This is a genomic window from Bacillota bacterium (assembly GCA_023511455.1).
Taxonomy (GTDB): Bacteria; Armatimonadota; HRBIN16; order HRBIN16; family HRBIN16; genus HRBIN16.
Window position 1 is genome coordinate 1 of record JAIMBJ010000024.1, and the last position, 54,498, is coordinate 54,498.

Annotated in this window: 60 protein-coding genes and 2 pseudogenes; 41 read left to right on the plus strand and 21 right to left on the minus strand. The window is 59.6% G+C overall.

The window, feature by feature from the left end:
- Nucleotides 1–933 (plus strand): HEAT repeat domain-containing protein (locus tag K6U75_12145; protein MCL6475790.1); only part of this gene is annotated, 933 nt, incomplete at its 5' end.
- Nucleotides 934–1,115: 182 nt separating this feature from the next.
- Here the strand turns inward: K6U75_12145 and K6U75_12150 are convergent.
- Nucleotides 1,116–1,895 carry a methyltransferase domain-containing protein gene (locus K6U75_12150; protein ID MCL6475791.1) on the minus strand — a complete coding sequence of 260 codons (780 nt, stop codon included), beginning with the start codon at nt 1,893–1,895 and terminating at the stop codon, nt 1,116–1,118.
- A gap of 278 nt (nt 1,896–2,173) precedes the next feature.
- On the opposite strand from K6U75_12150, the gene K6U75_12155 reads away from it, so the two are divergent.
- Nucleotides 2,174–3,187 carry a cellulase family glycosylhydrolase gene (locus K6U75_12155; GenBank protein MCL6475792.1) on the plus strand — a complete coding sequence of 338 codons (1,014 nt, stop codon included), beginning with the start codon at nt 2,174–2,176 and terminating at the stop codon, nt 3,185–3,187.
- Between the two features lie 104 nt (nt 3,188–3,291).
- Here K6U75_12155 and K6U75_12160 read toward each other — a convergent pair whose 3' ends face one another.
- Nucleotides 3,292–4,473: a hypothetical protein gene (locus K6U75_12160; GenBank protein ID MCL6475793.1), complete on the minus strand. Its 1,182-nt coding sequence runs from the start codon at nt 4,471–4,473 to the stop codon at nt 3,292–3,294.
- Nucleotides 4,474–4,779: 306 nt separating this feature from the next.
- A complete protein-coding gene (locus K6U75_12165; protein ID MCL6475794.1) occupies nt 4,780–5,052 on the minus strand; it encodes a hypothetical protein in 273 nt (90 codons plus the stop codon).
- A 120-nt stretch (nt 5,053–5,172) separates the two neighbouring features.
- Between K6U75_12165 and K6U75_12170 the strand changes: the two genes are divergently transcribed.
- A complete protein-coding gene (locus tag K6U75_12170) occupies nt 5,173–5,955 on the plus strand; it encodes a M55 family metallopeptidase (GenBank protein MCL6475795.1) in 783 nt (260 codons plus the stop codon).
- A gap of 11 nt (nt 5,956–5,966) precedes the next feature.
- Nucleotides 5,967–6,515: a macro domain-containing protein gene (locus K6U75_12175; GenBank protein ID MCL6475796.1), complete on the plus strand. Its 549-nt coding sequence runs from the start codon at nt 5,967–5,969 to the stop codon at nt 6,513–6,515.
- A 20-nt stretch (nt 6,516–6,535) separates the two neighbouring features.
- Here the strand turns inward: K6U75_12175 and folP are convergent, their stop codons facing one another.
- Nucleotides 6,536–7,393 carry a dihydropteroate synthase gene (folP, locus tag K6U75_12180; protein ID MCL6475797.1) on the minus strand — a complete coding sequence of 286 codons (858 nt, stop codon included), beginning with the start codon at nt 7,391–7,393 and terminating at the stop codon, nt 6,536–6,538.
- Nucleotides 7,369–8,154 carry a tetratricopeptide repeat protein gene (locus tag K6U75_12185; protein ID MCL6475798.1) on the minus strand — a complete coding sequence of 262 codons (786 nt, stop codon included), beginning with the start codon at nt 8,152–8,154 and terminating at the stop codon, nt 7,369–7,371. The genes folP and K6U75_12185 overlap by 25 nt, the downstream gene beginning before the upstream one ends.
- Nucleotides 8,155–8,449: 295 nt before the next feature.
- On the opposite strand from K6U75_12185, the gene K6U75_12190 reads away from it, so the two are divergent.
- The 10 genes from K6U75_12190 (at nt 8,450) to K6U75_12235 (ending at nt 14,773) form a co-directional block, all read left to right on the plus strand.
- Nucleotides 8,450–9,226: an SIMPL domain-containing protein gene (locus K6U75_12190; protein MCL6475799.1), complete on the plus strand. Its 777-nt coding sequence runs from the start codon at nt 8,450–8,452 to the stop codon at nt 9,224–9,226.
- A 5-nt stretch (nt 9,227–9,231) separates the two neighbouring features.
- A complete protein-coding gene (locus K6U75_12195; GenBank protein MCL6475800.1) occupies nt 9,232–9,951 on the plus strand; it encodes a TlyA family RNA methyltransferase in 720 nt (239 codons plus the stop codon).
- Nucleotides 9,952–9,985: 34 nt separating this feature from the next.
- Nucleotides 9,986–10,156 (plus strand): 50S ribosomal protein L34, encoded by a 171-nt coding sequence (gene rpmH, locus K6U75_12200; protein MCL6475801.1) that lies wholly within the window; start codon nt 9,986–9,988, stop codon nt 10,154–10,156.
- A gap of 13 nt (nt 10,157–10,169) precedes the next feature.
- Complete coding sequence (gene rnpA, locus K6U75_12205; protein ID MCL6475802.1) at nt 10,170–10,520, plus strand: ribonuclease P protein component; 351 nt, start codon at nt 10,170–10,172, stop codon at nt 10,518–10,520.
- A complete protein-coding gene (gene yidD, locus K6U75_12210) occupies nt 10,517–10,771 on the plus strand; it encodes a membrane protein insertion efficiency factor YidD (GenBank protein ID MCL6475803.1) in 255 nt (84 codons plus the stop codon). The genes rnpA and yidD overlap by 4 nt, the downstream gene beginning before the upstream one ends.
- A 106-nt stretch (nt 10,772–10,877) precedes the next feature.
- Nucleotides 10,878–12,155 carry a membrane protein insertase YidC gene (yidC, locus tag K6U75_12215; protein MCL6475804.1) on the plus strand — a complete coding sequence of 426 codons (1,278 nt, stop codon included), beginning with the start codon at nt 10,878–10,880 and terminating at the stop codon, nt 12,153–12,155.
- Between the two features lie 18 nt (nt 12,156–12,173).
- Nucleotides 12,174–12,845, plus strand: a complete 672-nt coding sequence (locus K6U75_12220) for a protein jag (GenBank protein ID MCL6475805.1) — start codon at nt 12,174–12,176, stop codon at nt 12,843–12,845.
- A 3-nt stretch (nt 12,846–12,848) separates the two neighbouring features.
- Complete coding sequence (gene acpS, locus K6U75_12225; protein ID MCL6475806.1) at nt 12,849–13,226, plus strand: holo-ACP synthase; 378 nt, start codon at nt 12,849–12,851, stop codon at nt 13,224–13,226.
- A complete protein-coding gene (purN, locus tag K6U75_12230; GenBank protein ID MCL6475807.1) occupies nt 13,223–13,861 on the plus strand; it encodes a phosphoribosylglycinamide formyltransferase in 639 nt (212 codons plus the stop codon). Before acpS ends, purN begins: the two co-directional genes overlap by 4 nt.
- A 15-nt stretch (nt 13,862–13,876) precedes the next feature.
- Complete coding sequence (locus tag K6U75_12235; protein ID MCL6475808.1) at nt 13,877–14,773, plus strand: aldo/keto reductase; 897 nt, start codon at nt 13,877–13,879, stop codon at nt 14,771–14,773.
- 3 nt (nt 14,774–14,776) lie between these two features.
- Here K6U75_12235 and K6U75_12240 read toward each other — a convergent pair whose 3' ends face one another.
- Nucleotides 14,777–15,178 (minus strand): metalloregulator ArsR/SmtB family transcription factor, encoded by a 402-nt coding sequence (locus K6U75_12240; GenBank protein ID MCL6475809.1) that lies wholly within the window; start codon nt 15,176–15,178, stop codon nt 14,777–14,779.
- A gap of 114 nt (nt 15,179–15,292) precedes the next feature.
- Between K6U75_12240 and K6U75_12245 the strand changes: the two genes are divergently transcribed.
- From K6U75_12245 to K6U75_12295, 11 genes and pseudogenes are all read left to right on the plus strand, one after another.
- On the plus strand, nt 15,293–15,799 hold the full coding sequence (locus K6U75_12245) for a nitrophenyl compound nitroreductase subunit ArsF family protein (protein MCL6475810.1): 507 nt from the start codon (nt 15,293–15,295) through the stop codon (nt 15,797–15,799).
- Nucleotides 15,771–16,484, plus strand: coding sequence for an aromatic aminobenezylarsenical efflux permease ArsG family transporter (locus K6U75_12250; GenBank protein MCL6475811.1), 714 nt, complete (start codon nt 15,771–15,773; stop codon nt 16,482–16,484). Before K6U75_12245 ends, K6U75_12250 begins: the two co-directional genes overlap by 29 nt.
- A 24-nt stretch (nt 16,485–16,508) precedes the next feature.
- Nucleotides 16,509–17,249: a sulfite exporter TauE/SafE family protein gene (locus tag K6U75_12255; protein MCL6475812.1), complete on the plus strand. Its 741-nt coding sequence runs from the start codon at nt 16,509–16,511 to the stop codon at nt 17,247–17,249.
- Between the two features lie 13 nt (nt 17,250–17,262).
- A complete protein-coding gene (locus K6U75_12260) occupies nt 17,263–17,631 on the plus strand; it encodes a heterodisulfide reductase subunit A-like protein (GenBank protein ID MCL6475813.1) in 369 nt (122 codons plus the stop codon).
- Nucleotides 17,632–17,671: 40 nt separating this feature from the next.
- Entirely contained in the window at nt 17,672–18,739 is a 1,068-nt protein-coding gene (locus K6U75_12265) for a permease (protein MCL6475814.1), read from the plus strand.
- Nucleotides 18,740–18,766: 27 nt separating this feature from the next.
- Complete coding sequence (locus K6U75_12270) at nt 18,767–19,030, plus strand: thioredoxin family protein (GenBank protein ID MCL6475815.1); 264 nt, start codon at nt 18,767–18,769, stop codon at nt 19,028–19,030.
- A 55-nt stretch (nt 19,031–19,085) separates the two neighbouring features.
- A complete protein-coding gene (gene purS / locus K6U75_12275; GenBank protein MCL6475816.1) occupies nt 19,086–19,328 on the plus strand; it encodes a phosphoribosylformylglycinamidine synthase subunit PurS in 243 nt (80 codons plus the stop codon).
- Complete coding sequence (gene purQ / locus K6U75_12280) at nt 19,325–20,026, plus strand: phosphoribosylformylglycinamidine synthase subunit PurQ (protein MCL6475817.1); 702 nt, start codon at nt 19,325–19,327, stop codon at nt 20,024–20,026. Before purS ends, purQ begins: the two co-directional genes overlap by 4 nt.
- Before the next feature lie 15 nt (nt 20,027–20,041).
- On the plus strand, nt 20,042–20,641 hold the full coding sequence (locus tag K6U75_12285) for a hypothetical protein (GenBank protein ID MCL6475818.1): 600 nt from the start codon (nt 20,042–20,044) through the stop codon (nt 20,639–20,641).
- Nucleotides 20,642–20,756: 115 nt separating this feature from the next.
- A pseudogene (locus tag K6U75_12290) lies at nt 20,757–21,404 on the plus strand (peroxiredoxin).
- 3 nt (nt 21,405–21,407) lie between these two features.
- Complete coding sequence (locus K6U75_12295; GenBank protein ID MCL6475819.1) at nt 21,408–21,623, plus strand: hypothetical protein; 216 nt, start codon at nt 21,408–21,410, stop codon at nt 21,621–21,623.
- Between the two features lie 50 nt (nt 21,624–21,673).
- On the opposite strand, the gene K6U75_12300 is transcribed toward K6U75_12295, so the two are convergent.
- Nucleotides 21,674–22,375, minus strand: a complete 702-nt coding sequence (locus K6U75_12300; protein ID MCL6475820.1) for a hypothetical protein — start codon at nt 22,373–22,375, stop codon at nt 21,674–21,676.
- Nucleotides 22,376–22,596: 221 nt separating this feature from the next.
- Between K6U75_12300 and K6U75_12305 the strand changes: the two are divergent.
- Nucleotides 22,597–22,764: pseudogene (locus tag K6U75_12305) on the plus strand (DUF1559 domain-containing protein).
- Between the two features lie 686 nt (nt 22,765–23,450).
- Here K6U75_12305 and K6U75_12310 read toward each other — a convergent pair.
- A complete protein-coding gene (locus tag K6U75_12310; protein ID MCL6475821.1) occupies nt 23,451–24,296 on the minus strand; it encodes a YihY/virulence factor BrkB family protein in 846 nt (281 codons plus the stop codon).
- Nucleotides 24,297–24,626: 330 nt separating this feature from the next.
- Between K6U75_12310 and greA the strand changes: the two genes are divergently transcribed.
- The 5 genes from greA to K6U75_12335 all read left to right on the plus strand — a co-directional run bounded on the left by greA (nt 24,627) and on the right by K6U75_12335 (nt 30,181).
- Nucleotides 24,627–25,103 carry a transcription elongation factor GreA gene (gene greA, locus K6U75_12315; protein MCL6475822.1) on the plus strand — a complete coding sequence of 159 codons (477 nt, stop codon included), beginning with the start codon at nt 24,627–24,629 and terminating at the stop codon, nt 25,101–25,103.
- A gap of 9 nt (nt 25,104–25,112) precedes the next feature.
- Entirely contained in the window at nt 25,113–26,606 is a 1,494-nt protein-coding gene (gene lysS, locus K6U75_12320; protein ID MCL6475823.1) for a lysine--tRNA ligase, read from the plus strand.
- A 4-nt stretch (nt 26,607–26,610) separates the two neighbouring features.
- On the plus strand, nt 26,611–27,510 hold the full coding sequence (locus K6U75_12325; GenBank protein ID MCL6475824.1) for a cobalamin-binding protein: 900 nt from the start codon (nt 26,611–26,613) through the stop codon (nt 27,508–27,510).
- Between the two features lie 101 nt (nt 27,511–27,611).
- Nucleotides 27,612–28,868, plus strand: coding sequence for a serpin family protein (locus K6U75_12330; GenBank protein MCL6475825.1), 1,257 nt, complete (start codon nt 27,612–27,614; stop codon nt 28,866–28,868).
- A gap of 155 nt (nt 28,869–29,023) precedes the next feature.
- Nucleotides 29,024–30,181, plus strand: coding sequence for an SLBB domain-containing protein (locus tag K6U75_12335; protein ID MCL6475826.1), 1,158 nt, complete (start codon nt 29,024–29,026; stop codon nt 30,179–30,181).
- A gap of 172 nt (nt 30,182–30,353) precedes the next feature.
- On the opposite strand, the gene K6U75_12340 is transcribed toward K6U75_12335, so the two are convergent.
- The 3 genes from K6U75_12340 to K6U75_12350 are packed head-to-tail and all read right to left on the minus strand — an operon-like array spanning nt 30,354 to nt 32,402.
- The gene (locus K6U75_12340; GenBank protein MCL6475827.1) at nt 30,354–30,557 is read right to left on the minus strand and encodes a hypothetical protein; all 204 of its coding nucleotides are present in this window, start codon (nt 30,555–30,557) and stop codon (nt 30,354–30,356) included.
- Nucleotides 30,558–30,572: 15 nt separating this feature from the next.
- Nucleotides 30,573–31,325, minus strand: coding sequence for a DUF1559 domain-containing protein (locus K6U75_12345; GenBank protein ID MCL6475828.1), 753 nt, complete (start codon nt 31,323–31,325; stop codon nt 30,573–30,575).
- 30 nt (nt 31,326–31,355) lie between these two features.
- Nucleotides 31,356–32,402: a LacI family transcriptional regulator gene (locus tag K6U75_12350; GenBank protein MCL6475829.1), complete on the minus strand. Its 1,047-nt coding sequence runs from the start codon at nt 32,400–32,402 to the stop codon at nt 31,356–31,358.
- 119 nt (nt 32,403–32,521) lie between these two features.
- On the opposite strand from K6U75_12350, the gene K6U75_12355 reads away from it, so the two are divergent.
- The 4 genes from K6U75_12355 to K6U75_12370 all read left to right on the plus strand — a co-directional run bounded on the left by K6U75_12355 (nt 32,522) and on the right by K6U75_12370 (nt 37,309).
- Entirely contained in the window at nt 32,522–33,982 is a 1,461-nt protein-coding gene (locus K6U75_12355) for a hypothetical protein (GenBank protein MCL6475830.1), read from the plus strand.
- Between the two features lie 68 nt (nt 33,983–34,050).
- Nucleotides 34,051–35,286 carry a hypothetical protein gene (locus K6U75_12360; GenBank protein ID MCL6475831.1) on the plus strand — a complete coding sequence of 412 codons (1,236 nt, stop codon included), beginning with the start codon at nt 34,051–34,053 and terminating at the stop codon, nt 35,284–35,286.
- The gene (locus K6U75_12365) at nt 35,264–36,244 is read left to right on the plus strand and encodes an acetylxylan esterase (protein MCL6475832.1); all 981 of its coding nucleotides are present in this window, start codon (nt 35,264–35,266) and stop codon (nt 36,242–36,244) included. The genes K6U75_12360 and K6U75_12365 overlap by 23 nt, the downstream gene beginning before the upstream one ends.
- 45 nt (nt 36,245–36,289) lie before the next feature.
- Entirely contained in the window at nt 36,290–37,309 is a 1,020-nt protein-coding gene (locus K6U75_12370; GenBank protein MCL6475833.1) for a D-2-hydroxyacid dehydrogenase, read from the plus strand.
- An 11-nt stretch (nt 37,310–37,320) separates the two neighbouring features.
- Here K6U75_12370 and K6U75_12375 read toward each other — a convergent pair whose 3' ends face one another.
- The 5 genes from K6U75_12375 to K6U75_12395 form a co-directional block, all read right to left on the minus strand.
- Complete coding sequence (locus K6U75_12375) at nt 37,321–38,343, minus strand: hypothetical protein (GenBank protein ID MCL6475834.1); 1,023 nt, start codon at nt 38,341–38,343, stop codon at nt 37,321–37,323.
- A 10-nt stretch (nt 38,344–38,353) separates the two neighbouring features.
- A complete protein-coding gene (locus K6U75_12380) occupies nt 38,354–38,815 on the minus strand; it encodes a YbhB/YbcL family Raf kinase inhibitor-like protein (protein ID MCL6475835.1) in 462 nt (153 codons plus the stop codon).
- A gap of 239 nt (nt 38,816–39,054) precedes the next feature.
- Complete coding sequence (locus K6U75_12385) at nt 39,055–39,948, minus strand: glycosyltransferase (GenBank protein MCL6475836.1); 894 nt, start codon at nt 39,946–39,948, stop codon at nt 39,055–39,057.
- A gap of 2 nt (nt 39,949–39,950) precedes the next feature.
- Nucleotides 39,951–41,375 (minus strand): ornithine carbamoyltransferase, encoded by a 1,425-nt coding sequence (gene argF, locus K6U75_12390; GenBank protein MCL6475837.1) that lies wholly within the window; start codon nt 41,373–41,375, stop codon nt 39,951–39,953.
- A 121-nt stretch (nt 41,376–41,496) separates the two neighbouring features.
- Nucleotides 41,497–43,953 (minus strand): extracellular solute-binding protein, encoded by a 2,457-nt coding sequence (locus tag K6U75_12395; GenBank protein MCL6475838.1) that lies wholly within the window; start codon nt 43,951–43,953, stop codon nt 41,497–41,499.
- A gap of 230 nt (nt 43,954–44,183) precedes the next feature.
- Here K6U75_12395 and K6U75_12400 point away from each other — a divergent pair, with 230 nt between their 5' ends.
- On the plus strand, nt 44,184–44,774 hold the full coding sequence (locus K6U75_12400) for a hypothetical protein (protein MCL6475839.1): 591 nt from the start codon (nt 44,184–44,186) through the stop codon (nt 44,772–44,774).
- A gap of 121 nt (nt 44,775–44,895) precedes the next feature.
- On the opposite strand, the gene tyrS is transcribed toward K6U75_12400, so the two are convergent.
- Together tyrS and K6U75_12410 are read right to left on the minus strand one after the other, a co-directional pair.
- Nucleotides 44,896–46,122 (minus strand): tyrosine--tRNA ligase, encoded by a 1,227-nt coding sequence (tyrS, locus tag K6U75_12405; GenBank protein MCL6475840.1) that lies wholly within the window; start codon nt 46,120–46,122, stop codon nt 44,896–44,898.
- A 160-nt stretch (nt 46,123–46,282) separates the two neighbouring features.
- A complete protein-coding gene (locus K6U75_12410; protein ID MCL6475841.1) occupies nt 46,283–47,749 on the minus strand; it encodes an NADP-dependent isocitrate dehydrogenase in 1,467 nt (488 codons plus the stop codon).
- 114 nt (nt 47,750–47,863) lie between these two features.
- Between K6U75_12410 and aroC the strand changes: the two genes are divergently transcribed.
- Together aroC and K6U75_12420 are read left to right on the plus strand one after the other, a co-directional pair.
- Entirely contained in the window at nt 47,864–48,952 is a 1,089-nt protein-coding gene (gene aroC / locus K6U75_12415) for a chorismate synthase (GenBank protein ID MCL6475842.1), read from the plus strand.
- Entirely contained in the window at nt 48,949–49,353 is a 405-nt protein-coding gene (locus tag K6U75_12420) for a nuclear transport factor 2 family protein (GenBank protein MCL6475843.1), read from the plus strand. The genes aroC and K6U75_12420 overlap by 4 nt, the downstream gene beginning before the upstream one ends.
- Here the strand turns inward: K6U75_12420 and flhB are convergent.
- Nucleotides 49,345–50,406, minus strand: a complete 1,062-nt coding sequence (gene flhB, locus K6U75_12425) for a flagellar biosynthesis protein FlhB (protein MCL6475844.1) — start codon at nt 50,404–50,406, stop codon at nt 49,345–49,347. The two genes, K6U75_12420 and flhB, sit on opposite strands and share 9 nt — an antisense overlap.
- A gap of 334 nt (nt 50,407–50,740) precedes the next feature.
- Between flhB and K6U75_12430 the strand changes: the two genes are divergently transcribed.
- The 3 genes from K6U75_12430 to K6U75_12440 are packed head-to-tail and all read left to right on the plus strand — an operon-like array spanning nt 50,741 to nt 53,893.
- Nucleotides 50,741–51,859 carry a hypothetical protein gene (locus K6U75_12430; GenBank protein MCL6475845.1) on the plus strand — a complete coding sequence of 373 codons (1,119 nt, stop codon included), beginning with the start codon at nt 50,741–50,743 and terminating at the stop codon, nt 51,857–51,859.
- A gap of 24 nt (nt 51,860–51,883) precedes the next feature.
- A complete protein-coding gene (locus tag K6U75_12435; GenBank protein ID MCL6475846.1) occupies nt 51,884–52,858 on the plus strand; it encodes a hypothetical protein in 975 nt (324 codons plus the stop codon).
- 18 nt (nt 52,859–52,876) lie between these two features.
- Nucleotides 52,877–53,893, plus strand: coding sequence for a DUF4185 domain-containing protein (locus K6U75_12440; protein ID MCL6475847.1), 1,017 nt, complete (start codon nt 52,877–52,879; stop codon nt 53,891–53,893).
- 5 nt (nt 53,894–53,898) lie between these two features.
- Here the strand turns inward: K6U75_12440 and K6U75_12445 are convergent, their stop codons facing one another.
- Nucleotides 53,899–54,039, minus strand: a complete 141-nt coding sequence (locus K6U75_12445) for a hypothetical protein (protein MCL6475848.1) — start codon at nt 54,037–54,039, stop codon at nt 53,899–53,901.
- 156 nt (nt 54,040–54,195) lie between these two features.
- On the minus strand, nt 54,196–54,498 hold a 303-nt coding region (locus tag K6U75_12450; protein MCL6475849.1), incomplete at its 5' end, for an IS701 family transposase.

Below are 54,498 nucleotides of genomic sequence, written 5' to 3' on the forward strand. Positions count from 1 at the left end.
CCCGACGCGCTCTCGCCCGATGGGCGCTGGAGAGCAATGGCGATAAGGCGGCTGGGCTATGGCATTCGTGCCCTTGCGAGGATGGGCGCAACCGATACGGTGCCAGCCGTTCTGGAAGCGGTGCGAAAGGCGAGGCAGGAGATGTCGAAGGCGCAGTGGCTGTTCAACCAGTTTTCCATCCTGCACTTTCTGGCGCAATTCGAGGACGAAAGGGTGCTGCCGGAACTGGAGGGCGTGCTGTTTCTGTATGGCCCCACTCTCATGCCGTGGGCAGAGTACCACCTTGAGCCGGGCGAGAAGGACCCCGAGTGGCTATACTGGCATGTGCGCACGAAGGGCATGGACACGACCGAGACCGTCAAAGCCATCCTGCGGTCCATTGGCAACGGTGGCCCCGGCAGGTTTACCTACAAAATATTGCCGCTTTTTGGCGAGCAGGCGGTTCCTTTGTTGCTGAGGGCTATCGCAGAGCCTCCGCCATGCGAGGCACCGGAGAACGTGCAGGGAGTGGCTATTCGCGTGCTGGGGGAGATGCGTTCTCAGCAGGCGGTGGAGTTGTTACGTTCCGTGGTGCAGACGGGCACCCGCAGACTGCGCAAGAATGCTGCCACCGCGCTGGGCAAAATCGGCGACCCATCCGCCTTGCCCGACCTGCTGGAAGTGGCGCAGAACGATGCGGATGTCACTCTGCGGGTGGACGCCGTTGACGCGCTGGGCGAGCTGGGCGACTCTCGCGCCGAACTGGTGCTGCTGAAGCTGTTGGTCGAGCATTCCGACCCCCGTATCCGTAACTCTGCCGCCAGGGCGCTAGCAAGAGCGGGCACCCGAGCAGCGATACCGGTGCTGAAATCCCAGATGGACAAGGAGAACTTCGATTACGTCAGGTCACAAATCGGCCGGGCAATTCGCGAGTTGCGCCGCAAGGCGCGGTGATGCGCCAACGAATCGTCAGGGCGACGTCTGGGGGACATCGCTGGCGAAGAGGTCATTCCTGCCTTGCAGAAGTTTATCGCCCAACGACTGGAAGACGGTGGCGTACTGTCCTGGATAGACGTGATTATGGCTCAGCTAACCATCGAGCGTATCCGGGTGCGTGAGGTTTTTCTCCCCCCAGATTACCACTTCGTCGCTACGAAGAAGGCGCGGTCGGTGGTGGCGTGTGGCGGGCGCAGGGTGTAGGCATGGAACGCGCGGGCGTAGTCGAAACCAGCGTTCCGTAACATGGTGTGCAGCTCATCCAGCCCGTACGCCCGCTGGCGATGCACCTCCATAAAGTGCTGGACGACCTCTCCCGCTTCGTTGCGCAGCCAGAATTCCATTTCCACCGTGCAGATTCTGGTCTCCTCGTCATAGCGGCTCTTCCATCGGTACAGCAGGCGGCGGCGCGAACCGAGGTTGTCCTGATCAAAAAGCCCTTCGCGCAGGGCGTACTCGGTGTTGACATCGAAGATGAACGCTCCACCAGACCGCAAATGCGCGTAGACCCTTCGGAACGCCTCCTGCAGCTTTTCGGGGGAGAGGATATAGTTCAGGCTGTCGAACAGGCTCAGCACGAGGTCAAACTGTGTGGGCAGTTGCAGTTGCGCCGCGTCCTGCACCTCGTAGTGGACGTCCAGCCCTGCCTGCTGCGCCTTGCGCTTCGCCTCGGCAATCATGGGTGCGGAGATGTCCACCCCCCACACTTCGTAGCCCATCTTCGCCAGCCGCATCGCCACATTGCCCGTGCCACAGGCGAGATCCAGAATGCTCTCCACCCGCAGGCGGTAGCGTTCGATGAGCTCCTGCACATACCGCACCCAGAAGTCGTAGGGCACATTGTGCATCAGCTCATCGTAGTATGGGGCAATGAGCGTGAAAGCAGCGTCGGACATCTCCTTGTTTTGTCTGGTTGGCATCCCTTCTACCGTTCACGCACGATTAGTGTACCATATCCTTCCACCTGCGCACTGTTCGTGCTTGCGCCAGCTGGAGCGTTAATGCCTCAATATCTCCACTAGGGGATCCTCGATTCACCACAGAGGGCATCGAGAAGGGAGCCCCTCTGTGAAATCCGTCTCCTCTGTGGTGAAGTCCTTGAAATTCCGCACTTTCGGCAAGGCTAACACACAGGATTCCCCCTGCGCACAGGGAAAACAGAAGCCAATACGGCTGCAAGAAGAGAGGAGGTATGGAAATGGCACAGACTGCACCACGCCGGCTTCCAGCCGCCAGCCCACAAAAACTGCCTCGCTGGCGCGGGTTTAACCTGCTCAACAAGTTCCATCTTGACTGGAACAACCGCCCGTTTGAGGAGAAAGATTTTGCGTGGATTGCCGAACTGGGTTTTAACTTCGTGCGCCTGCCAATGGACTACCGCTGCTGGACGGAGCCTTCGGACTGGACGAAGCTGCGCGAAGAGGTGCTGAAGGACATCGACGCGGCAGTGCGTTACGGACAGAAGCACGGGATACACGTGTGTATCAACTTCCATCGTGCGCCGGGCTACACCGTTGCCTCACCGCCGGAGCCGAAACCACTGTGGACCGACGCCGAGGCGCTGAAGGTGTGCTGCCTGCACTGGGCGCATTTCGCCAGGCGGTATAAGGGTATCCCCAACAGTCAGGTCAGCTTCAACCTGTTCAACGAGCCTGCGAACATCACTCCTGAAGTTCACCGCAAGGTGGTTGAGCGCGTGGTGGAAGCCATCCGCGAGCAGGACCCGAACCGCCTCATCATCTGCGACGGTCTGAACTGGGCGAGAACACCTATCGAGGAGCTGGTCGGGCTGAAGGTGGCAGGCGCAACGCGGGGATACGACCCATTCGTCATCTCGCACTACAGAGCGAGCTGGGTACAGGGCTCCGACAAATGGCCCGAACCCACTCACCCCTGGCGCGAGGGCAACACCGTTTGGGACAAGCAGACCATCTGGGAGCGCATCTACAAGCCGTGGAAAGAGCTGGAAAAGAAAGGCGTGGGCGTGATGGTGGGCGAGTTCGGCGCGCATAACCAGACGCCGCACAAGGTGGTGATTGCCTGGATGCGCGACCTGCTCAGCCTCTGGAAGGAGGCGGGCTGGGGCTGGGCACTGTGGAACTTTTACGGCTCCTTCGGTCCTGTGGACAGCGGACGTGCCGATGTGCGCTACGAAGACTGGCGCGGGCACAAGCTGGACCGTGAGATGCTGGAACTGCTGCAGTCCATGTAAGGGTGTATCCAAGCGCACCCGGGTAACGGGCTCGGGTTGGGAACGCAAGCCCCTGCCCGAAGGCAGGGGCTTTGCTGCCTCGCGGCTCGCAACCCCTGTTGCGGTCACGCCAGCACGAACAGTCTTCCCTCCCCGGGCAGCAAAGATATCTGCAGGCATCGTCTGGAGGCATCGTAAGGAACAGGCTGTATCAGCCCGTCACTCTGATTCACCTCCGCTGGCTCGCGTACGGAAGCACGCAGGCGTAAAGTCGTGCGACGACCCTGCCGGAGCGAGCGGTTCACCACCCACAGGTAGTCCCTGCGCCGTCCATCGCGCAGCCAGCCAAGCAATATGTCCTCCGTGTCGCATTCTGTGACTGGCGCGTCGCCGTCCAGAGGCACTGTGCCCTTTGGCAGAGGTGGCGTGTGGTAAACCCCCATGCTTCGCAAGCGCATCTGCGTGCGGGCGAGACTACGAATGCGCGCGTGCAGGTCTTTCAGGATGGTGTACTTGGTGGAAGGTGTGCCCTTCTCGTTGATAATTGCATTGCGGAAACGCCATTGCGGGTCGTGGGGCGTCCAGTAGGTGAACCAGAGGATACCCCTTGCGCCATATGCCAGAGTGGTGTACGCCTGCCAGCGCAGGTCGGCTTCGTCGGGGTCGCGATACGGACCGTGTGGCACCGTCAGAACGATTTGCACAAAGGGCACCTTCGCCTGCAGGCAATGCCTGCGCACAATCTCCAGGTTTTCGAAGTAGATGTCGCGCTCACCACTTTCGAAAAGCGCATAGTGGTCCCAGCTCACCAGCGCGGGCTGAACCTCCTTGATGTATCGGGAAACGTGTTCGTCGTAGGTCTTTGTGCCCAGCTGCTGCTCGTTCGCATAGTTCGGGAAGAGATTGACGTAAGGCAGGCGCTTCGGGTCCTTCTGCAACAGGTACCGGTTGACCGCACCCAGCAAAGGAAAGGCAGAGGCGCTGGGTTCATCGACGAGGAAATAGCCGCCGAGCGCGGGGTGGTGGGCATAGTCGGCAATGACGGCATCGAGGTTGCGGGCAAAGTCGGGGTCATCAGGCTGCTTTGCGAGTATCCTGCCGTCGCCCACAATCGCTTTCAGACCGGTTTTCTGGCACAGGTCCAATATCTGGCGATTCAGTTCCACACTCCACGCGCCGCACGGTGGGAGCACCACGTTGAAGCCACACTCTGCGATTTCACGATAGCGCTGCAGGTTCGTTTCCTCGGCGGGCGGCGCGCACCAGAACGAAATCATGAACTCCTTACAGATATCTGGTTGGGGCATGGTTGTTCTCCTGTTGGTGGTGTTACGTCCACTGATATACTCGGTACAGGTGACGAGTCCTGCATGAAACAAAAGCAATCCCACCGCAGGGGCGTTCGATAAATCCTTTCATGGCAGCAGCGGGCTTCAGCCCGCGGCTCTCGACAACGAAAAGGCAATCTGCAGGCATCGAATGTGCTATCTGGAGGGCGAACCTTTCGGTAAGCCGAACCCTTTCGCAACGGCTCGGCAGGAGCCTCGCCCTTCGGGTAATGTATGGTCTGGAAGACGCCTCCCGTCTTTATGCTGGGTGACTCCTTGCAGGGATCAAGGACCTGTTTGTTCCACCTCCAGACGAATGCCGCCAATGCGCGGCGCCAGCAGGTTGTACAAAGCAGCAAGGATTGCGCCGCCGATAAAACCAAGCGCCCCGTAAAAAATGGGCGAGATAAGCAAAAACAGCACTCCATACGCTAGCCTCTCGCCTTGAGCCACGCTGACCAACAGGAAAATGGCTCCGACCACAATCCCAACCACGACGTACATTGCGCCCAGCATCAGCGCCAGGGGATACCACGGGATTTTCTTGATAACAAGCATCGTTGGTTCCTCCGTTCTGGTTGAACTCTGCCTTTGCAGGCAGCACTTCAGGCAGGGTTCTTCTTCGCCCTGTGCCGAATAGACTCGAGCAGTTCAGTCACTATCCTGCAGGAGGGGTGGATGCGCTTCTTTGTATCGGTAGACTGTGAGGGATTAGCCTGTGTGGTAGGTGCACCCGGGGGCACGCTGACCGATTCGCGCAACTATGCCTTTGCCTGCCAGCAAGCCGTGCGCGAGGCGAACGCGGCAGCACGTGCTCTCTTCGATGCGGGTGCAGAGCGGGTCATCGTCTCCGACAGCCATGGCGGCGGTGTCAACCTCGATTACGACCAGCTGGACGAGCGCGTGGAGATTGCGCTGGGCGTGGGGTTTGGACGCCGTTACCCGGGTGTGGACGAGAGTTTCGACGGTGTGCTGTTTATCGGCTACCACGCGATGGACAACACGCCAAACGCAGTGCTGGCGCATTCCTACAGCTCCAAAACCTACCAGTGGATAGAAGTCAACGGAGTGCAGATGGGCGAAGTAGAGATCGATGCGGCAGTCGCAGGCGAGACGGGTGTGCCGGTCATCTTCGTCAGCAGCGACGACAAATGCGTTGCCGAGGCGAAGCGGTTTTTGCCCTGGGTAGAGACTGTGGTGACCAAACAGAGCTTTGGCTGGAACGCTGCGCTGAGCAAGCACCCCAAACAAGTAGAGAAGGAAATATATGAAGGGGTGACGCGGGCGGTAGCACGATTATCCGAGATGCAACCTTTCCGGGTGCAAAGCCCCGTTACCGTACGCCTTCACTACAAGCGGCTGGAAGACGCAGAGCGTCAGTCTCTGGCGGACACACGCTGGCGGCGCATCGACGCCTACACCACCGAGGCGGTCTTTGAACGCCTTTCTGACTGGCTATAAGGAGGTGGCAGATGCTGTTCGGTTTCTCGCCAAAGCCTGTCTTGCGCGAGCGTGTGGGACAATGCACTGTGGAGCTGTACCACGTTCTCTACCTGCGCAGCCTGAGAGCGGATGCGTTGATACTGCTCTCCAATCGGCTGTTGTGGATGGGAGCGCGGGTGAGCAAGCGCGTGCGCGACGAGGCGGGTGACATGGTGGAAGATGAGGCCCGTCGTTACGCTCCCCTGCCGCCGGGAGAGGCAATACACACCGGCGGAGGGATGCTGCGTGTACGTTACATCGTGCACGCCAACCCGCTGGACGAACAGCTGATTGCCACGCCGGAACTGCTGGCAGCCGCGCTGGACAGCGCAATCAAAAGGTGCGAAGAGCTTGGGGCGCGCCGCGTGATTTTCCCGGACTTCACCGACCAGCTGGTCGGATGGAACCCCGAGGAATGCGCCCACGCCATCCTGGAGGCGATTCAGCGCAACGAGGGAAGGCTGCAAAGCGCGCTCATCGCCTGCTGGGATAAGGCGCATCTGGAGGGGTACCAACACGTGCTGGCACGACGTCGGTAGAGACAACGCACACGTCGTCTCTACATACGCCGGCACACCGCGTCGGTCATTCGCGCCACGCGCACCATCTCTCGCACATCGTGCACGCGCACAGCGTTCGCGCCGTTCATAATGGCGATAGCCACCGTTGCCGCCGTGCCCTCCAGTCGCTCTTCGGGGGGCAGGTCACCCAGAATCTTGCCGATGAACGACTTGCGCGAGGTGCCGATGAGGATGGGCAAGCCCAAAGCAGTGAACTCGCGCAGGCGGCGCAGGATTTCGAGGTTGTGTTCCACCGTTTTGCCAAAGCCGATGCCCGGGTCCAGCCAGATGTTCTCGCGCGGGATGCCTGCCTGTTCCGCCAGAGCGAGACGCTCTTCGAAATAGCGGCTGATGTCGCGCACCACATCTTCATATTGCGGGTTCTGTTGCATGGTTTGCGGCGTGCCCTGAATGTGCATGATGCAGCACAGCGCGCCGTGCCTCGCGACTACCTCCGCCATGCGTGGGTCAAAACCGAGACCGGAGATGTCGTTCACCATGCACGCCCCTGCCTGCAACGCCCGCTCGGCAACGCGCGACTTAGTGGTATCTATCGAGATGGGTACGTCCGTTCGCTCGTGCACCGCTTGGATCACCGGCAGCACCCGCCGCAGCTCTTCCTCTTCGGGAACCGGCAGGCTACCCGGACGGGTGCTCTCGCCGCCGATATCCAGCACATCGGCTCCCTCTTCCACCATTTGCAGAGCGCGCTGTACCGCCGCTTCCACCTGCGCATACCGTCCGCCGTCGTAGAACGAGTCGGGAGTTACATTGAGTATCCCCATGACGACAGTGCGCTGACGAACGATTTGCCGGAGTCGGTGAACGTGGTTCAGTGGTACAGCACCGGTTTCCATGGAAGATTGTTATCCTGCATCTGGCTCAGAATGATGCGCAGCGCGGTCATGCCCGTCCGGCTCAGTGCGAACTGGCGGTCTATCAGCGCGCCTTCAAGGTCTTCCTGAATCTGTCGCCGGAACTGCGGGTCTTCCAGCACGAGGGTCAGGATATGGTCAATCTGGATGCGGTCGAGCATGGCTATCGCTTCCGCAGCGCGCTCAGCCAGCTCGCGGTCGGTGCCGATTTCCACCACGCGGTCATAGGCGATAAGCGCAAGCCCCCATTGCCCCAGCTCCTGAAACACCTGTGCCTGATGGAAATGATAGATGGGCTCGTTAGGAGCGCGCGCAATCAGGTCGTCCAGCACGCGCAGGGCGGACTCCCAGTCACCCTTTTCCAGATGCGCCGCGACCAGCAGTGGGCGCACGGTGACGTTATCCGGGTCGCGGCGGAGAACCTGTGAGGCTTGTTCAATAGCAGCGTCCACCTCACCCGCCTCCAGGTACAGTTCCGCCATCTTCTCGCGGGCGTCGGTGCGGTGCGGTTGCAGTTCGATGGCGTGTTGCAGTGCCAGCATCGCCGCATCCGTTCGCTGGCGTTGCCACTCCAGCGCGGCGATATGCATATAGCAGGTATATTCATCCGCCCCGCTCTGCATCGCGCGTTGAATCATCGCGAGGGCAGCCGTATAGTCACCCTGTTGCGCCAGTTCCTGAGCCTGCCGCAGCAGCCCCCTGGCTTCGTTGGTTTGTCCGGCGGAGCGCTCCGTCGGTCTCATCCGTCTCCTCCTTGCTCACACCTGAATGGAGCAGATACCTTTTCGACGTCGAAGCTGGTTTTCCTGTTCCTTCTGGCATATCAACCCGTTACTATTGTACCCCGATCGCCATCAAATGCTGATGTCGGGGCAACTGGCGAACGCGCCCAGGCCGTTTTTCCGTCTCACCTGAAGGACATGACTTACCGTGCGGTTATCTTGAAGTACCTGCCGGATTTGTGCTATAGTGGTGCGGCGAGGAATGTGTGTCTTCAAGCAAAGCATTACTCGTAGACAAGGAGGAAGGAGCCAAACGATGAGAACCCCTATCATCTACACGTTGCTTATCGCCCTCCTGATTGGCATCGCTCAGAAGCCATCGCTATCGCAGCCAGGTACGCCCATCTCGGTGTCGGCTGTGGGAGAGGCGCAGGTACTGCCCGACCGTGTGGTCGTGTATTTCACACTGAGGGGGCAGGGAGAGACCTCCGTGGAGGCGCGTCAGGCGGTGCGCCGTCTCTTTCAGCAGGTTGCGGCAAGGCTGGCTCCGCTGGGCATCGGCAGGGACATGCTGAAAGAGGAGGTGTCGGAAGTTGTGCCCTCGATGCCGGGCATCACATCCAGCCCGGGTGAAGACACAGGCGCGCACCAGCAAAGGCGCTTCGAGGCGTCTTTCAGTTACAGCTTGCGGATGCCCATCAGTGAAGACAGGCTGGACACGCTGTTTCGGATACTGGATGCGCTGAGCGAATATACTTCCCGACAGGGCATCACCAGCCAGGGAGGCTACCGCGGTGGCTTCGGCGGCATCGGTAGTGCGCCGGTCTATCAGGAAGTGCTGGTGGAGTTCCGCGTGCAGGATATGGAGCGTCTGAAGCGGCAGGCGGTGCAGGATGGCGTGGCGAAGGCGCGTAAGATGGCGGAAGCCGCCGCGAGGCAGATGGGTAAGAGCCGGGTAAAAATGGCGCGGCTGGACGTGAAAGAGCCGGGCAGTCCCGAGCTGCATATTAGCCCCTCCTTCACGCCGGGCGGCATCAAGTGGCAGTCACTTCGCGCATACGTACAGGTGAACGCCACCTTCCACGCCGAGTAGCACCCATGCGGCTGGACAGGCTGCTGGTGGAACAGGGACTGGTAGAAAGCCGTGAAAAGGCGCAGGAGCTGATTCGTGCGGGTGAGGTGCTGGTAGACGGCAAAGCGGTCACGAGGCCCGCCGCCCCGGTGCATTCCGGGAGTACAGTTACGCTGCTTCGTCAGCCGAGGTATGTGGGGCGCGGTGGCGAAAAACTGGAAGCTGCGCTTCGGCGGTGGAGTGTGTCGCTGCAGGGGATGGTCTGTGCGGATGTCGGTGCGTGTACCGGAGGTTTCACCGATTGCCTGCTACAACATGGCGCGGCGAAGGTTTACGCCATCGAAGCGGGTCACGGACAGCTGCACCCTCGCCTTCGGGAAGACCCTCGTGTGGTGTCGCTCGAAGACACGGATGCCCGCATTCTCCGCGCACTGCCGGAGCGGGTGAATCTGGTTGTCGTGGATGTTTCCTTCGTTTCCCTGAAAGAGGTAATGCCCGGATTGTTTCGCTGGCTGCATGAGGGCGGCGAGGTATGGGCGCTGCTGAAACCGCAGTTTGAAGCGCCACATCTCACGAAGAAGGGGGTGATGCGCTCGGCGCAGGCACGGGAGCGAATCCTGCAGGATTTTGTCGTCTGGTGTCGGGGGCAGGGCTGGCTAGTGCTTGATGCCTTCGAATGCCCGGTGGCAGGAGAGGAGGGCAACCGCGAGTACTGGCTGCGCTTGCGCGAGGGAAGCCGTTTGTGATATAATTCCCTGTTGACGGAGGAACGCAATAGGCATGAAACGTACCTATCAACCGAATAATCGTCATCGGCGCAAGGTGCACGGTTTTCGTGCCCGGATGCGCACGAAAGACGGGCGCAACGTGCTGAAGCGGCGCCGTTTGAAAGGTCGTCATCGGCTGACGGTATCGGATACCTGCCGCCATTTCGGTCCGGAACACTCTTAACTGAGGAAAGCCTGTGCTTCCCCGCCGTGAGCGTCTTCGCCGACGCAAGGATTTTCTTGCGTGCTATAATGAGGGCAAGGCGTACGCTCAGGCGCATTTAGTGCTGTACGTGCGCCCGCAGCCAGGCGGGCGCAGATTCGGCTTTGTGGTGGGCAAGAAGGTCGGGAAAGCGGTGGTGCGCAACCGGGTTAAAAGGCGTCTGCGTGCAGCGTGTCGGGAGTGCCTGCCCGGTCTGATAGATGGTTTCGACGCGGTGTTCGTTGCCCGCAAAAACGCCGGTGAAGCAGACTATCGTCAGCTGCTGCGGGAGATGCAGAACCTGTTTCGCAGCGCGAAGGTCTGGAAAGAGAGCGCGGAGCCATGACTGCGCCACGCCCTACATGGTGGCAAAGGGCTTTAGTCGGCGTCATTCGACTGTATCAACGTGTGTCGCGCTTCACTCCGCCTGTGTGCCGCTTCACCCCGACCTGTTCGGAATATACCGCACAGGCGATACTCGAACACGGTGTGATACGCGGGTTGTGGCTGGGGGTACGGCGTATCCTGCGTTGTCATCCTTTCTCGCCCGGCGGATACGACCCAGTGCCTCCACGCCAGCACGGAACGCGCAGGTAACGGGGGCAGGCTGAAACAGGCAATCGAACTTTCGTCATACCGGAGGTGTCTTTCACCACGGAGGGCTTCCGGTAAAAAATAGCTCTTACAGGAGAGGTCAGTTCCGTTGAGAACGTTATCGCTCGCACTATTACTTCTGCTGTCGTGGCTCGCGGTGCCGGTTCTGGCACAAACCTCGCAACCATCACCCGACGCCGTACTTCTAAAGGCACAACAGGAAGAGGTGCAAGGGAAGTTTCCCGAAGCGGAAAAGCTTTACCAGCAAGCAATCCAACTAGCTGGCTCGAGCCCTCTGGCAGCGGAAGCGCAACTGCGCCTGGCTGCCATGTACATGCGCAAGATGGACCGCTTCGATGATGCCCTCAAAATCTATGAGGAGCTGATCAAGCAGTACCGCACCGGCGAAATCGCCGCCGAAGCCACCCTGCGCATCGGCGAACTGTACGAACTGCGGATGCAGAAAACCACCGACGAGAAAGAACGCAACAATCTGGAACAAAAAGCCCTTGAGGCGTATCGTCGGGTGGAGAACGAGTTCCGCGGCTCGGCGGTCGCCAAAGGGGAAGGCAAACAGCGGCTGGACGCCATCCTGCGCCGCATCGACGAGCGCAACCGCAACCACCCCGCCTATCGCTTCTGGGATATTCTGGTCGCGCTGACCGGCAGGCAGCCGTGGTTGAGCTACTGGGTGGCGATTGTGCTGTTCACGCTGATTGTGATGGCGCTGCTGACCCCGTTGCGGCTGGCGTGGTTCCGATCGTTCCGCGAGATGAAGAAACTGGAGCCAGAGGTCAGGCGGCTGCGCGAACGCTACAAGGGGCAAGAGCTCAACGAAAAAATCATGGAGCTGTACAAGCAGCACAAGGTAAATCCTGCTGCTGGCTGTTTGCCCATGCTGATACAGATGCCCATCCTGATTTACCTGTACTACACCATCCGCATGTACGAGTATCAGTTCAGCAAGGGGTTCTTCCTGTGGATTAACCCATCGTTGGCGGAGAGGTTTCCGGGCATCGTGGGCGCGAACCTGGGACAGCACGACCTGCCGCTGCTGCTACTTTATGCCATCAGCCTGTACATCACCCAGCGGCTGACCCCGGTGAGCGACCCGGCGCAGGCGGAACAGATGAAGATGATGTCCCTGTTCATGACTGTGTTCATGTTGTACATGATGTACACGTGGCACTTTCCGTCGGCTTTTGTCCTTTACTGGCTTTTATCCAATATCTTGATGACGGCTCAGCAGCTGCATTACATGAAGCCCGAACCGGAGGCCGCCGCGCCTGCCGAAGCGGTTGCGACTCCCCCTGAACCGGCGCCCGCCGCCGCCAGCAGCAATCCCGGCAAAAATCATCACACGCGCAAGCCGCGCCGCAGAAAGTAAACAAGGAGGGAAAGGAGGATGGTGCAGTCAATGACCGAAAACGCACCCGTGCAGAGCGTGGAAGCGACGGGACGCACCGTCGAAGAGGCGAAGGAAAAAGCCTTACAGATGCTTCAGGCGACCGATGAGCAGGTCGAGTGGGAAATCCTGGATGAAGGCTCCCGCGGGATTTTCGGGGTGCTGGGCTTTACACCGGCGCGCGTTCGGGCGACGCTGAAAACCGCACTCAAACAGGCTCCGTCCGAAGAGTCCGAACGAAAAGTGATGGCAGTGGTCAACGCCGCGTTGCGAGCCAGCGGACTGGCGGTGAAAGCCATCAAGCGGGATAGCTACGACTCGTATGTGGAGCTGGAGCTGGTCGGACGGGATGCCCAGCGGTTCGCCGGACCCCAATTGGACGCCCTGCAATACATTCTGAACATCATCATCAACAAGCGCTATGATAAGACCACCCGCGTGCTGCTGGACGTGGGCGACTATCGCAAACAGCGGGCGGAGAAATTGAGGCGGATGGCTCTGGAGGTGGCGAAGCAGGTGAAGGAGCGTGGCGAAGAGGCGGTGCTGGACCCGCTCAACGCGATCGAGCGCCGCGTCATCCATCAGACGCTGATGAACGACCCCGACGTGTATACCTACAGCGAGGGTGAGGAGCCGGAGCGGCGCGTGGTTATCTCTCCGCGTAAACCGTGAGCAATGTTGCACATCAGCGGACGGGTAAAGGGCGTGGGTACCGACATCGTGGCACTTCAGCGCATCGCGGAAGTGTGCGAGCGACACCCACGCTTTGCACATCGTATCCTCACCGATGCCGAATACGCCTACTGCCAGCAGGGCAAAAAAAGCTTCCTTCTGCATCTTGCCGGTCGCTTCGCCGCGAAAGAAGCCATCATCAAGGCACTGGGGCACAAAGTGCCCTGGCGCGATATGGAGATACTGAACCATCCCTCGGGACAGCCTTACGTGAACCTGTACGGCGAGGCGGCGGAGCGCGCCGGTGGTGGACGGATGCACGTCAGCATCGCGCACGAGCCGACCTTTGCCATCGCGATTGCCATCTGGGAGGGTGACTGATGTCCATCCGCATTGCCATCCTCGTTTCGGGGCATGGGCGCGGCTCCAACATGGCGGCGATTATCGATGCCTGCCAGCGCGGTGAGGTCGATGGGCAGGTGGTGCTGGTCATCGGCACGCGCCGCCAAGCCCCCGCCCTGCAACGCGCTACCGGGAAGGGTGTCCCCACGCGCGTCATCTCTCCCCGCAACCTCACCGAAGAGGAGTACGCGCACCGATTGCTGCACGCTCTGGACGAGGCAAAGGTAGACCTGGTGTGCCTCGCGGGCTATATGCGACTGCTGCCCACACCGGTGGTGCAGGCATACGCGGGCAGGGTGATGAACATCCATCCCGCGCTGTTGCCCCTCTTCGGCGGCAAGGGTATGTATGGCGAGCATGTGCACCGGGCGGTGCTGGAGTCGGGCATGAAGGTTTCGGGATGTACGGTGCATTTTGTGGACGAGCATTATGATACCGGACCGATTATCGTGCAGCGGTGCGTGCCGGTAGAGGAAGAGGACACGTGGGAGACGCTTGCCGCGCGCGTGCTGGCGCAGGAACATCAGGCATACGTGCAGGCGGTGAAGCTGTTCGCGCAGGGACGGTTGCGCATCGAGGGCAGGCGGGTGCGCATCCTGCCGCCCGCATCATAGAGGAGGACAAACGACATGCTGGAGAAACGCGCTCTGGGAAACACAGGTTTACAGGTGACGTTCATCGGCTTCGGCGCGCTGGAGATAGGGCGCGATTGGGGTCTGGGCGACGCGGAGCAACGCCGCCGCCCCGCGGAGGAAGAGGCGGGCAAAACGCTCAACGCTGTGCTGGACATGGGCATTAACCTGATCGATACCGCCCGCGCTTATCACGAGAGCGAAGCACGCATCGGGAAATATATCTCGCACCGCCGTGCAGAATATGTGCTCTGCAGCAAATGTGGTGAGCACAGCGATGACCCCCGTACCTACTACGACTTCTCCTATCAGGCGGTTCGGGATTCGATAGACCTCAGCCTGCGCCTGTTGCGCACCGACGTGATAGACGTGATGCAGATTCACTTCGGTCCCGAGTCCCAAAAGGTGCTGGACGAAGGCGAAACGCTGCGTGCCATGCGCGAGGCACAGGAGGCGGGCAAAATACGCTTCCTGGGAGCATCGCCGGGCATGGACGTGCTGGAGAGATGTATCGAATCGGGCGATTTTCAGGTGTTGCAAATTGGGTACAGCCTGCTGGACCAGAGCGCTCACGACCTCATTACCCGCGCGCACGAGAAAGGCATCGGCGTGCTTATCCGCAGTGGACTGGCAGCGGGATGGCTTACTTCACGCGCGTTGACTGTGCCGCCTGAGCAACGCCCCCCGAAGGTGCAGAAGCTGCTGGAACTGTGCAACGGCGACGCGGAACTGCTACACGCGCTTGCCCTGCACTTCCTGCATCGCCATCCGGGCATCAGCGCGGTGCTTGTCGGCACGCGGCGGGCGGAGAACCTGCGGCGTAATGTCGACTTGCTGCAGCATCCAATGGACGAAGGCTTGCTGCAGGAAGCAATCGCCATCGGACGGGGGTAGGCGCTACAACAACCGCAACATCCTGCGCTTCTTGCGGACGTTCCGTGCGGCTTCGACCGTTTCGATGCGCAACTCGCGCATGAACTCGGCAAGGCGGCGGTCTTCTTCGGTGGCGGGATGCGCCCTCAGCTCCTGTAAAACAGCGCTCATCATGGCGGAGACGAACGGGGAGGGATACTGCGCCGGTAGCGAGTAGAAGCTGCGTTTACCACGCGGCTCCTCCACCAGCAGCCCCGCCTCCTTCAGCACCGACAGGTGTTTGCTGACGGTGGACTGGCTCAGCCCCAGAATGCCCATGAGCTGGCACACGCACAACGCACCGTCCTGCACTGCCGCCAAAATGCGCAGGCGATTCGCATCCGCCAGAGCCTTGAGCAGTTTTTCCATGTACGAAAGACTGTCCACTTCTCTCATCCCAATCCCATTATACTGCAAAAACTGGATAATTTCCAATTTCTGTGATACAATTAAATCGTCAAATAGCAATATGATAGTATCACGATAAAGAGAGGCACAGATATGAACACGAAAAAGCTCATCGGCGCGGCATTGTTGTTATTTGCTGCACTCGTGCTTCTCCGCGCAATCAGCGACCAGGACATGCCCGTTTCCTCCGAAAACGAAAAACAGACCTCTACAGCCAGTGCACAAGCAGTCAGCCCGCAGATACCCGCTCAGGGCAGGTATGTGGTGCTTTACTACTTTCATACCACCTTCCGTTGCGCATCCTGTCTTGCTATCGAGAAAGTCGCACGCCAGGTAGTCAATGCGCAGTTCAAAAACCTGGTGGACAAAGGTCTGCTGCAATTTCGCCCTGTGGATGTGGAGAACCCGCAAAACCGCCACTTTATCGGCGACTACCAGCTCTACTCAAAGTCACTGGTGCTGGTAGAGTATCAGGACGGTAAAGAGGTGCGCCACAAGAACATGGAAGGGATATGGCAGCAGACCTCGCTGGAGGGTCTGCAGGAATACATCGCGCAGGAGATAGCATCCTTTGTTGGGGCGACCGGGCAAAATGGGTGATTGGCAGTCCATACCGCTGGTTACTTCCTTGTGGCTGGGGCTGTTGACCTCTATCAGCCCCTGTCCTCTGGCAACGAATCTGGCTGGGCTGGGGTTTGTTTCACGCGAGGTAGGGCGCCCCGGCGCAGTGGTTGTATCCGGATTGTTTTACACACTGGGACGCGCCTTAGCCTATTTGCTGATTGCTGTCGCTGTGGTTTCGGGGCTGCTGGCAATCCCGGCAACCTCCTACTTCCTGCAGCATCATCTGCACAGGCTGCTGGGTCCGTTGCTGGTAGTCGTCGGGGCGATATTGCTGGATTTGGTTCCCCTTCCCGTTCCGACGAACCGGCTGGGCTTGTGGACGGCGGAGCGTGCCCAGCACTGGGGTTGGTTCGCAGCGATGGCGCTGGGTTTTGTGTTTGCGCTGTCGTTCTGTCCGGTATCCGCAGCGCTGTACTTCGGTGCGCTGATCCCTCTCTGTGTGAAAAGCGGTTTTTATCTGCCTTACCCGCTGATTTACGGCATCGGCACAGCGGTACCGGTCGTTGCCATCGCCGTCGCACTGGCGAGAGGCGCGAATGCCGCCGGAGCATGGCTGAACCGACTATCGCAGATGGAAAAAGTGTTTCGCGTGGGAACGGGTGTGCTGCTGATAGGATTGGGCATCTATCTTTCAGGGTCTGCTATCTTCCGCTGGTGGTAAGTAGCGGTGTAACCGGAGGCAACCATGTCGCGTGACGTGATTATTGTGGTGGGCTTGAGCGTCCTCTCTTTCGTGTCGGGGATGCTGGGGCTGGGAGTGGCTTTCGCCGCCATCCCATTTCTGGGGCTGTTCATGAACAGCCTGGTGCACGAGGTGCAGCCGCTCAGCCTGACGCTGAACGGGGTTACTGCGCTGTTCGCGACCCTCGGCTTCGCCCGTTCGGGATACATCGACTGGAAGAAGGCGTTCACCCTGGCAGTGGTAACCACCGTCAGTGCACCCATTGGCGCGGTACTGGCACAGCGTATCCCCCAGAAAACCATCTGGATTATCTACTTCTTCGCGGTCGCCTATCTCGCGTACCGCCTGTTCAAACCGGTAAAAGGAGAAGGCACACAGGTGCCCAACTTCCCGCTGGCGCTGGTACTGGCAGTGCCCATCTCTATCCTGAGCGGTCTGCTGGGGGTAGGACCTGGCTTCCTGCTGATGCCCACGCTGATACTGGTGGGCTTCGAGCCGAAGATGGCGGCAGGCATCAATGCCTTCGCGGTGACGCCACCTTCGTTCTCTGCGCTGATACCGCATCTGTCTACCGCGCAGTGGGACATGCATATCACCGTGTGGTGCATCGTGGTCGGTATCGTTTTCTCGTACCTGGGAGCAAAAGTCACCAGTTCGTATGTGCCCAACCAGCGGCTAAAGCAACTGTTTGGAGTGCTCATCGTGGTGATGACCCTGTACAAAATCTACACCTTGATACACTGAGGAGGAAAGAACAATGGAAGTCAAAATCGTGCTCTGCAACTGCAAGGGGCTGTGTCCCTCCTTTAAGGAGACGGACATGGACACCCTGCTGTTTGAGATCGAGTCCGAGCTGGACGCCACGTATGCCGTGTTAAACGCGCAGCTGTGTGGGCAGGGCGGCAACGCCGTGCTCCGGGAGGTGCTTCGGAACGCCGGCGATGAGACCTACGTGGTAGTTGGCGCGTGTGCACCTGAAGCGCAGGTCAAGCTGTTCAAAAAGTTGTTGCGGGAGACCGGCTTCGATGAGCGTCGCTTCATTCCGGTGGACATCCGCAACACCAATAACGAGGGGGTTATTACCCGTCTGAAAGAGGCGGTACAACAGGTCGCGCAGGCAGCGTGATACCGCGGCAGAGGTGCCACTCTCGCACGGGAGGTGAGACATGATTGTAGAAGCGCTCAAGGGCGGCCTCTTAGCCTTGCAGGATTACGTGGCTTACCACATCCTGACCTGCCTGATTCCGGCTTTCCTGCTGGCTGGCGGGATGGTGGCGTTCGTACCGAAGGAGGCGGTATTGCGCTATCTGGGCATCGCCACGCATCGAATCGTCACCTACATCAGCGCGGCGTTTGCCAGCTTTTTCGTGGCGGCGTGTTCCTGCACCGTCATCCCGGTCTCGGCAGGTGTGTACTTCGCTGGCGCGAGCCTCGGCGCGGCGTTTATCATCCTGTGGGTGGCTCCAGCCACCAACGTACTGGCGCTAACCTACACCGGCGCGATTATCGGCTGGGACATGGCAGTGGTGCGCATTATCAGCGCGTTCCTGATGGCGGTGGTGGTGGGCAGCGTGATGACCTTCGCCTTCCGCCACGAGGAGATGCAGCGGCTGGTAGAGGCGCAGTCAGCGAATGCAGGACCAGCCACAGACCCCACCGCGCACGTGCGATGGCGCGACATCGTGCTGTTGCTGCTCATCGTGAGCGACCTGCTCGCGCCCAACTACGTCATCCGCACCGGCCCCTACTGGCAGAAGGTGGTGGTCTGGGCGGCAGGCATGGTCATCGTCGCGTTGTATGCCTGGCGCACCAAGACATCGGAGGAAATCCGCCACTGGCTGGGCGAGACGTGGTGGTTCGTACGCATCATCCTGCCGCTGTTGCTGGTAGGCGTGTTCATCGTGGGCGTTATCGGTGCGCTGTTGCCGCAGTCGCTGGTGGAGCGACTGGTGGGCGGAAACAGCCTGCGGGCGTCGTTCATCGCGACTCTGGTGGGTGCCATCAGCTACTTCGCCACCATGACCGAAGCGCCTTTCGTGCACAAGCTCATGCAGCTGGGTATGGGTAAGGGACCCGCTCTCGCGCTGTTGCTGACGGGACCGGGGCTGAGCCTGCCCAACTGGATTGCCATCGCGCGGGTGTTTGGCGCGCGCAAGTCAGCGGTATATGTGGTCACGCTGATTGTGCTGGGCACAATCGTCGGCTGGGCGGCAGGCAGTCTGGTATGGCGATAAACTTCTCAAAAACAAGGAGGTGAAGACATGAAGATAGAGGTACTGGGCTCGGGTTGCCCGCGATGCCATACGCTGGAAAAGAACGCCAAGGAGGCAGTCAAGCAACTCGGCATCGAGGCGGAGGTGGAACACATCACCAACCTGCAGCACTCCATCAAGCGGATGCAGGAGGTGCGAGCGCTCAGCACGCCTGCGCTGGTGGTAGACGACAAGCTGGTGGTGCAGGGCAAGGTGCCTTCTGTGCCTGAACTGGTGCAGACGCTCACGTCCCTGATGGCAACGGAAGGGTAGCCGGCGCAGGAAAGACGCGCTCTGGGGTAGAATTAGCAAGTGGAGGACTTCTTTGATGCCCAGAGTGCGCGTACTCGTCACGCTGAAACCCACCTTGCTGGACGCCCAGGGCAGGACGGTGCAGGATGCGCTGCACGCCCTGGGCTATCAAAACGTGAATCAGGTGCGTATCGGCAAGGTGATCGAGCTGGACATTGCCGACGAAGGGCAGCCGGTGGAGGCACAGGTGAAAGAGATGTGCGACCGCCTGCTGGCAAACCCGGTCACCGAGCTGTATGAGATTGAGGTGCTGGAATGAGATTCGGGGTGGTGGTGTTCCCCGGCTCGAACTGCGATGCCGACACCTACTACGCCATCCGTGATGTACTGCAACAGCCGGTGGAATATATCTGGCATCAGGACAACGACCTGCACGGCGTGGATTGCGTCATCCTGCCGGGTGGCTTTTCGTACGGCGACTATTTGCGGTGCGGCGCGATTGCCCGCTTCTCGGCAGTGATGCAGGCGGTGGAAGAGTTCGCCCGGCAGGGGGGACTGGTTATCGGCATCTGCAACGGCTTCCAGATTCTGTGCGAGGCGCACCTGTTGCCGGGTGCGCTGGTGCGCAACGAAGGGTTGCGCTTTGTCTGCAAGCATGTCTATCTGCGCGTAGAGAACGCCGATACCCCCTTTACCAACCGGTGTCAGGTGGGCGAAGTGCTGCGCATCCCCATCGCACACGGGGAAGGGCGCTACGTGTGCGACCGCGAAACCCTGCAGGAGCTGCAGGCGAACAACCAGATACTCTTCCGCTACTGCGATAGCAGTGGCGCGTTGACGAAGGAGAGCAATCCCAACGGTTCGCTGGCGAACATCGCTGGCATCGCCAACGAGCATTTCAACGTCATGGGCATGATGCCCCATCCGGAACGCGCCTGCGAGGCGATTTTAGGCTCTGAAGACGGTCTGAAGATTTTTCATTCTATCGTGCACTCCGCGCTGGCGGCAGCACGGTAACGGGGAAGGTGAAACATGGCGAACTTCAAAGAGGGCGACCGCGTGCGGATTGTATCGCGCGAACAGACGAGCGAAGACACCAAAGAGCGTGCTTACTACCCCTACATGGGTGGCTTGCGAGGCACTATCTACCGCCTGTACAGCGACGGGCGCGCCGCGGTGCAGGTGGACTTAGACAGCCTGCCGGAGACGGTGCTGACCCGCCACACCGAGGCGCAGGAGCGCATGAAGAACCGATGGATCGAGAGCCTTTCGGAGGAGGCACGCTCCCGCCTGACGCCGGAGGAGCGTGAGTTTCACCTGAACTACGTGTTACTGGTGCGCGTGGAGGACCTGCAACCCGAAGGCAAACGCACCCGAGCGACATCGACCGCCAAAACCACCGAGCCGCAGAACAAAGCCGCAACAACCCGCCCCGTTTCCAGGTCTGCCGCCGACACCGCTGCCGTTGAGCCAAAGGCGCGTGCCTCTTCGGCAAAAGAGCCGATGCCTCCTCAGCAGAAAGCGCAGGCATCCGTCACCTCCACCACTGAGGTGCCCAAACGCAAAACGCTGAAAGACCTCGAAAAGGCGGAAGAGGAGTTCCTGAAGAGCCGACAGCAGCGCAAGCGTTAGGCGTTTGCAAAATGGCATGGCTTTGCGGTATCCTTAAGGATGGAACCACCGCATCGTTGCGGGTTTAGTGGTTCCATAGACTATCCAACGGAGGAGGTGCGCGATGTCGGCCGAAATGACGGAAGTCGTGAAGCCCGTTGGCTTGCCGCGCTTGAACGAGCCTGCCCCCGATTTTGAAGCCGTGACCACGCATGGGAAGATTCGATTGTCCGACTACCGTGGACGCTGGCTCGTTCTGTTCTAGCATCCGGCTGATTTCACCCCCGTGTGTACCACCGAGTTCATCGCCTTTACAGAAATCTACCCGGAGCTCCAGAAGCGCGGGGTGGACCTGCTGGGCTTGAGTATCGACAGCGTTTACTCACACATCGCATGGGTGCGCAACATCAAGGAGAAGACAGGCGTAGAGATCCCCTTCCCGATTATCGCCGACCTGAACAAAGAGGTCGCTACGCTGTACGGGATGATTATGCCCGGCGAGAGCAAGACCGAGACCTCGCGCTGTGTATTTGTCATCGACCCGGACGGCATTCTGCGGGCGATGATTTACTACCCGTTGACCACAGGGCGCAACATGCACGAGATTCTGCGGTTGATCGATGCTCTGCAGACCACCGATAAGTACAAGGTCGCCACGCCCGCAAACTGGAAGCCGGGCGATAAGGTCATCGTGCCTCCGCCCACGACATTAGAGGAAGCGGAGGAGCGTGTCAAAGCGGGATATGAGTGCACCGACTGGTACCTGTGCAAGAAGGAGCTGTAGGCGATGGCATGTATCAGCGCAGACGGCACGCTGACCGCGTCAGCACGGAAGATACTGGAAGCCCTCAGCGAGCCTGCAACACCCGAGGAGATTGCGCACACCACAGGGCTTCCTCTCTTCAGGGTGCGTAGCGGTCTGCGCGAGATGGCACAGGCGGGTCTGGTCGAAGAGAAAGAAGGGCGCTATAGCCTGACGGAAAGCGGAAGGCAGAAGTTATAGCTGCCCTCACCCTTTACCCCTCTCCCACGCTGCGGGAGAGGGGTGTTCGTCTATGACCGCACCTCTATCTGCCAGTCCACAATGTCTAAATCGGGGTCGTTGCCGTCGACCACATCCCCGACCGGTTCCAGATTGGTATCGCTGTTGCGGACAACGCGGTCGGTGTCGGTCTGGATAGTGAGGTAGGTGTTCGGGAACTGGCGCGAATCGCCCAGAGCATCCCACATCTTTAAGGAGGTGTCCGTGGGGTCTTTGGGGGTACGGTCGGTGGCGATGATATTGACTTGAAGGACCCGGATATCCGCCGGCTCTTGCCCGTCCCGTGCAATACTACCGAAATCGATCACCACGCGCACACTCTTGCCGTCTGCGCTGACAGTGGCTTCCAGGGGTGGTCCCAGCGGCTGAAACACCTGCAGGCGGTCGGGGTCCAGCACCCTGTAGAGCATAAATCCATTAAACGGCAGCGCGCTGTAATGCTCTATGAAGAACTGAAAGGAACCCGTCGCGAAGCCGTTACCGCCCCACGGAGGTGCAACCGGCGGCACCGGGCCGTTGACGCCCAGAAAATCGCCGTCGTTGTCAATGAGAATGAAGTAGTGATAATCGGGGCGCACCTGCCCCGCGACGCGAAACTGTACCACCAGCCGCTTGCTGACAGCCTGTCCCGTTTCAGGAAAACGGGCACAACCGGCAAGTAGTAGAAAGAGAAGCAGACAGGTTGCCTGAAAGTGAACGCGAGTGTACATCATCTTCGCTGCCGTTGATTCGCCGGTGCTTCCTGCGTCACCTGCTTGCTGGAGTGGGCACGTCGGCTGTGTCTGGCAGGGACACTCTGAAACATTTTTCTCAAAACGATGAGAATCTCCTGTAACCCGCTTGACAAATTTGGTCCCCTCGTATATAATGGGAGTACTTAAGCGAATAACCATTCGGAAGGAGGCAGTCTCCCAGGCAACGCAAGGCGTTTACCCTGATTGAGCTGCTCGTTGTTATCGCGATTATCGCGATACTAGCAGCGATCCTGTTCCCGGTGTTCGCGCGAGCCCGCGAGAAGGCGCGGCAGACCAGCCGCCTCAGCAACATGAAGCAGTTGGGCTTGGCGATGCTGCAGTACGCTCAGGACTACGATGGATACATGTATCACCTGAACGGCCGCGGCTTCAACTTCCCCGGGTGCACCATATGTAACAATACAGGTTGCTGCACCGGTAATCCGTGGTGTGACCCGGAGATCGTCGCCGACCCTGATCTGGGTCCGCGCAAGTACATCGCGGCACTGCTGCCTTACATCAAGAACACCGACATCTTCTACTGCCCATCTGATGCCTACAAGCGACAGCACATCTGCCGAAGCACTTACGGCGGTATCGGACCACGTCCGGACAACCAGTATGACCACTTCTACACCAGCTACCGCTTCTGGAACACGGCAGGGTGTACAGGCATCGGAGGCACTATGGAGCAGCCGGGGCAGGTGCGCATTGACCAGGAGGCATGGTTCCCGCCCTTAGGCGAAGGATGGGGCAGCCCGAGCTGCTCGAACCCGAACATGAAGCCACTCTATCCCGCGCGCATTCAGATGTTCCGCGAAGATGTGCCGCTGCACATGGACCCGCAGACTGGACCGTTCGGCGCGGTTTACGCCGTGAACATCTGCTTCCGCGATGGACACGCCAAAATCTGGTTCCGCGAGCCGAACCGCGTCTATCCGGATGAGTAATCGGTTCCTTGAATAATCATCCCCTGGGGAGCAAACCTCCTCAGGGGGTTTTTTATCCGTGACCTCCGGCGCGCGTGGCAACGACACGAGACACTGGATGGGCACTATTGCAGGGAGGTGGTTTTCTGCCTCTCCTCCCATACCACTTTTGCCCACTCCGCTCCGAACAGGAACGCCTGTGTGGAGAAGTATGCCCACAGTAGAAGCACCACCGCTGCGCTCGCCGCACCGTATGCCGATTGCACACCTGTCAACCCCAGGTAAACGCCCACCACCAGCTTACACAACGCGAACAGAAATGCACCGATGGCGGCACCCGCCCACACGTCCTGCCAGCGTAACTGCACATCGGGTAGAAGGCGGTAGGTGGTCGCGAAAAGCAGCGTTAACAACATCCATCCCGCAACAAAGTTCAGCCACCGCCACCCCGCCGAAACCGTCCTCCACCGCGCGGACAGCGCGGAAAGCACCACATCCACTCCCAACCACACCACCAGCGCTGTCGCCGCGAGCAGCACCATCACCACCGCCAGCAGATGCTCACGCACGGTCGCACGTAATCCCTGACTTTGTTGGCGGGTAGCCCATACGATATTGACCGCTGCCTTGAGCTGCCGGAAGAGCCGTGCCGCCCCGAAAAGCATCAGCAACAGGCTGATACCTGCAGCGGAAAAGGTGCTGGCAGGACGCTGGGTATTGCGCAGGACCTCCTGGGCGAAGCGTGCGCTCTCCTCGTTGACAGCCTGCCCCACCACGTTGATCAGGTACTGCGACGCCACCTCCGGCTCGAGCACCAGTGCCGTCACCGCTACCGCCACCACCAGTAACGGCGACAGCGACAGCATCGCATAAAAGGCGATAGCAGCGGCGAGTAAAGGGGCATCGTGCTCGCGCCATCCGCGATACGCTTTTCTGGCGACCTGGAACCCGTGTTTTATCCGGTGAAACATGGCGGCTCCCTTCTCTCATTGGAGATGTTCGGCATGCAGGAGGCGGATTCCGTTGCGAACAGGGAGGGGTGCGGTTGCACGTGGCGCTGCTGGGAACTTTTGCGTCGATATCCTCGTCAAGATAACTTGCTGTGTGTATCCTGTGAAACAAGCAGGAATACTGGTATAATATGGCACAATAACAGAGGGAAACAGCGACATACCCGAATATACCTTTCCCGACGCGGGCGCAATGCGCGTCCGTTTTTACGTATATCACCATGAGCCTCATGCCGAGGAGGGCATGAGAGGTTCAACAAGGAGCATCAGACACCGATGAAAGCAGTCACCTTGAACGGACAGGAGATCGTGCTGACCGCTGAGGGTTACGCACGCATCGAGAAAGAGCTGGAGCACCTGAGCAAGGTGGAGCGCAAAGCGGTGGCAGACCGCATCCGCGAAGCGAAGGATTTTGGCGAGCTGACGGAAAATGCGGAATATGAGGATGCCAAAAGCGAGCAAGCGCTCATCGAAGGGCGAATACTGGAGCTGCGTCAAATCCTGAGCCAGGCGGTCATCCTGAAAGACGAGGATATCTCGACCGAGCACGTGAGCATCGGTTCATACGTTCGCGTGCGCGATATCGATACGGGGGAAGAATGGGAGTTCCGCATGGTCAGCCCCTTCGAGGCGGACCCCGATGAAGACCGTATCTCCCACGAATCGCCCATCGGTGAAGCGCTGCTTGGACACAGGGTGGGCGAAGTGGTCGAGGCGAATATACCGGCGGGCAAGGTACGGTACGAGATTCTACAAATCCGGAAATAGACCAGACCGATGGAACTGACGCACGAAGAGAACGATCAGGTATTGAGGCGGCGAGAGAAGCTGCAGGCGCTGCGCGAGATGGGCATAGACCCCTATCGCGAGGAGCGATACGAGCGTACCCATCTCGCCGCTGACATACTGAACCACTACGAGGAGCTGGAAGGCAAAACGGTGCGCATTGCCGGGCGTATCGTGGCGATGCGCCTGATGGGCAAAGCCTCTTTCATGCACCTGCAGGACGGCTCCGATAAGATTCAAATCTATCTCCGCGCCGACGACCTGGGCGAACAGCGTTACGGTCTGCTCAAACTGTTGGACCTGGGTGATTTCCTCGGCGTGCAGGGCGAGGTGTTCCGTACCAAAACCGGAGAGACCACCGTGCACGTGCGCGAATTCACCATCCTCTCCAAAGCCTTGCGCCCCATCCCCTTCGGTAAGGAGAAGGGCGAGCAGCACTGGTACGGCTTGCAGGATGTGGAACTGCGCTACCGCCGACGCTACCTGGACCTTCTGGTGAACCGCGAGTCGCGCCAGATACTGCTGAACCGGTGCCGTGTCGTGCAGGCAACGCGCCGGTTCCTGGATAAAGAGGGCTTTCTGGAAGTGGAAACGCCGGTGTTGCAACCGCTGGCAGGAGGTGCAGCGGCGCGTCCGTTCATCACCCACCACAATGCGCTGGACGTGGATTTTCATCTGCGCATCTCGCTGGAGCTGTACCTTAAGCGCCTTATCGTAGGCAACATCGAGAAGGTGTACGAAATCGGGCGCGTGTTCCGCAACGAGGGCATGGACCGCCGCCATAACCCCGAATACACCCTGCTGGAACTCTATCAGGCATACGCCAACCTGGAAGACATCATGCACCTAGTGGAGCGGCTGTTCTACCATGTGTGTCTCGAGGTGCGCGGCGAGCCTTACATCGAATACAACGGTCAGAAGGTAGATATGACCCCTCCGTGGAAGCGTGGACGCCTGCTGGACCTGATTGAGTACTACGCCGGCGTCCAACCGGAGGAGTTCGCCACCCTCGAAAGCGCGAAGGCGGCGATGGAGCGCAAAGGCTTGCCTACCGAGAACGAGCACACTGTCGGAGGCATTATCGAGAAACTGCTGGAGCGGTTCGTACAACCCAACCTGATCGAGCCTACTTTCGTCACCGACTACCCGATAGAGACCTCGCCGCTGGCAAAGAAACATCCTCAAGACCCCCGCTTCACGCGCCGGTTCGAAGGATACGTCGCCTGCCAGGAGGTCGCCAACGCCTTCTCGGAGTTAAATGACCCCGACGACCAGCGCGAGCGATTCGAGGCGCAGATGCGTATGCGCGCCGCGGGCGACGAAGAGGCGCACCCCTACGACGAGGATTTCGTCACCGCGCTGGAGTACGGTATGCCCCCGACTGGCGGACTGGGCATCGGCATGGACCGAATGGCGATGGTCATCCTGGGCGCGGATTCCATTCAGGACGTCATCTTCTTCCCACAGATGCGCCCGAAGGGATAGACTGATGCGCATTGTTTCGCTTTTGCCCAGTGCAACAGAGATAGTATACGCTCTCGGACTTGGAGATAGCCTTGTGGGCAGGAGCCACGAGTGCGATTATCCCCCTGCCGTACAGGATAAGCCTGTCGTCACCAAGAGCCTAATTCCGTCGCAACTGCCCAGTCGTGACGTCGATAGGTTGGTTTCGGAGATCCTGCGCACCCATGATACCCTTTACACTCTAGACGTAGATCTGCTACAACACCTCAAGCCCGACCTTATCCTGACGCAGGCGCTGTGTACGGTGTGTGCGGTCTCTCATCGCACCGTATTAGAAGCAGTGCAGCACCTATATCCACGTCCAGAGGTAATCAATCTGGAACCAACTACCCTTGCCGAAGTCATGGACACTTTCATGACGGTCGCCGAAGCAGCTGGAGTGCCTGCACGGGGGCGAAGACTTGTCGATATCTGCCATCAGCAGCTGAAGCAGATTCAGGCGGATAACAGTCTTTTGCCACCTGTGCGGGTGAGCTTTTTGGAATGGATTGATCCTCTCTTCACCTGCGGGCACTGGATACCGGAACTCGTTGCTTTAGCTGGAGGGATCGATGGACATGGTCAAGCTGGCACGCCGTCTCGGCGCATGCACTGGCAAGAGGTGGTGGATTGGCAACCTGAGGCGATAGTCATCTCTTGTTGTGGGTTCTCGGTACAGCGCACTCTCCAGGAGATGTGCTTATTGCAGAATCGGAGCGGTTGGGAGACGCTACCAGCTGTGAGGAGGGGCAATGTTTTCATTGCTGATGGGAGTTCCTTCTTTAGTCGCCCTGGCCCACGTCTTGTAGACTCAGCGCGATGGTTATCTGACAAGCTATCTCAAGCTAGAAATGCCTTAGAGCCAAACAGGGGCAGCCTATCGTGATCACAGGGTAGTACAGACTTAGCTTGCCGTGTATGTGCCGATAACCCTTGTCCCCTGTCTATCGTCTAACACAAGGCAATCCACACAAGGAGGAGCGCCTCATGAAACGGGTTAATGTGTATCTGCCCCTGCTTGCCCTGGTGCTGGCAGGGTGCGGTAACGTCCCGACCACCGGCGTGGGTAACGAACCCTCGCAACCTACCACCGGCAATAAAGCAACCGAAACGACCAGAAAGGTGGACCCGAGGCTGATAGACGCAAACAACCAGTTTGGTTTCGCACTGCTTCACCAGCTGCGCAAAGCGGACAGGGAGAAGAATCTGTTTCTTTCGCCAGCGAGCATTACTCTCGCCCTTGCCATGACCTACAACGGCGCAGCAGGCGAAACCGAGCAAGCAATGGCGAAGGTGATGTCCCTGCAGAATATGAGTAAGGAGGATCTGAACCAGGCGGCTTCAGACCTGCGCCAGGACCTGCAGAGCGCAGACGCCAAAGTAGAACTGACCATCGCGAACTCGCTGTGGGCGCGGCAGGGCATCGCCTTCAAACAGCAGTTTTTGGAGACCAACCGCCGTTACTTCGGGGCGCAGGTGAGCGTGCTGGACTTCGCCGACCCTGAGGCGCCTCAGTCCATCAACCGCTGGGTAGACACCAGCACGAAAGGCAAAATCAAGAAGATAGTCGATAACATCTCGCCGCGCACGGTGATGTTCCTCATCAACGCTATCTACTTCCATGGCAAGTGGCAGAAGCCTTTCGACAAATCCCTGACACAGGAGAAGCCCTTCCATCTGGCAAACGGCGAGCAGAAGCGCGTGCCGATGATGGCGCAAACGGGCAAGTTCCCCTACCTGAAGGGAGAAAACTTCCAGATGGTAAGCCTGCCGTACGGTGAGGGGCGGATCAGCATGGTGATTGTCCTGCCTGACGAAGGCACAAGCCTGAACGAATGGCTGGAATCACTGAATTCGGAAAGATGGAAGGCGTGGACATCTCGATTGGTTCCTGCAGAGGGCGACCTGCAGCTGCCCCGCTTCAAAATGGATTATGAGAAGACGCTAAACGACGCCCTGAAGGAAATGGGAATGGCGGTGGCTTTCGAACCCGACCGCGCGGACTTCACCGGTATGCGTGACGAGCGAGACCTGTTCCTCGAGAAGGTTCACCACAAAGCAATCGTGGAGGTGGACGAAGAGGGCACCGAAGCGGCTGCGGTCACCTCCGTGCAGGTGGGCATCACCTCTGTGCAACAGCCTCGCCCACCCTTTAAGATGGTGGTGGACCGGCCGTTCTTCTGCGCCATTCGCGAATCCCGCACCGGTATGGTGCTGTTCATGGGTGCGGTGTATGAGCCATAGCCGGGTGAACCACTACGCACCGGCGTGTGTTTGACCGATAATATGGTGAGAGACCCGCGATTTCGCGAGTGTCGATGGCAACATCGTAGGGCAAAGAGAGGTACAATACATCTGTGCGCAGATTTTCAAGCCACAAGAAGGGGGTTCCGCCGCCTATGAAGCGCGTGACGATTCTTTTCACCCTGTTCATGGCGATTCTCGCCATTTCGTCGGTGCTGGCGCAAAACGAGCCTGTTCGCATCGGCGCGGGGGATACGCTGGGCATTACCCTCGTCGGCGATAAGGACATCAGCGGCCAATATAAGGTAGACGATAGCGGCTATATCAAGATGCCTCTGCTGGGGTCTATCAAAGTCGCCGGGGAGACCGAAGAGGGCTTAACCAAAAAGCTCACAGAGATGCTCAGAAAGTACTACGTCGACCCTGTGGTGACCGTGGTCATCTTGGAGCGGTTCCCGCGCTACGTGACGGTAACCGGTGCGGTGCGCAAGGGCGGAAAAGTTCCGCTGCGCGAGAATATGCCCACCCGCCTGATCGAGGTCATTCAGACTGCTGAGCCGGAGCAGAGCGCGGACCTGGCTCGAATCAAACTCACCCGCAAGCAACCTGCCCCTGCGGAGATGACTCTGGATTTGGAGCGGTTCATCAAGTTCGGTGACCCCACCGCCAACGTGGAGATTATGCCCGACGACGTGATTCTCGTGCCCGCCAAGCAGATGATGAGCGTTTTCGTCACGGGAGCGGTAGCGCGTCCGGGGGTGCTTACGCTGCAAGAAGGTAGCACTTTCCGCGAAGCGATTTTGCAGGCAGGCGGGCTGCTGCCAAACGCCGACAACACCCGTATCACCATCCGCCATGAGGGGCAAACAGAGGAGAACCCTGTCAACTACAACGACGCCATGTCGCAGGACCCTGCCAAGCAGGTGGTGCTGAAAAACGGCGACCGTATTCTGGTGCCAACCGTTCAGGAGGCGGTGACCGTTTCCGTATTTGGTGGGGTGAACCGCCCCGGTCCGGTGCCGCTGGTGGGGCGAATGCGCCTGAGCGAAGCCATCGGACAGGCAGGAGGTTTCAGCCCGTTCGCCCGCAAGTGGGACATCAAAATCCTTCGGGCGGTACCCGGTTCGGGTAAAAGGCAGACCCTGAAGGTCAATTTCGGCGAGATCGAGGAAGGCAAAGCCGACGACCCCTATCTCGAGCCGAATGACCAGATTGTGGTGGCAGAGCGTCCGCGCGAACAGTTCAACCTGAGTACGGCGTTATCGATGCTGTCGGCTATCGCAAGCCTCGCGTGGCTGCTGAGGCGAAGGTAGGGAAGCGAGGAGGACGTGCCTCCTCTTCCTGCGCAATCACTGGAGGGCGAACCTCCCGGTGAGCCGACCCCCACTCAGCCTCCCCGCGGGCGGGGAGGTGTTCGACGGCTCGGCAGGAGCCTCGCCCTCCAGATGGTAAGGTGCGAATGCGGTACATCCTCGGCCGGTGCCGCTACCGGGTAGTGTTCGTTGCCGGGGGATAATCCGGTGTCGGTTTATACGACCCCCCCTGTTCCATCCACGGTGGCACACCGGGCGTATACTTTGCGCCTTTCGGCGGGCGCGGCGCACTCAAATAGTAGTACGCCCCGAGGATAATCGCGACAACCACTACTACCAGCGCAATCGCTACCGCAGGGCTGACCTCTTTTTTCACCGGCTCACCTCGCTGTTACTGTCGCTTGTCCCACATGCCATTGGGCCAGGGTCCGTTAGGCGGATCACGCCGTGCCGGGTCAGTGGTCTGGTTGCCGATGGGCTGGGTGGTTTGGTCCCTGCGCATCCACTTCACATGTCCATCGCACATCGCGTAGTTGCTACCCTGCGAGTGGATGGTGGCTCCACCGCCCTGCATGTTGAACTCGTTGTAGTCCCAGAAGACCTCCGTCGCCCAGCCGACGCTCCACTGGTGATACCAGTTCGGGCGTTCCGCGACGAAGATGGTGGTTGCCGGGCTCACAATGGTCGACTCCGCCGAGGCGGCAGGTGACATCCGGAAGCTGTAGGAATTGGAATCCCATCCCCAGTCGCTTTCAGGCCAGCGGAAGTTTTGGCTGTAGGTAACCGGGATAGCGGGTTTGGTGTTGTCCACTGCGTCCTGTCCGCGCCCCCATGCATCGCTGGGGCACTTCCACACCTGCTGGTTTTTCACATAGGGATGTATCTGCTGGTGCCAGGGCACCCACGTGGGGTACCACCCCCATGTCCAGCTGTGTACCTCGTCATAGTCCTGTGTGTACATCAGCTCGCCCAGCATGATTTGTTTCATGTTGGACAGACAGGTGGTCGCGCGCGCTTTCTCCCGTGCCTGTGCGAACACCGGGAAGAGGATCGCCGCCAGAATGGCGATGATGGCGATGACCACAAGCAGTTCGATCAGGGTAAACGCTTGCCTCTGGTCTCGCCGTTGAGTACTGACTCGCATGGTTTTTCTCCCTCCTTGTGATGATTTATCTCAGCTGGAAGCCGGTGCGACATCCAGCGTGGTTCCGTAGCGAAGCTGCACCGGTATGGTGACGTCGGCGTAGTCGTCCCGCTCTCCGGTGATGTACTGATGCAGGAGGCGGACGGCGGATTCCGCCAGCGCATCCAGGTCGACGTATACCGAGGCAGCGATATGGCGTGTGGTGGCGGGCCAGTGCAGACCATCATAGCCGATCACCGAGAGCTTGGCGGGTACCTCGATGCCGAAACGGTCACAATCTTCCAGCAGGCGGTACGCCAGCCAGTCACGCCAGCAGAATATCGCCGTGGGGGACTGCGGTTCGTGCAGAAGGTGCTCCAGGACCCTTTGCCCCTCACTCCAGTAGCTGAAAACGCGCTGGTCAGGAAGGTCGCTTCCAAGCGTGCGAAGGTACTGCTGAAGCAAACGAGCGCGCGGGATGGCGTCCCGAAAGTCGTTTCCCTCCTCAATCATGGCAGCGATGTGCCGGTGTCCCAACGCGACAAGGGCTTCAGCGACTTGCCTCATTCCACTGTGCACATCATCGCGTACGGAGGGCAAGACGCCTTCGCTGTCGCGTGCGTTTATCAGTACCACCGGCAAACGTGAACGCCTGAGCAGAGGCAACAGGGGATCGTCGGGCAAAGGGGCAAATAATAGCAATCCATCGGCGCGTCCGCCATTCAAAAAGCGGTACGTCTCCTCTGGCGGTCGGCTGAAGTCACAATGCACCAGCACATCGTAGCCGAGCTTACCCGCTGCACGCTCGATAGCGGTAGACAACCTGTCCATGTAGAGGTCGTTTTCAGTGCGCAAGCGGAACGCGTTGAAGAACGACAGAATGTGTGTGCGCCCACGTTGCATCGACCGCACCAGCAGGTTAGGGCTGTAGTCCAGCTCCTGTGCTGCCTCTTTCACGCGCTGATGCGTTTCCTCCGAAATGCGATGCGTAGCAGCTTTGCCGCTGAGCACCAGCGAGGCGGTGGTGCGGGAGACACCCGCCCGCTTTGCGACCTCGTCGAGCGTTGCCCGAGTTCTTCTTCGGGATGGAAGGGACATCGCTTTCCCCTTGCTAAAATACTTTAGCATCATTATAGCCCCATGTTGCTACGCTGTCAAGAGGTTTGCTAAAGTATTTTAGCGAATTTTTCGAAAAATAATAGAAAGGACGCACGTGCATGCCCGAGTTAATGGTTCACATCGACACTACCCGGCGTTATCAGCGCATCGAGAATTTTGGGGCATCGGGCACGTGGAGCCTGGACCCCATCGGCAAAGAATGGACTGAAGCCAGCAAGAACATACTGGCAGACCTGCTCTTTTCGCGAGAGAAGGGCATCGGGTTGTCGCTGTGGCGGTTCAACATCGGCGCAGGTGGTGCGCTCACCGACCAGCTGTGGGACCCCTGGCGGGGGGCGGAGGTGTTCAAAGCCTCTGAAGATGCGGAGTATGACTGGAGCAAACACGCCGGGCAGCAGTGGTTCCTGCGCGCGGCAAAGAAACGGGGTGTGGAGCGATTCCTTGCCTGTGTGTACAGCCCGCCCGTGTGGATGACGAAGAACGGACATGCGCACTGTGATAAACAATCGGGTTCTACCAATCTCAAGCCTGGCTACGAGCCTCATTTCGCGCGCTTCCTCGCTGATGTTCTGGAACATTTCGCCAAAGAAGGGCTACCCTTTCACTATATCAGCCCCGTCAACGAGCCGAACTGGGAGTGGGAGGGTGGTCAGGAAGGGTGCCGTTACAACAACGAGGACCTGAAGCGCGTGATACACGCCCTGTATGCGGAGATCCGCTCTCGCAGACTTGCCACCGAAATCGTGGTGCCCGAAGCGGGCGAGCTGGTCTCCCTGCTGGATGACGAAATTTACCGCCGTTGGGCACGAATCGAGGATGCCAGAGCCGCCTACACACACGGCAATCGCTCCAAAGGTTGGGGGATGTATGGTCAGTACATTCGTGAGCTGCTGGGCGACGCCGAGATACGACGCAAAGTGGGCAATCGCCTCTGCGCACACTCTTACTGGACCGATTCTAGCCTGCACCTGCTAAAAGACCTGCGGCGAACCGTGCGCGAGAACATTGACCGCTACGCTCCCGGCGCGCCATACTGGCAGACCGAGTACTGCGTGATGGAACATCGGCGCGACCTCGGTATGGATACCGCCCTGCGCGTGGCGCGGGTGATACATTACGACCTCACCGCTGCCAACGCTTCTGCATGGCACTGGTGGCTCGCGGTTTCGCCCTACGACTATAAAGACGGACTGATTTACACGGATTATAGACAGACAGGACAGCAAAACATCCTGCCATCCAAAACGCTGTGGGTGCTGGGAAACTTCAGCCGGTTTATCCGCCCGGGTGCGGTGCGGGTGCACGCCGAGCCATCGGAAGTGGAGGAGCATCTGCTGATTTCCGCCTACACACAAACCCGCAGTCCGCGCCTGGTCTGCGTGGTGGTTCATCGTGGCGAAAAGGAGGCCCTTCTGAGATTGGATGCAGGTCAAAAAGTGGAGCAATGGAGCCTGTTCATTACCTCCGCCGAGCATGACCTTGCCTGTCAGCCTGCGGTGAAAGCTAACAGGGAGGTGGTTATTCCGCCGCGCAGTGTGGTGACGTTGACCTCTTTGTAGGGCGGGCAGGAAACAATCACCCCTGCAGGTAAATATAACGGCATATGGAAAAGGGAGAGGGCACACGGATGGCAAATCGTAAGAGCCAGACGGTATCGCCGCCATCGGAAAGCACCGTGAGCCTGCTGGAACCGGCACGCGGCGTCTCGGAGGCGAGCGCACCGCAGCTGGCGCAGGTGGCGGGCCAGTTGTTGAACCTCCCGATGGAGGAACAACTTGCCGCGGTGCGTTGGATGGGCACACAACCCGAATACGCTACCTTGCTGGCTTATTTGGTGGAAGGGGTTGGGGTGAGCGGTGCATTGCGGCGGGCGGTGAAGCAGGCGATGTTCGAACTGCGCCGACGAGGGGTATCGGTGCAAACTCTGGCGGCCGGTACTACCCTCCAGCGAGAATCGACGGACACCTCGGCGCAATGGGTGTTGCAGGAGGCGTTTGCTTCATCGCCCTATGAGGGGGAGGATTGGTACGCTCTTCATTTACGCTTCTTCATGCAGCACGCTTCGGGGCAGAAAGCGGTGTTCAATCTGTTTATCGATGAACACGGTTATCTCGTGGATGCTTCTATGGTCGACGAAGGTGTGCGCGACCTGTATCAGGAATGTCTGGACAACCCGTTGCGCTATCCCTGGATACAGCAGGCTCAGCAGGAAACGCCCAACCGTTTTGTGCGTTTGCCCCTCGGATGGGCGATTACCGTTGCGCACGAATGCCGCCGGCGCACCCTTCGCGACTTGAAGCCGATGCCGCCACATGCCGCCTATTACTGGGGGCGTCTGCCGGAGTCTCCAGAGGAAACTGTGTCGCCACCCTGGGACAGCATCTCCGATGCCGAGACCAGCTGGGCAGTCAGCTCTCTGGTAACTCCCGACACCCGTCCGGAGCCGACAGTGGAAGCACTCAACGCATTGATGCCATACCTGCCTCCCCCCGACAGGTTGTTGGACGTGATGGAGAGGGCGGCTAAAGAGATGCAGAGCCCTATTCTGTTGCCCACGCAGACCGAAGAGCAGCGCAACCGGCAAATCGCGGAGAAACTCCAGCAGTGGCTTTTCCCGGATGAAAGCCTGCGTGGCTTGCTTCTTTTCATGTTGCCGGTTTTGGGAGGCATCCACCTGCTGGGAGGAGACCATAATGGCGCAGCCTGGCTGAAAGCGCTCTGGCGCGAGTTGAAGGAACGAACCGACCGCCCATTCTGGCGAACAGAAGCGGTACGCGCTCTGACTGCAATGGCAGTCCAAATGATGACCTTCGCTGCGGAAGCCGTTGAGGAGGGAGAAGATGAAGACCATGTATCGCATTGACGGGCTGTTTGCTTGTGCCTGTCGCGCGCTGCTGCTGCTGTTGCTGGTGATTGCAGCCGGGTGCGCCCGCACACAAAACGCGGAAACGGCGCGTATGTTACCTTACGAGCAGCTCTACGCCTACGACAGGGACTACCCTCTCCAGGCGGAGGTCAAAGAACAGCAGCGCGGTAACGGCTATATCATTTACCGTGTACAGTATAACAGCGTGCACGACAAACGAGTCCCTGCCTGGTGGTGTGTGCCCACGACGGGGACGTCTCCCTACCCCTGCGTGATGATCATGCACGGCTACGGCGGCGACAAAAACGGTCTGCAGATGCTGGTGCCGGCGTTCGCTATGCGCGGCATCGCCACCTTTGCCATCGACGCGGAGTATCACGGCGACCGCAAGCAACCGGGCAGTGACATCCTCAGCCCGTATATTTACCGCAACCGCGATGCTTTCATCCAGACGGTAATTGACCTGCGTCGCGGCATCGACTTCCTGCAGAGCCGACGGGAGATAGATGCCAAGCGCATCGGCTACATCGGGCTGAGCATGGGAGGCATTCTGGGTGGTATTCTCGCTGGAGTGGATGAGCGCGTGCAGGCACCTATCCTGATCGTGGCTGGCGGGGACTGGGGCTATCTTTTCGCCAACAGCCAGCACCCCAACGCGGTGCAGCTGCGTGAGAAAAACCCTGAACTGTTCAAGAACCCGCAGAAAATCAACGAGCTGGTGGGCCCGATGGACCCGGTGAACTGGGTGGCGCGCATCTCGCCTCGTCCTCTGCTGATGATTAACGGCAAAGATGACCAGATTGTGCCCAAAGAGTGCACCGAGCGGCTCTTCGCGGCTGCCAAGGAGCCAAAGGAAATCCTGTGGCTGGAAGGTGGTCACATGCCTCAGCCCGATGCGGTGCTGCGCAAGGTAGACGAGTGGTTGAGCAAGCATCTCCTGGCGACCAGCCAGTAGAAGCCAAACCACAACATTGCGTCGCGGTTATGATGGTCAAGGGCGTTGTATCTGACTGACATGGCGATTTCCAGCGCCACAAGAGTTCAAGTATTGCTTACCTGCTCGCCCGGCTGGAGGATTCACGAGCAGTTTCTGGGTCGCTGCCAGCAGGACGAACTCGCCAGCCAGCGGGTGGAGTGGACGGTCATTCCGCCAGAGGAGCTGCGTCCCGATGTGCTGGCGCAGGCGGAGGTGATGGTATGCGGGCATTTTGCGCGAGAGTGGCTTCCCCATTGCCGACGTCTGCGCTGGGTGCAGTTTCTGGGTGCGGGTATCGAAGGCTCCCTGTCTCCCGAACTGCTGGCGAGCGACATCATCCTGACGAACGCCAGCGGCGTGCATGCCATCCCCATCGCAGAGCATGTGTTCGGTATGATGCTGATGTTCGCGCGGGGTTTGCATCGGTGCGTGCGCCAGCAGATGCAGGCGGAATGGAACCGCGACGGCTTTCGCGAACAGGTGCGCGAAATCTATGGCGCGACTCTCGGCGTTGTCGGTCTGGGCGCCATCGGCGCGGCAGTGGCGGAACGCGGTAAAGCAATGGGCATGCGCGTGATGGCAACGCGGCGACGCCCTCAACCGTGCCCGGAGTATGTGGACGTGCTATTGCCCCCGTCGCAGCTTTCCGACCTGCTGCGTGAGAGTGAGTATGTGGTGCTGTGTGTGCCGTTAACGCGCGAAACGCGGCACCTGATTGGCGAGACGCAACTGCGCCAGATGCGCCGCGATGCCATCCTGATAAACATCTCGCGCGGCGCGGTCGTCGATGAGCCAGCACTGATACGCGCCCTGCAGGAGGGGTGGATCGCTGGAGCGGGGCTGGATGTGTTTGACCCTGAGCCGCTGCCCGCTAACAGCCCTCTGTGGCATCTGCCGAACGTGATTATCAGCCCGCATGTGTCGGGGGTGACTCCACATTATGGCACCCGGGCGGCGGAGATATTCCTGCGCAACCTGCACGCCTTCCTCGCCAATGACCTCGCCTCCATGGTGAACGTCGTGGACAAGCAGGCGGGGTATTGAAGGCGCAGGGACTATCGTCCTGAAGCTCCTCCGAACACTTCGCGGATAGCCTCCAGTTTCATGTATCCCTCGCCGCGGGTGGGTGCCACAACGCCACCCTCGCCGTATTCGTTCCATGCGTAAATCAAAAACGCTTTTTGCCTGCCGCCTATCCTGGGATAACCCAGTCTGTCGTGCTTCTGCAGGGCGTCCTTGACCCGGATAAGGGCGTCTCTCCACTGCTCGCGGCTGGGGAAGGCGAAGCTGGCTCGAGGGTCTTTCCATGGGCGAGGGTCCCACCCGGCGGGCAGGTAGGGCACGTAGGGTTTTTCGCTTTCCGTTGCGTAGCGCTCCCACGCTTCCTCTGCCATCGCCAGCAGCGGAGTATACGGGTAGGGCTCCGGCCGTTGAGGCAGGTTCGGCAAGTCCATGTAAGTGGTCAGGTAGTCGAAAGGCGCAACCACATCGCCCTTCGGCACGCCAGTTGCCATCACCCCCGCACCAACCAGCGGATTGGGCACACCCGCGCTCTGCATGAGCCGGCGCAACCGCTCCACACGCTGCGCTACCTTGCGCACATCGCCCTCGTTCTGCTGCAGAAAGTGGTGCAGGCTGTGGATTTTGAATACAGGTCTTCCGCCCACCCGGAGGTAACTGCGGTGGCGCAGCGCGCCTGCCCATTCCACGCAGGCGGCGTCCCAGTCCGCATCACTGGTCAGGCTGAAGGGGTCATGATTCACGTATTCCAGCGTAAAGTACATCTTGCTGGCGTTGCGGGAAGTGGTAAAGAATCGCAGTCCATCGTTGAGACGAGAAAGGTGGGGGTGTATATCTGGCTTGTTCTGCGGATACCAGAGTATCTGGAAAAAGTCCACCCCGTGGCTGGCAGCGGCTTCTATCTCGCGTTCCAGGGTGGGCGCCTCTACATATTCTCCCAGCAAAGGCACCCGGTCTGGATAATCCGTGCGCCAGTCACGTCCCTCCGTCAACCATTTATTCGGTTGTTCGCGCCACCAGCCCGCGAAGTAATACACCCCCACCAGCGTGTCTTTCACGATTTCCTCCCTACCTGCCGTATTTGCCCATCAGTTGCCCTTCCGCCAGCACATGCCCTTCCATCGCCTTCACTACCTGTGCTTTGGTGCTGCCCGCAGGCAGGTCCAGCGTGGTATCCAGTGCGTACAGCTTGAAGAAGTAGCGATGGGGTTTGCCGGGCGGTGGGCAGGGTCCACCGTAACCGATTTTGCGGAAGTCGTTCGTGCCCTGTCGTGCGCCGCCGGGCAGTTCCTTCTCGGGGGGCACCGCTTCGGGCAGGCTGCGGGCATCGGCTGGCAGGTTAAACAGCACCCAGTGCACCCAGGTACCCATGGGGGCATCCGGGTCATCGCAGATGAGCGCGAAGCTTCTGGTGCCCTCGGGCACGTTGTCCCAGGCGAGCGGAGGCGACACGTCAGCGCCGTCGCAGGTGTGTTTTCTGGGAATGGTGCCTCCTTCGGTAAAGGCGGTGCTGGTCAGGCGGATGTCCATTTTACCACCTCCCCCTTGCATGGATGGTTGCTTGCTCTGGCACGCAGCCAGCAGTAGCGCGGAAACCATCAGACCCCAAACGGTGCGCATGGTTCGGTACCTCTCACGAGGCGAGTTGCCATCGGTATACTATCCATTTCGTGAGGGGTGTACGCCTCTCCTGTCGGATCGCAACGCCGAAAATGCGCGTGCCTGAAAAGCCGACGGCTCGGCGGGAGCCTCCCCCTGCAACAGGCAGGTTACCGGGCTGTAAAGCTCATCAACAACCGCAGCCACGTCTTCAGCCGCCAGGGGTAAAGCTTCAGGCTCTGCGTCACTGCCCCGAACGCCTTGCCTCGCTCGCCCATCTGGCTGTAGATGACGCCCAGCGCCGCCAGCGCGATACCCAGCGCACGTCTCATCTGCCAGCCGTTGCGCCGAAGCAGCTCAGGGATACGCTTGCGGATGCGCTCTTCGTGAATCCACAGGTCGTCCGCAAGCATGCGCTGGCGCTGGTACATGGTGTTCTGTCCGTGAATACGATACAGGGTCAGCACTTCGGGCACATAACCGATGCGGTAGTGCTCCGCGATGCGCAGCCACATATCCCAGTCGCCCATTCCGAAGAGACCTTCCTCGAACCATCCGCACCGCTCGAGGCATTCCCGCCGAAACAGCACGGAGGAGGTAATGAACAGGTTGCGTGTGAGGAGATCCGTGAGCAGGTCGCCCTGAGGGTTCGGGGGAAAGCGCACCCCCAGCGGATTGCCCTTGATGGGGTTCCCGTCCGCGTCGATCGGGCGGAAGGCGGTGTGCGCCAGCCCGATGCGCGCATCACTCTCCATCACCGCGACCTGCTTCTCCAGCTTTTCAGGCAGCCAGATGTCGTCGGAGTTCAGGATAGCGACGCAGGGTGCACTCGTGAGCGCAATCCCCTCGTTCAGGGAGGCATAGGTGCCGCGGTTCGTCGGGTGCTGGATCACCTTCACGCGGTCGGCATAGCGCTGCAGGATGGCGGGCGATTCGTCCTGGCTGGCGTCGTCGATGGCGACCACCTCGATGTCCGTGAAGGTCTGCGCCAGCACGCTCTCTATCGCCTGCGGTAAGTAACGCGCGTGGTTGTAGCTGGTAACCACCACGCTCACGAGGGGCATCGTTACCAGTCCCCAATCAGCGCGGCGAGCACCGCCTTCTGCGCGTGCAGGCGGTTTTCTGCCTGGTCAAACACCACCGACTGCGCTCCGTCTATCACCTCATCGGTAATCTCCTCGCCGCGGTGCGCGGGCAGGCAGTGCATCACCATCGCGCCCGGCTTCGCCGCCTTCAGCAGGTCGGCATTCACCTGATACGGCATGAACACCTGCTTGCGCTGTTCCGCCTCATGTTCCTGTCCCATGCTCGCCCACACGTCGGTATAGATGGCGTCGGCGGTGCGTACTGCCTCCTTCGGGTCGCGCATTACTGTGATCAACGCGCCAGTAGCGGCGGCGATTTCCCGCGCCAGATTCAGGATGTGCGCGTTCGGCTCGTAGCCTTCGGGGCAGGCGATGGTGAAATGCGTTCCCAGCTTCGCCGCCAGCAGCATCAGGCTGTGCGCCACATTGTTGCCATCACCCACGAACACCAGATGCTTGCCCTTCGCCTCGCCCTTATGCTCGATCAGCGTCTGGAAGTCGGCTAGCGCCTGACAGGGGTGTTCGAGGTCGCTGAGGGCGTTGATGACGGGAACCTTTGCGTTCTCCGCGAGCTCTATCAGTGTCTGGTGTGCGAACACACGCGCCATGATAGCCTGACACCACCGCTCCAGATTGCGCGCCACATCCGCCACGCTCTCGCGCTTGCCCAGCCCGATTTCGTTGGGCGAGAGATAGATGGCGTGTCCTCCCAGCTGCACCATCGCCGCTTCAAAGGTGAAGCGGGTGCGCAGGGACGGTTTTTCGAAAATCATCGCCAGCAGATGGGGACGCTTCCAGCGAATCACCTCTCCACCCACGCGTGTGGTCTGCTTCATCTCCGCCGCCAGCTGCAGCACGGCGATGCACTCTTCGGAGGTGAGGTCGTTGATGCCGATCAGGTCGCGCCCGTGCAAGCCGCGCAGCACGTCTGTCCGCGACACGGTGACCTGTGCAGAAGGTAAAGTCTCTCCCTGTCTCAGCGCTTTGATGGCGATGCGCGTGCGCTCGAGGTCTATTCCCTTTGCTTTCAGTATCTGCCCTGCCAGCCCCTCTGCTTCGCGGATGAGCCCCAGCAACAGGTGCTCCGTGCCGATGTAGTGGTCGTTGAAGTGACGCGCTTCTTCGTACGCAAGGTCAATCACGCGCTTGGCGCGCGGGGTGAGCTGCGTTTCGTGACCCACCTTGCTCGGTCCGAGCGTCACCCGCTTCTCCACCTCGATGCGCAACTGCGAGAGGCTGACACCCAGCTGCTCGAGAACGCGCGCTGCCGCGGATTCCGCATCCCGCGTCAATGCCAGCAACAGGTGTTCGGTGCTCACGAAGGTCTCGCCAAGGCGTAACGCCTCTTCCTGCGCATAGAAGATGACCCTGCGTGCGCCCTCACTGAATCGTGCCCACATAGGCATACTGTTTCACCTCGCCCGTTTGGGATAGTTTATTGTATCCTCTCTACGTCTGTGGGTGCAACGTACGGGGGCTGCAACCCGCACCCGGTAGGAGGGCAGGCTTATCGCTTGTAGCCTCTGTTCATTTCCCTTTTTCCACTTCGTAGTGCACCCAGCGCGGCGCGAGCTTGAGCTGGATCAGCGTCAACGCGAGGATAATGAGGAAGATAATCCACGCCAGCGCGGAAGCATAGCCCATCTTGAAGTAGGTGAAGGCGTTGTTGAACAGATACATGACGGGAACCAGCAGACTATCACCGGGACCAGTGCTGCTCGTTCCTGCGCCCACACCGCCGAGGATATAGATACGGTCAAACTCCTGCAGGGCGTGAATCGTGCCCATGATGAGGTTGAAGAAGATGTAGGGCGAAAGCATGGGCAGGGTCACATGGCGGAACTTCGCCCAGCCACTCGCTCCGTCCAGCTCGGCCGCTTCGTACAGGTGTGACGGGATGCCCTGTAAGCCGGCAAGCCACAGGATCATCCCTCCGCCTGCTCCCCACAGTCCCATCACGATTAAGCCCGGCTTGCTCCACTCCGGCACGCCGAACCAGCCCGGCGGTGCCCAGCCAAACCACTGTCCCAGCGTGGCTTTCCACGCGGCATTCACCAGTCCCCTGTTCGGGTCGCCATTCAGCACCCATGCCCAGAGCACCGCCGAAGCCACCACTGGCACAATGGAGGGCATGTAGTAGGCAGTGCGATAGCCGCTCATGCCGCGCACTTGCGTGTTCAGCAGCATGGCGATGGCTAAGCCTGTGGTCATCCCCAGCGGGATGCCGAAGAACGCCAGATACCCCGCGTTGTAGAAGGCTTTGCTGAGGAAGCCGAAATCCACCGTCAGCAGCTCCTTGTAATTCAGCAAGCCGACGTACCGCGGCGGATGCAGTACGTCGTAATCACAGAAGCTGAACACAATAGACGCCAGAATGGGTCCCGCTGTAAACAGGAAGAAGCCGATAATCCATGGCGAAGCGAACAGGTATCCCGCAACGGCTTCCGGTCGCCCCAGCTTGCCCACTGGGTCCGACCGCCTCGCCAGCAGCACCACCACTGCCACAAACGCCAGCAGCCCCAGCGCGATCAGCGCCATCGGCAAGCGGATGTCCAGGATAGGATACTTCTCGCGCGTGAAGACTTTATCCAGCTCGCGCTGAACCGTCAAAGTCCCTGCATCCAAAGCCTGTTTGGGGGTCATCTCATGCAGGATTGCCATATCGAAGGCGCGCACGTGCTCGTCCCACAGTCGCTGTCCCACGAAAGTCACCGGGCGGAATTTGGAGACCTGCATCAGGTCGATGAACATCCGCAGCGGCTCGCGAAACTTGGCAGACTTCGGGGCGAACTCCTTGAATACCGCTTCGTTGACTTTCAGATTGGCAGACAATCCGGGCACATAGGGGCGCCCTTTGCTTTCGTTCCATGCCTTTTGCGCCCGCGCGGAAATCAGGTTGCTCTCCACTCCCGACATCCACTTGATGAACAGCCACGCCTCTTCCACGTGTTTGGCTCCACGCGGAATGGCAAACGAGAAGCCGCCAGACCACGTGATGAACTTTGGCTGTCCTTCGAAGGGCGGTTCACCGCGCAGGCGGGCGGCCGGGACGGGTGCAGGAGCGACCCCGAAATCGAGGTCGGGCTTGTAGCGGGCGATATTGTTCAGCACCCAGTTGCCGTCTATCTTCATCGCCACCTTGCCGATAAAGAACGGGTCCATCTCCTGAGTCTGGAATCCGGAGGCGAAAGCGTTGATGTTTTTGGCTCCACCCAGCTCGTCGTACACCTTCACCAGCCACTCCAGTGCCTCTACCGTGCGCGGGTTATTCAGGGTGCAGGTGCGCCCATCGGGAGACATGAACTCGCCGCCGTTCTGCCACGAGTACAGATACAGCCACGAGTTGCCGTAGTTGGGGATGAAACCGATGCGCTGGTAGGTACCATCCGGGTTGCGTTTGGTCAGCTTTTTGGCGTATTCCAGCAGTTCCTCCCACGTTTGAGGCGGACGGTTGGGGTCTAAGCCTGCCTCGCGGAAGAGTTGTTTGTTATAGTAAAGCGCGCGGTTGTCGGTACCGGCGGGGATGGCGTACACTTTGCCCTTGTAACATGCCTCCTGCCAGCAAGCGGTATAGAACTCCTCGGGGCGGATGCCGTCGGGTTGATTGCGGTCGCGCGCGATAAGGTCATCCAGTGGACGGAAGGCATCGCGCGATGCCCAGTCGCCGATGGTGAAGCGGTCCTGGAAGATAACATCGGGTGCCACGTTTCCCACAATGGCGGTCATCAGCTTCTGGGGGTTCATGCGTCCCGCTCCCATCGACAGCAGGCTGACCTCGATATGTGGGTAGCGGCGCTCGAACTCTTCTACCTGCGCTCGCAGTCCTGCGCTTTCCTCCCCCAGCTGCAGCCTCCACACCACCAGTTTCACCCTCTGCGGTGAATCGGGCGCCCGCTTTGCCAGCGTCAGCGAGGCAATAATGATTCCTATCAGGACGAGAAACAGCACAGCCCAAGGCAGGGCGCTTCCCAATCTCTCCCGCATAACTCCTCCGCCTCTCTTCTCCTTTGCCCTTCTATTGTAACAGGTCGGAAGCGAACAGGCAACACCGCCAGAGACCATCGAGGCAGGCATTGCATCTCTGACCTCAAACAGGGTAACATATTGCACAACTAAACAAAAAGGAGACTGTCGTGCGTAAACTCTTTTATCTCGCCCTGCTCACGCTGACCATAGCTGTTCGTGCACAGGAAAGCGGTTGTCCCGCTTGAACGGTGATACAGTCACACCAGCGCGGGTCGCTGGATGTTGGGTATCGCGAGTTCACCGTTCAGGTGGGGCAGGTCGCGCTGTTCGGCATGGTATCGGGTAACTCGGAGGAGAACCGTGCCAAGCTGTGGTTACGCACCGGATTGACGCCGCGGCTGGACATCGGTGCCGGCTACAGCCGCATGGGCAACCGTTTCTCGCTCATCACGACGTGGCATCCGCTCAGCAGTCGCGAAGGATTGCCTTTCGATGTACTGATGGGCTACGGCTTCTCTTCCGCCAATGTTCGCGAGCAGGAAGGCTTCTACACGTTTGTGGTCAAGTCCTTCGGGAATCTGGCACTGGTTACCGGTTTCGAGCGTCTGCGCAACGGTCGCAACATCGGGGTACTGGCAGGCTCATGGATCCTGTCGCAGGATACAGGGCTGATGTTCTACCTTCATACGGGCAGTATGCCGGGTGAGCCGACGCTGTATAACCTCGCGCTGATTCGGCGCGTGGGCGAGTGGCAGGTAGGTTTGTGGTGGTTCCACCCCAGTAAGGAAAGCACCGTGGGGCTTTCCTTCACCACGCAGTTCCGGCTGTCGGGCAGATAGGGGAACCAGCAAAAACCACAAGGAGGGCGAGGCTCCCGCCGAGCCGCCAGCACCTGCCCGCAGGCGGGGAGGTTGGGTGGGAGACGGCTCACCGGACGGTTCGCCCTCTACAAACGGTCGCTTACCTCACCCGTGCGAAACGCAGCTTGCCCACCCGAATGACCGCGCCGTGCAGGGCGGTGACCTCTATCTCCTCATTCGGGTCGGCATGGCGCACGCCGTTGATTTCCACCGCCCCCTGTTGAATCATGCGCCGCCCTTCGCTGTTGCTGCTCACCAGATCCAGCGCTGCCAGCAGGCGTGGCAGCCACACCCTGCCGTCCTTCACGATGTCCGCAGGCACATCGTATTCCGGAATATCTTCCGGCATCTCCCGCGCCGAGAAGACGCGCATGAACTCGCGGTCTGCTTCCTGCGCCGCTTCTGCGCCGTGGTAGATGCCCACTATCTCGCGGGCGAGGCGCCGCTTGACCTCCATTGGGTGCAGTGTGCCGTTGTTCAGCCCCAGGGCAATCTGGCGCACTTCGTCCATCGGCACATCGGTACACAGCTCGAAGTACGACACCATCAGCTCATCAGGCAGTGACATCACCTTGCCGAACATCTGGTCGGGCGGCTCGGTGATGCCGATATAGTTGCCCAGCGATTTGCTCATCTTCTCCACACCGTCCAGCCCGACGAGCAGCGGCATGGCGATAACGATTTGGGGGTCCTGACCGTACTCCCGCTGCAGGTCGCGCCCCACGAGGTTGTTGAATATCTGGTCGGTTCCGCCCATCTCGATATCGGACTGGATGGCGACCGAGTCGTATCCCTGACACAGCGGATAGAGGATTTCGTGCATACCCAGCGGCTTGCCCTCGGCGAGGCGGTTCTGGAAGTCGTCGCGCTCCAGAATGCGCGCTACCGTGTATTTGGAGGCGAGCTGAATGACGTCCGCAAAGGTCATCTTGCCCAGCCAGTCGCTATTGTAGGAGATTTCAGTACGTTCGGGCATCAGGATGCGGTATAGCTGCTGCTGATAGGTACGGGCATTCGCCTCCACCTCCTCTCGCGAGAGCTGCGGCCGCGTCTTGCTGCGTCCGCTCGGGTCGCCAATCATGGCGGTGAAATCGCCGATGATCAGGCAGGCGATATGCCCGAACTGCTGAAACTGCCTCAGTTTGCGCAGCACTACCGCGAAACCGAGATGAATATCAGGCGCGGTGGGGTCCAGCCCCAGCTTCACGCGCAACGGTTTGCCCGTGCGCGCCGACTTCTCCAGCTTCTCGCGCAGCCCGTCTTCGGGAATAATTGCCGCCACCCCACGCTGAAGCACCTGCAGTTGTTGCTCGATACTCTCCTCCATGCTCTATCCCGTCCGGTAAAAAGGTGTGCCGTTGGGTTATGTTACCAAATCGGGACGCGGTTGCGCAACCTGGTACCAGCAGGTGAAGGCGACATTAACCCCCCTCTCCCGAAGCCTCGGGAGAGGGGCTGGGGGTGAGGGTAACCACCTGAACCAACGGTCAATCCTCGCCCTGCGCTTTGGTGAAGCCCGGCTGGCCGTCAAACTCGTGTAGCTTCTCGATATGCGTCCAGCGGTGCTTGCTGCTGATGCGCTGTAGCAGGTCGAAAGCCTGGGCATCTGTCAAATCGCCCCCGCCGTCGCGCAGGATGAACCGGCATCGCCAGTGGTCTACCAGGTCTGTCAGGAAACCTGCTGCTGGGTAGACCATCGTCCCTCGGCTGGAGACCATCTTCAGCTTCAGGGGCGACCCTTCTGCCAGTTGCTCGAGGCTTTTGCCCAGCTGCTCGGGCGTGCCGTCGAACTCCACGAACACATCCATGCCCACCACCCGCCGCGCCTGCGGTCGCACCATCACCGGGTCGCGGGTTACCTGTGGCAGCTGCAGGGGCTTCGGCTCGCGCACCTGCCACCTTTCGGATTTCCGCCCCAGATTGCGGATAATCTCGTCCGTGTAGGCTGTCGTGGTCGCCGCCAGTTCGTCCCCCACCACATCACGGGTGCGCGCCTTGCCTTCTTCTAACGTGACCACGACGGCGTTTTCAATGAGGGAAGCCGCCTCAAACTCGCCGATATAGCGCAACATCATCACCGCCGAGAGGATAACCGCCGTGGGGTTAATCACGTTCTTCCCCGCATACTTGGGGGCGGAGCCGTGTACTGCTTCGAAAATCGCTACTTCGTTGCCGATGTTTGCCGACGGTGCGAAGCCCAAGCCTCCAATCAGCGCGGAGGTGAGGTCGCTGAGGATGTCGCCGTTCATGTTGGTGGTGACGATGACCTCGAACTGCTCTGGGCGTTTCACCAGCTGGTGCGCACAGTTATCGACAATGATATGGTTCGCCTCGATGTCGGGATACTCGGGGGCAATCTCTTCGAAGGTGCGTTTCAGCATGCCTTCGGTCAACTTCATGATGTTGGACTTAGTGGCGCAATGCACCTTCTTGCGTCCCTCCGCGCGCGCCACTTCGAACGCCAGACGCACAATCTTTTCGCATCCCTTGCGTGAGATGAGTTTCAAACACTGCGCGACGCCCGGCGTCTGCATATGCTCGATGCCTGCATACAGGTCTTCGACATTCTCACGCACAACCACCAGGTCGATACCGCGTCCGCTGTAGGGCGTGGGAACTCCAGGCATCTCGCGTACCGGTCGGATGTTTCCGTAGGTCTCAAACAGCTTGCGCAGGGTGACGTTCGCGCTCTTTTCACCGTATCCGACGGGCGTCTCCAGCGGACCCTTCAGCACCACGCGCGTCTTGCGGATGGACTCGATGGTCTCTGGCGGCACGCCGCTTTCCAGTCCTTTTTTGAACACACTGGCGCCCGCTTCGCGCACCTCCCATTCCACGGGCGCGCCCGTCGCCTCAATTAAACGCAGCGCAGATTGCACACACTCTGGTCCCACCCCATCGCCCGGAATGACGGTGATGAGTTTCTTGCCAGAAGGTGTTGTAGTCACGTTCATGCCTTGCCTCCACTCGCTGAATGGCGATGCGTTGTAGCATCATATTAGAGACCGCAAACACTTTTTCCTTGCCGTTTGCTTTCGCGCTGCTAAACTCGTATAATCGAAGACGCTATGGGAAACACATTCGGACATCTGTTTCGGATTACGACCTTCGGCGAGTCGCACGGCGGGGCGGTGGGGGTCGTCATCGACGGTTGTCCGCCGCACGTGCCCATCGCGGCAGAGGAGATACAGCGCGAGCTGGACAGGCGGCGTCCTGGGCAGAGCAAGCTGGTCACACAACGACGAGAGAGCGATACTGTGCATATCCTCTCCGGCGTGTTCGAAGGCAAAACGCTGGGCACGCCCATCTGCTTGCTAGTGTGGAACGAGGACGCCCGCCCCGAAGCCTACGAACACTTCAAGGAGCTGTATCGTCCCTCCCACGCGGACTACACTTACGATACCAAATACGGCATTCGCGACTGGCGCGGCGGTGGAAGGTCCAGCGCGCGGGAGACAGTGGGACGGGTAGCGGCAGGGGCAATCGCCAGGAAGATTCTGCAAGAGCAAGGCGTGCAGATTGTGGGCTGGGTAGAAAAGATACACACCCTGCGCGCGGAGGTAGACCCCGACACCGTCACCGTAGAGCAGGTGGAGGCGAACCCAGTACGCTGTCCCGACCCAGCCGTTGCGGAGGCAATGGCACAGGCGATAGAACAGGCGCGTCGGCAGGGTGACTCGCTGGGAGGCGTGGTGGGCTGTGTGGCGCGAGGCGTGCCGCCCGGCTGGGGAGACCCCGTGTTCGATAAGCTGGACGCCGACCTCGCGAAAGCGATGCTTTCTATCCCGGCGGCGAAGGGCTTCGAGATTGGCTCTGGCTTCGCAGGAACCGACCTGACCGGCTCGCAACACAACGACCCCTTCTACGTGGACGAACAGGGCAATATCCGTACCCGTACCAACCGCTCGGGCGGCGTGCAGGGAGGTATCTCTAACGGCGAGAATATCCTCGTTCGCGTTGCCTTTAAGCCAACAGCCACCATCATGCGACCGCAGGAAACGGTCAACATACACCACGAACCGGATATACTGCAGGCAAAAGGCAGACACGACCCCTGTGTGTTGCCCCGCGCTGTGCCCATTGTGGAGGCAATGATGGCGCTGGTGCTGGTCGACCACTACTTGCGCCATCGTGCCCAGTGTGGAGGCGAAGGATGAACCGACGTCAGCGAGAAGTGCTGGAAACGCTGGAACGATTACTGCACGCCATCTACTGTCAGGACACCGACACCTACCGCGAACTGGTCGCGGATGACGTGTCCTCCTTTGAAGCGGAGACGCCCGCACGCATCGACACAGTGGAGTTTCACCTGCACTACATGCGTCAGCAAAAAACGCTGCGCCCACCCAATGTGCAGTACCGTCTGGACATCGTGAACCCGCGCGTGCAGCTCTATGGTAACGTCGCTATCGCCACCTACACGCTGGTGGTTACTCGCTCCGACGAGGGCGGAATCCGCTTCCAAACCACCAACGAGACGCGCGTATTCGTCCGGGAGGACGGTCGCTGGATGATGGTGCACTTTCACAAGACGCCGATTTCCCAGTTCTCACCGTGAATTGGGGCGGCGCAGTCGATACACGTATGCCAGCACCTCCGCCACTGCCTGATAAAGCGCGGGGGGTATCTGCTCACCGACTTCCACCGTGCGATACAGGCTCTGCGCCAGAGGGGGGTTCTCCACAATCGGCACGCCATGTTGCAACGCGATTTCGCGGATGCGCAGCGCGATGAAGTTCATCCCCTTCGCCACGACGGTGGGCGCCGCCATCTTCTGCGAATCATACTGCAGGGCGACCGCGTAGTGGGTTGGGTTGGTGACCACCACATCTGCTTTAGGTACTGCCTGCATCATGCGGCGGCGGGCGATAGCCTGCTGGCGGGCGCGGATGCGTGATTTCACCTGCGGGTCGCCCTCCGTCTGTTTCATCTCCTGCTTGACCTCCTCTTTGGTCATGCGCAGGCTCTTTTCGTACTCCCATCGCTGGAAACCGTAGTCCAGCACCGCCAGTACCAGCATCGCCAGCCCAACCCGCCACGCTATCTTGTACAGCAACTGCCCCACCAGCATCAGCACCATCAGCGGGTCGATCTCACTGGTTCTCAGCAACATCGCCGCATCCGCCCGCACCGCCGAGAACGCCAGCCACCCAATCAGTAGCACCTTCAACAGCATCTTCGTACCTTCCACGAACGCCCGACGCGAGAACAGCCGCACGAAGCCGCTGACAGGGTTAATCCGCGCCCAGTTGGGAGCCAGCGGCTCGGCGGTGAACATCACGCCTACTTGCAGCAGGTTCACTACCACACCCACCACCATCGCCACGCCAACCACGGGCAGGAACGCCTTCGCGGCATGGCTTAAGCAACCCATCACGAATGAGAGCGCGAGCGCAGGAGAGAACTCGGTGTGGCTGAGGTTGGTCAGCGCAAAACGGATGGACTCCATCGCCCCCTGCAGCGCGCCCTCGCTGACCGCATTCAGTACCAAAACCACTGCCAAAAAAACCGCCACCGATGACAGGTCAACGGAACGGGCAACCTGTCCCCGTCGCCGTGCTTCCTGTCGGCGTCGTGGTGTAGCTTGTTCGGTGCGTTCTTCTGCAGGCATCGGTGAACCTGTGGAGACCTCATTCTCCCCTCTCCTTACCGGAGAGGGGATGGGGGTGAGGTTTCTTCACTCCGATTATCGGCAAAGCGGAGAAATCACTTCAGCTTTCATGCCGCAAACTGCTTGACTTTTTTTTCGATGTGGTACATTGCAGTTGGACATACGGAACCAGCCCTGAGCGAAGGAGGGAACCACGATGCTCAAACGCCTTTGGGGTGTAACCCTGCTATTGGTGCTGGCGTCCAATCTGTGCTGGGCGCAGTAGCGCTTCAACGGCACTTTCTACCCGCTGCGCTGGGGGCAAACGGAGGGCAGCCAGGACCTGATTACGCCCGTGAACGCACTGGGCAATCCGCTGTGTGTGAAGATGGGAACCAGTTGGAGCGCATATCTGGATGGTGGAGGCAACCTGCTGGGCTGGAAGGTGGGCTATGCGCGGTTGCGCAGCCTGGTGGACGGCACGGTCTATTTCACGGTGAACGACCCCGGCGTAGGTAACCTGAAACCTCCCGGACAGCCTTATCCTTTACCTGACCTTCCTGCTCATATAGACCACGCCCAGCTGGATATTTCGTATGTGATATATTATTGGGGTTCTTGGGGTCCGGTTTACTACCTGACCCCGATATACAGTTCAGAAGTATTCATTGTGTTGGATGCGCCGAAGGCTCCGATGAACCCGGCATGGGTAAGCGTGCTGCGGTATAGCTGCAGATGGGCATCGAAGAAAATCAACCTGTTTGACGCGGCGAGAGCGGTGACGTTCGGTGTGTTTTACCAGAAACCCGGTTTTTACTACCCGGACGACTCGGACTCGCGCTGGGTGCCAGATGGTTCATTCAGACTAAAGGCTCTTCTGGATAAGTGGGCAGCGATGGAGTGGACTAGGGGGAACTGTGTGGATGTTTCCTTCTTCACCATGATTGCCTTGTGCTCGCTGGGCATGGATTTCTCTGCAAGACGGCTAGTTACCGCCTCTTTGCTGCCGCCGTCTCCGGGCTGTGGACGAGAAAGCCACCCGGAAAACCCCTGGCACTGTAGCAATTCGAGTAGCCGACACTTTCATACGAACATGGTTTGCCCTGTTGGGAGTGATCCGACCCCTGGCGATGACCCGAGTGAGCCCATACCACCCTATCCAGACTATACTTACAAATGGTACTCCTGGGCATGGCATCAGGTGTGTGTCCTGTCTGGCGATCCCGACACCGGCGCAGGCATTTGGGACCCCACAGCGGCGCAGAAAATAGACCTTTTTGGCAGCAGCTACCGAAACCCGCCGGCCGACCATCCCGCTTGCCGGTGGATCCAAGAAGATTACTGGCAAATGCCTCGCATGCGGGGAGCGCCTCGGGGATTGGTGAATGAACCCGAGCAGATAGATGGAGCCGAACCTGTCGTAGAGTGGACGGGCAAGTGTGGGGTGAGTACCCTGCCTTGGACCCCGCCTTGATAAAAGACCGTAGGATGTGCGAAAATGAAGAGGAAACTGCTGCTTACCACTCTCACAATCTCTATCGTCGCCATACTGGCGCTGGCTTCTCACCTGTACGGGCAGATGAGCCACGATAGACTGCGCAAACTTCTCGAGGAGAGGGTCGCCATTCAGCCGGGGGAACTTCCCTACGTGGAGCGGCAGGGGATAGGAACTGGAGTGCTGGAAGACGTCAATGCACCTTACCTCACTCAATCGCTGCGTTTCAACCGCCGCGGTCCTCTCGGAAACTTCCTGGCAGAGATTTCATATGTCCTGGCACTCGTGTCGGATGAGAGGCAAGCTTATCGAAAATCTGTGTTCTTTGCAGGAAGCCAGTTAGCACCGTTGGGAACTCCTGGCATACCAGAAGGTACCTATAGCAGCTTCCCCATCGGTATGAAGAGCTGGGTATACACTCCACCTGAAGGAGCTAAACCGGGACCTGGAGCAGGAACCGCAAGGCTTGTCATACATGACGGGTGCCTTACCCTGAAGGTATACGTGGAGTATCAACCCATAGACCCCAAAGCGAAGACTGGGGTCTTTTTGCCCGTTACCCGCGAGGACCAGGAACGTTCCGAGTTTGTCGCACGCCTTTTGCTTTCTCGGACGCACATGTTGCTGATGAACTGGGAGGGGCTAGGTACATTGCGCGTGCAGAGCGCGAAGGCTACTGTGCCAGCCAAGCGGTCCACGGCGGGGGTGATATACGTTGCCGCAGGCGCCGTGCTACAGCAGCATGGCGGATCCCTCAAACAGGGCAAGGCAGGGGTGTTTACTGCGTCCTGGCTCGGCAAGCGGGTAACCATCCCCGTTGCAGCACGGGTACTGCTAATAGGGAAGCAACAGGTTCCGCTCTCGCAGCCAGTACTGTATGATGGGCGCGAGGTATGGATAGAAGCACGCGGGTTTGCGCAGGCGTTTGGCTGGAAGCTGATTCGGCGCGGGCAGGCAGTATCGCTCTCGCCTCAGTAAAAAATGCTAGGAGGAGAATTGCACCTGCCATTACCCCAAATAGAAGCCCTTCCCGAAACGCGGTGGGAACGGCATTTCCACCGACAAGCGGGATGGATTGGCTCTGACTGCGCATACTCTGTGCCGCTGGATGCGGAGCGGACACTCTGGCTGTTTGGCGATACCCACTTCGGCGAGGTGCGCGACGGTCGGCGTGCGAACGCCCAAATGGTGATGGGTAACTCCATCGCCATCCAGCAGGGGAAGGATACCCAGAGCGCACGCCTCCGGTTTTTCTTCGGCGCGGGCGGGGTAGATAAGCTCACCGCCTTTCTCCGCCCGCGTGCCTCACGCGGCTGGTTCTGGTTTGGACACGGACTGGCAGAAGGTAAAAGATTATGGCTTTTCCTTACTCACATTGTGCCCACCGGCGAGCCGGGCGTGTTCGGCTTTCGCTCGCAGGGAGCGTGGCTGGCGGAGGTGTTAGACCATTCCCTTCCGCCCACGCAATGGCGGTCCCACCTCTCTTTCGGTAGCGCGGTATGGGGCGACGGCAAGTGGGTGTACATCTACGGTATCCGAGATGACCGATCGCGCAGCCCGTTGAAGCGCGGACTGGGGGTTGCCCGTGTGCCTGTGGGCAGAATGGCTCATTTTACCGCGTGGCAGTTCTGGACGCTGAACGGCTGGAACCACCGATGGCGCGAATGTTCCGTTTCAGGTGATGACATCGGCGCGGAGTTCAGCGTGAGCTTCGTACCCGCCCTGCGCAAGTGGGCACTGGTGTACTCCCCCGCCGACCTCTCGCCCGAAATCCGTCTGCGCTGGGCAAACTCGCCGACGGGCGCATGGAGCGAACCGCAAACGGTGTACCGCTGCCCCGATGTACAGAAAGGGCAACACGTCTTCTGCCACGCGGCGAAAGCGCACTCCGAGCTCTCCGCCCCCAACGAACTGCTGGTCACCTATGCCACCAACTCTTTCGAGATGAGCGAGGTGCTGAACAACGCGGCGCTGTATGTGCCTCGCTTTGTGCGATTGCGTTTCCTGCGGTGAACCTGTTATACCCGCTCATCTGGAAGAACAGTTCCTGTTTTGCGCCGGCGAAAGTCGCCGAAGTGGTGGAAGGTGAGGAAGTTCGCGTCATGCTGGTTGTGCGCCCCCGCCCATGCCGTCATCATACGCGGTGCGCGAAACGGCAATCAGGCCTTTCCCCTCAATGAGCCAATCCACATACTGAAAAAGCATGTTTCTCAGGGGCGGGGTGATACAGAAGAATGGCCCGCACCTCCCAGTGACGGAGGTCGCGCGAGCAGATAAGCGCAAGGGTGTGAGGATGTTCGAGAAATCATTAGGACTTACGCAGTTGGATTGAGGTCGTAGGTGGGATGAGCCAGATAAGCTCGTATCGCTTCCCGAAGGAGAGACAACTTCGCCTCATACCAACTCACCCCTGTCCGCAAACGATAAACCTCCAACCGTAAAAAGGCCCGTAAAGCCAACAACAAATGGCGCACCATCGCTAAAGCCTTGCGAACTTGTGCCCGCTCCACCCCACAGCATTGCTTCAGCGCCCGATGGTAAACCTCTATGCCCCAGCCCTGCCCCGCCAACTGCGCCCGCTGCGTTGCGGTCATCCCCAAGTCGTTCGTCGCCCAGTA

Excerpts from the sequence above, each read along its gene's own strand:
- K6U75_12380 (MCL6475835.1), bottom strand. The coding sequence starts at position 38,815 with ATGGACATCCGCCTGACCAGCACCGCCTTTACCGAAGGAGGCACCATT.
- K6U75_12325 (MCL6475824.1), top strand. The coding sequence starts at position 26,611 with ATGCGCATTGTTTCGCTTTTGCCCAGTGCAACAGAGATAGTATACGCT.
- K6U75_12350 (MCL6475829.1), bottom strand. The coding sequence starts at position 32,402 with ATGTCCCTTCCATCCCGAAGAAGAACTCGGGCAACGCTCGACGAGGTC.
- K6U75_12165 (MCL6475794.1), bottom strand. The coding sequence starts at position 5,052 with ATGCTTGTTATCAAGAAAATCCCGTGGTATCCCCTGGCGCTGATGCTG.
- K6U75_12260 (MCL6475813.1), top strand. The coding sequence starts at position 17,263 with ATGGAAGTCAAAATCGTGCTCTGCAACTGCAAGGGGCTGTGTCCCTCC.
- K6U75_12235 (MCL6475808.1), top strand. The coding sequence starts at position 13,877 with ATGCTGGAGAAACGCGCTCTGGGAAACACAGGTTTACAGGTGACGTTC.
- folP (MCL6475797.1), bottom strand. The coding sequence starts at position 7,393 with ATGGAAACCGGTGCTGTACCACTGAACCACGTTCACCGACTCCGGCAA.
- tyrS (MCL6475840.1), bottom strand. The coding sequence starts at position 46,122 with ATGGAGGAGAGTATCGAGCAACAACTGCAGGTGCTTCAGCGTGGGGTG.
- yidD (MCL6475803.1), top strand. The coding sequence starts at position 10,517 with ATGACTGCGCCACGCCCTACATGGTGGCAAAGGGCTTTAGTCGGCGTC.
- K6U75_12365 (MCL6475832.1), top strand. The coding sequence starts at position 35,264 with ATGAAGACCATGTATCGCATTGACGGGCTGTTTGCTTGTGCCTGTCGC.
- K6U75_12190 (MCL6475799.1), top strand. The coding sequence starts at position 8,450 with ATGAGAACCCCTATCATCTACACGTTGCTTATCGCCCTCCTGATTGGC.
- K6U75_12300 (MCL6475820.1), bottom strand. The coding sequence starts at position 22,375 with ATGATGTACACTCGCGTTCACTTTCAGGCAACCTGTCTGCTTCTCTTT.
- K6U75_12255 (MCL6475812.1), top strand. The coding sequence starts at position 16,509 with ATGTCGCGTGACGTGATTATTGTGGTGGGCTTGAGCGTCCTCTCTTTC.
- argF (MCL6475837.1), bottom strand. The coding sequence starts at position 41,375 with ATGCCTATGTGGGCACGATTCAGTGAGGGCGCACGCAGGGTCATCTTC.
- K6U75_12435 (MCL6475846.1), top strand. The coding sequence starts at position 51,884 with ATGAAGAGGAAACTGCTGCTTACCACTCTCACAATCTCTATCGTCGCC.
- K6U75_12355 (MCL6475830.1), top strand. The coding sequence starts at position 32,522 with ATGCCCGAGTTAATGGTTCACATCGACACTACCCGGCGTTATCAGCGC.
- K6U75_12420 (MCL6475843.1), top strand. The coding sequence starts at position 48,949 with ATGAACCGACGTCAGCGAGAAGTGCTGGAAACGCTGGAACGATTACTG.
- lysS (MCL6475823.1), top strand. The coding sequence starts at position 25,113 with ATGGAACTGACGCACGAAGAGAACGATCAGGTATTGAGGCGGCGAGAG.
- aroC (MCL6475842.1), top strand. The coding sequence starts at position 47,864 with ATGGGAAACACATTCGGACATCTGTTTCGGATTACGACCTTCGGCGAG.
- K6U75_12310 (MCL6475821.1), bottom strand. The coding sequence starts at position 24,296 with ATGTTTCACCGGATAAAACACGGGTTCCAGGTCGCCAGAAAAGCGTAT.
- purS (MCL6475816.1), top strand. The coding sequence starts at position 19,086 with ATGCCCAGAGTGCGCGTACTCGTCACGCTGAAACCCACCTTGCTGGAC.
- K6U75_12220 (MCL6475805.1), top strand. The coding sequence starts at position 12,174 with ATGGTGCAGTCAATGACCGAAAACGCACCCGTGCAGAGCGTGGAAGCG.
- K6U75_12185 (MCL6475798.1), bottom strand. The coding sequence starts at position 8,154 with ATGAGACCGACGGAGCGCTCCGCCGGACAAACCAACGAAGCCAGGGGG.
- flhB (MCL6475844.1), bottom strand. The coding sequence starts at position 50,406 with ATGCCTGCAGAAGAACGCACCGAACAAGCTACACCACGACGCCGACAG.
- K6U75_12160 (MCL6475793.1), bottom strand. The coding sequence starts at position 4,473 with ATGCCCCAACCAGATATCTGTAAGGAGTTCATGATTTCGTTCTGGTGC.
- K6U75_12155 (MCL6475792.1), top strand. The coding sequence starts at position 2,174 with ATGGCACAGACTGCACCACGCCGGCTTCCAGCCGCCAGCCCACAAAAA.
- K6U75_12195 (MCL6475800.1), top strand. The coding sequence starts at position 9,232 with ATGCGGCTGGACAGGCTGCTGGTGGAACAGGGACTGGTAGAAAGCCGT.
- K6U75_12335 (MCL6475826.1), top strand. The coding sequence starts at position 29,024 with ATGAAGCGCGTGACGATTCTTTTCACCCTGTTCATGGCGATTCTCGCC.
- rpmH (MCL6475801.1), top strand. The coding sequence starts at position 9,986 with ATGAAACGTACCTATCAACCGAATAATCGTCATCGGCGCAAGGTGCAC.
- K6U75_12150 (MCL6475791.1), bottom strand. The coding sequence starts at position 1,895 with ATGCCAACCAGACAAAACAAGGAGATGTCCGACGCTGCTTTCACGCTC.
- K6U75_12410 (MCL6475841.1), bottom strand. The coding sequence starts at position 47,749 with ATGAACGTGACTACAACACCTTCTGGCAAGAAACTCATCACCGTCATT.
- K6U75_12175 (MCL6475796.1), top strand. The coding sequence starts at position 5,967 with ATGCTGTTCGGTTTCTCGCCAAAGCCTGTCTTGCGCGAGCGTGTGGGA.
- acpS (MCL6475806.1), top strand. The coding sequence starts at position 12,849 with ATGTTGCACATCAGCGGACGGGTAAAGGGCGTGGGTACCGACATCGTG.
- K6U75_12345 (MCL6475828.1), bottom strand. The coding sequence starts at position 31,325 with ATGCGAGTCAGTACTCAACGGCGAGACCAGAGGCAAGCGTTTACCCTG.
- K6U75_12265 (MCL6475814.1), top strand. The coding sequence starts at position 17,672 with ATGATTGTAGAAGCGCTCAAGGGCGGCCTCTTAGCCTTGCAGGATTAC.
- K6U75_12330 (MCL6475825.1), top strand. The coding sequence starts at position 27,612 with ATGAAACGGGTTAATGTGTATCTGCCCCTGCTTGCCCTGGTGCTGGCA.
- K6U75_12395 (MCL6475838.1), bottom strand. The coding sequence starts at position 43,953 with ATGCGGGAGAGATTGGGAAGCGCCCTGCCTTGGGCTGTGCTGTTTCTC.
- K6U75_12245 (MCL6475810.1), top strand. The coding sequence starts at position 15,293 with ATGAACACGAAAAAGCTCATCGGCGCGGCATTGTTGTTATTTGCTGCA.
- K6U75_12285 (MCL6475818.1), top strand. The coding sequence starts at position 20,042 with ATGGCGAACTTCAAAGAGGGCGACCGCGTGCGGATTGTATCGCGCGAA.
- K6U75_12385 (MCL6475836.1), bottom strand. The coding sequence starts at position 39,948 with ATGCCCCTCGTGAGCGTGGTGGTTACCAGCTACAACCACGCGCGTTAC.
- K6U75_12270 (MCL6475815.1), top strand. The coding sequence starts at position 18,767 with ATGAAGATAGAGGTACTGGGCTCGGGTTGCCCGCGATGCCATACGCTG.
- purQ (MCL6475817.1), top strand. The coding sequence starts at position 19,325 with ATGAGATTCGGGGTGGTGGTGTTCCCCGGCTCGAACTGCGATGCCGAC.
- K6U75_12360 (MCL6475831.1), top strand. The coding sequence starts at position 34,051 with ATGGCAAATCGTAAGAGCCAGACGGTATCGCCGCCATCGGAAAGCACC.
- K6U75_12170 (MCL6475795.1), top strand. The coding sequence starts at position 5,173 with ATGCGCTTCTTTGTATCGGTAGACTGTGAGGGATTAGCCTGTGTGGTA.
- K6U75_12295 (MCL6475819.1), top strand. The coding sequence starts at position 21,408 with ATGGCATGTATCAGCGCAGACGGCACGCTGACCGCGTCAGCACGGAAG.